Origin of the sequence: Sphingomonas palmae (assembly GCF_900109565.1) — a bacterium.
GTDB classification, from domain to species: domain Bacteria; phylum Pseudomonadota; class Alphaproteobacteria; order Sphingomonadales; family Sphingomonadaceae; genus Sphingomonas; species Sphingomonas palmae.
The window spans coordinates 390,556-439,931 of record NZ_FNZZ01000004.1 but is presented as its reverse complement, the minus strand read 5'-3'; the positions used below and the strand labels follow the sequence as shown (position 1 = coordinate 439,931).

54 protein-coding genes, 1 pseudogene and 1 other annotated feature (1 of these 56 running past the window's edge) are annotated in these 49,376 nt (G+C 68.3%); of the genes and pseudogenes, 30 read left to right on the top strand and 25 right to left on the bottom strand.

Features of this window, described 5'->3' with window-relative positions:
• The first annotated feature begins 447 nt into the window (after nucleotides 1-447).
• Nucleotides 448-1,914 (top strand): lipopolysaccharide biosynthesis protein, encoded by a 1,467-nt coding sequence (locus tag BMW51_RS12375; protein ID WP_093006911.1) that lies wholly within the window; start codon nucleotides 448-450, stop codon nucleotides 1,912-1,914.
• Nucleotides 1,915-1,920: 6 nt separating this feature from the next.
• Here BMW51_RS12375 and BMW51_RS12370 read toward each other — a convergent pair whose 3' ends face one another.
• Nucleotides 1,921-2,349 (bottom strand): CBS domain-containing protein, encoded by a 429-nt coding sequence (locus BMW51_RS12370; RefSeq protein WP_093006784.1) that lies wholly within the window; start codon nucleotides 2,347-2,349, stop codon nucleotides 1,921-1,923.
• Between the two features lie 100 nt (nucleotides 2,350-2,449).
• On the opposite strand from BMW51_RS12370, the gene BMW51_RS12365 reads away from it, so the two are divergent.
• Entirely contained in the window at nucleotides 2,450-2,761 is a 312-nt protein-coding gene (locus tag BMW51_RS12365; RefSeq protein ID WP_177171649.1) for a hypothetical protein, read from the top strand.
• A 26-nt stretch (nucleotides 2,762-2,787) separates the two neighbouring features.
• Here BMW51_RS12365 and BMW51_RS16410 read toward each other — a convergent pair whose 3' ends face one another.
• From BMW51_RS16410 to hisS, 5 genes and pseudogenes are all read right to left on the bottom strand, one after another.
• Nucleotides 2,788-3,045 carry a hypothetical protein gene (locus tag BMW51_RS16410; protein WP_342724048.1) on the bottom strand — a complete coding sequence of 86 codons (258 nt, stop codon included), beginning with the start codon at nucleotides 3,043-3,045 and terminating at the stop codon, nucleotides 2,788-2,790.
• A 561-nt stretch (nucleotides 3,046-3,606) separates the two neighbouring features.
• A pseudogene (locus BMW51_RS16405) lies at nucleotides 3,607-3,852 on the bottom strand (DUF4167 domain-containing protein); the annotation flags it as partial.
• A gap of 211 nt (nucleotides 3,853-4,063) precedes the next feature.
• Entirely contained in the window at nucleotides 4,064-4,888 is an 825-nt protein-coding gene (gene prmC, locus BMW51_RS12355) for a peptide chain release factor N(5)-glutamine methyltransferase (RefSeq protein WP_093006780.1), read from the bottom strand.
• A 107-nt stretch (nucleotides 4,889-4,995) separates the two neighbouring features.
• Nucleotides 4,996-6,072, bottom strand: coding sequence for a peptide chain release factor 1 (gene prfA, locus BMW51_RS12350; protein WP_093006778.1), 1,077 nt, complete (start codon nucleotides 6,070-6,072; stop codon nucleotides 4,996-4,998).
• A gap of 13 nt (nucleotides 6,073-6,085) precedes the next feature.
• Nucleotides 6,086-7,294 carry a histidine--tRNA ligase gene (gene hisS / locus BMW51_RS12345; protein ID WP_093006776.1) on the bottom strand — a complete coding sequence of 403 codons (1,209 nt, stop codon included), beginning with the start codon at nucleotides 7,292-7,294 and terminating at the stop codon, nucleotides 6,086-6,088.
• 50 nt (nucleotides 7,295-7,344) lie between these two features.
• On the opposite strand from hisS, the gene BMW51_RS12340 reads away from it, so the two are divergent.
• The 3 genes from BMW51_RS12340 to ppa all read left to right on the top strand — a co-directional run bounded on the left by BMW51_RS12340 (nucleotide 7,345) and on the right by ppa (nucleotide 10,656).
• Nucleotides 7,345-8,019, top strand: a complete 675-nt coding sequence (locus tag BMW51_RS12340; protein WP_093006774.1) for a DUF1345 domain-containing protein — start codon at nucleotides 7,345-7,347, stop codon at nucleotides 8,017-8,019.
• 70 nt (nucleotides 8,020-8,089) lie between these two features.
• Nucleotides 8,090-10,042 carry a M61 family metallopeptidase gene (locus tag BMW51_RS12335; protein WP_093006772.1) on the top strand — a complete coding sequence of 651 codons (1,953 nt, stop codon included), beginning with the start codon at nucleotides 8,090-8,092 and terminating at the stop codon, nucleotides 10,040-10,042.
• 35 nt (nucleotides 10,043-10,077) lie between these two features.
• Nucleotides 10,078-10,656 carry an inorganic diphosphatase gene (ppa, locus tag BMW51_RS12330; protein WP_093006770.1) on the top strand — a complete coding sequence of 193 codons (579 nt, stop codon included), beginning with the start codon at nucleotides 10,078-10,080 and terminating at the stop codon, nucleotides 10,654-10,656.
• A 56-nt stretch (nucleotides 10,657-10,712) separates the two neighbouring features.
• On the opposite strand, the gene BMW51_RS12325 is transcribed toward ppa, so the two are convergent.
• The 5 genes from BMW51_RS12325 to BMW51_RS12305 all read right to left on the bottom strand — a co-directional run bounded on the left by BMW51_RS12325 (nucleotide 10,713) and on the right by BMW51_RS12305 (nucleotide 15,022).
• Nucleotides 10,713-11,039 (bottom strand): DMT family transporter, encoded by a 327-nt coding sequence (locus BMW51_RS12325; RefSeq protein ID WP_093006768.1) that lies wholly within the window; start codon nucleotides 11,037-11,039, stop codon nucleotides 10,713-10,715.
• Complete coding sequence (locus BMW51_RS12320) at nucleotides 11,039-11,518, bottom strand: GNAT family N-acetyltransferase (protein WP_093006766.1); 480 nt, start codon at nucleotides 11,516-11,518, stop codon at nucleotides 11,039-11,041. The genes BMW51_RS12325 and BMW51_RS12320 overlap by 1 nt, the downstream gene beginning before the upstream one ends.
• Entirely contained in the window at nucleotides 11,515-12,414 is a 900-nt protein-coding gene (locus tag BMW51_RS12315) for a DMT family transporter (RefSeq protein WP_093006764.1), read from the bottom strand. Before BMW51_RS12315 ends, BMW51_RS12320 begins: the two co-directional genes overlap by 4 nt.
• 157 nt (nucleotides 12,415-12,571) lie before the next feature.
• On the bottom strand, nucleotides 12,572-14,065 hold the full coding sequence (locus BMW51_RS12310) for a SulP family inorganic anion transporter (RefSeq protein WP_093006763.1): 1,494 nt from the start codon (nucleotides 14,063-14,065) through the stop codon (nucleotides 12,572-12,574).
• 62 nt (nucleotides 14,066-14,127) lie between these two features.
• Nucleotides 14,128-14,183 (bottom strand) — a sequence feature (sul1 is cis-regulatory element that is thought to sense ions involved in sulfur or methionine metabolism; They are found in Alphaproteobacteria).
• A gap of 89 nt (nucleotides 14,184-14,272) precedes the next feature.
• The gene (locus tag BMW51_RS12305) at nucleotides 14,273-15,022 is read right to left on the bottom strand and encodes a MauE/DoxX family redox-associated membrane protein (RefSeq protein ID WP_093006761.1); all 750 of its coding nucleotides are present in this window, start codon (nucleotides 15,020-15,022) and stop codon (nucleotides 14,273-14,275) included.
• Between the two features lie 43 nt (nucleotides 15,023-15,065).
• Here BMW51_RS12305 and BMW51_RS12300 point away from each other — a divergent pair, with 43 nt between their 5' ends.
• A complete protein-coding gene (locus BMW51_RS12300; RefSeq protein WP_093006759.1) occupies nucleotides 15,066-15,458 on the top strand; it encodes a MerR family transcriptional regulator in 393 nt (130 codons plus the stop codon).
• Nucleotides 15,459-15,521: 63 nt separating this feature from the next.
• Nucleotides 15,522-15,857 (top strand): VOC family protein, encoded by a 336-nt coding sequence (locus BMW51_RS12295; RefSeq protein WP_093006758.1) that lies wholly within the window; start codon nucleotides 15,522-15,524, stop codon nucleotides 15,855-15,857.
• A 66-nt stretch (nucleotides 15,858-15,923) separates the two neighbouring features.
• On the opposite strand, the gene ispG is transcribed toward BMW51_RS12295, so the two are convergent.
• On the bottom strand, nucleotides 15,924-17,048 hold the full coding sequence (ispG, locus tag BMW51_RS12290) for a flavodoxin-dependent (E)-4-hydroxy-3-methylbut-2-enyl-diphosphate synthase (RefSeq protein WP_093006756.1): 1,125 nt from the start codon (nucleotides 17,046-17,048) through the stop codon (nucleotides 15,924-15,926).
• Nucleotides 17,049-17,165: 117 nt separating this feature from the next.
• Here ispG and BMW51_RS12285 point away from each other — a divergent pair, with 117 nt between their 5' ends.
• The 6 genes from BMW51_RS12285 to BMW51_RS12260 all read left to right on the top strand — a co-directional run bounded on the left by BMW51_RS12285 (nucleotide 17,166) and on the right by BMW51_RS12260 (nucleotide 22,406).
• Nucleotides 17,166-18,353 carry an acyltransferase family protein gene (locus BMW51_RS12285; protein WP_093006754.1) on the top strand — a complete coding sequence of 396 codons (1,188 nt, stop codon included), beginning with the start codon at nucleotides 17,166-17,168 and terminating at the stop codon, nucleotides 18,351-18,353.
• 59 nt (nucleotides 18,354-18,412) lie between these two features.
• A complete protein-coding gene (locus BMW51_RS12280; RefSeq protein WP_093006752.1) occupies nucleotides 18,413-19,582 on the top strand; it encodes an acyltransferase family protein in 1,170 nt (389 codons plus the stop codon).
• Nucleotides 19,583-19,601: 19 nt separating this feature from the next.
• Nucleotides 19,602-20,525, top strand: a complete 924-nt coding sequence (locus tag BMW51_RS12275; protein ID WP_093006750.1) for an isoaspartyl peptidase/L-asparaginase family protein — start codon at nucleotides 19,602-19,604, stop codon at nucleotides 20,523-20,525.
• 63 nt (nucleotides 20,526-20,588) lie between these two features.
• A complete protein-coding gene (locus BMW51_RS12270; RefSeq protein ID WP_093006748.1) occupies nucleotides 20,589-21,209 on the top strand; it encodes a ribonuclease D in 621 nt (206 codons plus the stop codon).
• A gap of 16 nt (nucleotides 21,210-21,225) precedes the next feature.
• On the top strand, nucleotides 21,226-21,864 hold the full coding sequence (lptC, locus tag BMW51_RS12265) for an LPS export ABC transporter periplasmic protein LptC (RefSeq protein WP_093006746.1): 639 nt from the start codon (nucleotides 21,226-21,228) through the stop codon (nucleotides 21,862-21,864).
• Nucleotides 21,861-22,406, top strand: a complete 546-nt coding sequence (locus BMW51_RS12260; protein ID WP_425440992.1) for an LptA/OstA family protein — start codon at nucleotides 21,861-21,863, stop codon at nucleotides 22,404-22,406. The genes lptC and BMW51_RS12260 overlap by 4 nt, the downstream gene beginning before the upstream one ends.
• 31 nt (nucleotides 22,407-22,437) lie before the next feature.
• Here BMW51_RS12260 and BMW51_RS12255 read toward each other — a convergent pair whose 3' ends face one another.
• A complete protein-coding gene (locus BMW51_RS12255; RefSeq protein ID WP_177171648.1) occupies nucleotides 22,438-23,925 on the bottom strand; it encodes a M23 family metallopeptidase in 1,488 nt (495 codons plus the stop codon).
• A gap of 211 nt (nucleotides 23,926-24,136) precedes the next feature.
• On the opposite strand from BMW51_RS12255, the gene BMW51_RS12250 reads away from it, so the two are divergent.
• The 7 genes from BMW51_RS12250 to BMW51_RS12220 all read left to right on the top strand — a co-directional run bounded on the left by BMW51_RS12250 (nucleotide 24,137) and on the right by BMW51_RS12220 (nucleotide 30,656).
• On the top strand, nucleotides 24,137-26,683 hold the full coding sequence (locus tag BMW51_RS12250; protein WP_093006742.1) for a helicase-related protein: 2,547 nt from the start codon (nucleotides 24,137-24,139) through the stop codon (nucleotides 26,681-26,683).
• Nucleotides 26,683-27,030 carry an RNA-binding S4 domain-containing protein gene (locus tag BMW51_RS12245; RefSeq protein WP_177171647.1) on the top strand — a complete coding sequence of 116 codons (348 nt, stop codon included), beginning with the start codon at nucleotides 26,683-26,685 and terminating at the stop codon, nucleotides 27,028-27,030. Before BMW51_RS12250 ends, BMW51_RS12245 begins: the two co-directional genes overlap by 1 nt.
• Before the next feature lie 76 nt (nucleotides 27,031-27,106).
• Nucleotides 27,107-27,448: a ferredoxin FdxA gene (gene fdxA / locus BMW51_RS12240; RefSeq protein ID WP_093006740.1), complete on the top strand. Its 342-nt coding sequence runs from the start codon at nucleotides 27,107-27,109 to the stop codon at nucleotides 27,446-27,448.
• A 295-nt stretch (nucleotides 27,449-27,743) separates the two neighbouring features.
• Complete coding sequence (locus BMW51_RS12235; protein WP_019515453.1) at nucleotides 27,744-28,277, top strand: CarD family transcriptional regulator; 534 nt, start codon at nucleotides 27,744-27,746, stop codon at nucleotides 28,275-28,277.
• A gap of 91 nt (nucleotides 28,278-28,368) precedes the next feature.
• On the top strand, nucleotides 28,369-29,088 hold the full coding sequence (locus BMW51_RS12230; protein WP_093006738.1) for a GIN domain-containing protein: 720 nt from the start codon (nucleotides 28,369-28,371) through the stop codon (nucleotides 29,086-29,088).
• 49 nt (nucleotides 29,089-29,137) lie between these two features.
• Nucleotides 29,138-29,860 carry a head GIN domain-containing protein gene (locus BMW51_RS12225; RefSeq protein WP_093006736.1) on the top strand — a complete coding sequence of 241 codons (723 nt, stop codon included), beginning with the start codon at nucleotides 29,138-29,140 and terminating at the stop codon, nucleotides 29,858-29,860.
• A 67-nt stretch (nucleotides 29,861-29,927) separates the two neighbouring features.
• Nucleotides 29,928-30,656: a GIN domain-containing protein gene (locus tag BMW51_RS12220; protein WP_093006734.1), complete on the top strand. Its 729-nt coding sequence runs from the start codon at nucleotides 29,928-29,930 to the stop codon at nucleotides 30,654-30,656.
• A gap of 3 nt (nucleotides 30,657-30,659) precedes the next feature.
• Here the strand turns inward: BMW51_RS12220 and BMW51_RS12215 are convergent, their stop codons facing one another.
• On the bottom strand, nucleotides 30,660-31,199 hold the full coding sequence (locus tag BMW51_RS12215; RefSeq protein ID WP_093006905.1) for a SixA phosphatase family protein: 540 nt from the start codon (nucleotides 31,197-31,199) through the stop codon (nucleotides 30,660-30,662).
• A gap of 14 nt (nucleotides 31,200-31,213) precedes the next feature.
• Nucleotides 31,214-33,919: an ATP-dependent DNA helicase gene (locus BMW51_RS12210; RefSeq protein WP_093006732.1), complete on the bottom strand. Its 2,706-nt coding sequence runs from the start codon at nucleotides 33,917-33,919 to the stop codon at nucleotides 31,214-31,216.
• Between the two features lie 195 nt (nucleotides 33,920-34,114).
• Between BMW51_RS12210 and sucC the strand changes: the two genes are divergently transcribed.
• The 5 genes from sucC to BMW51_RS12185 all read left to right on the top strand — a co-directional run bounded on the left by sucC (nucleotide 34,115) and on the right by BMW51_RS12185 (nucleotide 38,524).
• Entirely contained in the window at nucleotides 34,115-35,314 is a 1,200-nt protein-coding gene (gene sucC / locus BMW51_RS12205; RefSeq protein WP_093006730.1) for an ADP-forming succinate--CoA ligase subunit beta, read from the top strand.
• A 197-nt stretch (nucleotides 35,315-35,511) separates the two neighbouring features.
• Nucleotides 35,512-36,261 carry an electron transfer flavoprotein subunit beta/FixA family protein gene (locus BMW51_RS12200; RefSeq protein WP_093006728.1) on the top strand — a complete coding sequence of 250 codons (750 nt, stop codon included), beginning with the start codon at nucleotides 35,512-35,514 and terminating at the stop codon, nucleotides 36,259-36,261.
• A gap of 17 nt (nucleotides 36,262-36,278) precedes the next feature.
• The gene (locus tag BMW51_RS12195) at nucleotides 36,279-37,208 is read left to right on the top strand and encodes an electron transfer flavoprotein subunit alpha/FixB family protein (RefSeq protein ID WP_093006726.1); all 930 of its coding nucleotides are present in this window, start codon (nucleotides 36,279-36,281) and stop codon (nucleotides 37,206-37,208) included.
• A 235-nt stretch (nucleotides 37,209-37,443) separates the two neighbouring features.
• Entirely contained in the window at nucleotides 37,444-37,677 is a 234-nt protein-coding gene (locus BMW51_RS12190) for a hypothetical protein (protein WP_093006724.1), read from the top strand.
• Between the two features lie 346 nt (nucleotides 37,678-38,023).
• Nucleotides 38,024-38,524 (top strand): phytanoyl-CoA dioxygenase family protein, encoded by a 501-nt coding sequence (locus tag BMW51_RS12185; RefSeq protein ID WP_093006903.1) that lies wholly within the window; start codon nucleotides 38,024-38,026, stop codon nucleotides 38,522-38,524.
• Nucleotides 38,525-38,531: 7 nt separating this feature from the next.
• Here the strand turns inward: BMW51_RS12185 and BMW51_RS12180 are convergent, their stop codons facing one another.
• The 5 genes from BMW51_RS12180 to rpmF all read right to left on the bottom strand — a co-directional run bounded on the left by BMW51_RS12180 (nucleotide 38,532) and on the right by rpmF (nucleotide 41,619).
• Nucleotides 38,532-38,933: a MerR family transcriptional regulator gene (locus BMW51_RS12180; RefSeq protein ID WP_177171646.1), complete on the bottom strand. Its 402-nt coding sequence runs from the start codon at nucleotides 38,931-38,933 to the stop codon at nucleotides 38,532-38,534.
• A 13-nt stretch (nucleotides 38,934-38,946) separates the two neighbouring features.
• The gene (locus BMW51_RS12175) at nucleotides 38,947-39,246 is read right to left on the bottom strand and encodes an integration host factor subunit alpha (protein ID WP_093006899.1); all 300 of its coding nucleotides are present in this window, start codon (nucleotides 39,244-39,246) and stop codon (nucleotides 38,947-38,949) included.
• 97 nt (nucleotides 39,247-39,343) lie between these two features.
• A complete protein-coding gene (locus tag BMW51_RS12170) occupies nucleotides 39,344-40,324 on the bottom strand; it encodes a beta-ketoacyl-ACP synthase III (protein WP_093006722.1) in 981 nt (326 codons plus the stop codon).
• On the bottom strand, nucleotides 40,321-41,355 hold the full coding sequence (plsX, locus tag BMW51_RS12165) for a phosphate acyltransferase PlsX (protein WP_093006720.1): 1,035 nt from the start codon (nucleotides 41,353-41,355) through the stop codon (nucleotides 40,321-40,323). The genes BMW51_RS12170 and plsX overlap by 4 nt, the downstream gene beginning before the upstream one ends.
• Nucleotides 41,356-41,439: 84 nt before the next feature.
• On the bottom strand, nucleotides 41,440-41,619 hold the full coding sequence (gene rpmF / locus BMW51_RS12160) for a 50S ribosomal protein L32 (RefSeq protein WP_093006719.1): 180 nt from the start codon (nucleotides 41,617-41,619) through the stop codon (nucleotides 41,440-41,442).
• A gap of 201 nt (nucleotides 41,620-41,820) precedes the next feature.
• On the opposite strand from rpmF, the gene BMW51_RS12155 reads away from it, so the two are divergent.
• A complete protein-coding gene (locus tag BMW51_RS12155; protein ID WP_093006717.1) occupies nucleotides 41,821-42,264 on the top strand; it encodes an MAPEG family protein in 444 nt (147 codons plus the stop codon).
• A gap of 27 nt (nucleotides 42,265-42,291) precedes the next feature.
• On the opposite strand, the gene BMW51_RS12150 is transcribed toward BMW51_RS12155, so the two are convergent.
• Nucleotides 42,292-42,954: an MBL fold metallo-hydrolase gene (locus BMW51_RS12150; protein WP_093006715.1), complete on the bottom strand. Its 663-nt coding sequence runs from the start codon at nucleotides 42,952-42,954 to the stop codon at nucleotides 42,292-42,294.
• 149 nt (nucleotides 42,955-43,103) lie between these two features.
• Here BMW51_RS12150 and pabB point away from each other — a divergent pair, with 149 nt between their 5' ends.
• From pabB to msrA, 4 genes are all read left to right on the top strand, one after another.
• Complete coding sequence (gene pabB / locus BMW51_RS12145; RefSeq protein WP_093006713.1) at nucleotides 43,104-44,858, top strand: aminodeoxychorismate synthase component I; 1,755 nt, start codon at nucleotides 43,104-43,106, stop codon at nucleotides 44,856-44,858.
• A gap of 54 nt (nucleotides 44,859-44,912) precedes the next feature.
• The gene (locus BMW51_RS12140) at nucleotides 44,913-46,112 is read left to right on the top strand and encodes a pyridoxal phosphate-dependent aminotransferase (protein ID WP_093006711.1); all 1,200 of its coding nucleotides are present in this window, start codon (nucleotides 44,913-44,915) and stop codon (nucleotides 46,110-46,112) included.
• A gap of 206 nt (nucleotides 46,113-46,318) precedes the next feature.
• Nucleotides 46,319-46,468 carry a hypothetical protein gene (locus BMW51_RS16125; RefSeq protein ID WP_177171645.1) on the top strand — a complete coding sequence of 50 codons (150 nt, stop codon included), beginning with the start codon at nucleotides 46,319-46,321 and terminating at the stop codon, nucleotides 46,466-46,468.
• 39 nt (nucleotides 46,469-46,507) lie between these two features.
• Entirely contained in the window at nucleotides 46,508-47,152 is a 645-nt protein-coding gene (gene msrA, locus BMW51_RS12135; RefSeq protein WP_093006709.1) for a peptide-methionine (S)-S-oxide reductase MsrA, read from the top strand.
• 12 nt (nucleotides 47,153-47,164) lie between these two features.
• On the opposite strand, the gene BMW51_RS12130 is transcribed toward msrA, so the two are convergent.
• The 4 genes from BMW51_RS12130 to BMW51_RS12115 form a co-directional block, all read right to left on the bottom strand.
• Nucleotides 47,165-47,353: a Trm112 family protein gene (locus tag BMW51_RS12130; RefSeq protein ID WP_093006707.1), complete on the bottom strand. Its 189-nt coding sequence runs from the start codon at nucleotides 47,351-47,353 to the stop codon at nucleotides 47,165-47,167.
• Nucleotides 47,350-47,967, bottom strand: coding sequence for an LON peptidase substrate-binding domain-containing protein (locus tag BMW51_RS12125; protein WP_093006705.1), 618 nt, complete (start codon nucleotides 47,965-47,967; stop codon nucleotides 47,350-47,352). Before BMW51_RS12125 ends, BMW51_RS12130 begins: the two co-directional genes overlap by 4 nt.
• A complete protein-coding gene (locus tag BMW51_RS12120; RefSeq protein ID WP_093006703.1) occupies nucleotides 47,964-48,860 on the bottom strand; it encodes a tetratricopeptide repeat protein in 897 nt (298 codons plus the stop codon). The genes BMW51_RS12125 and BMW51_RS12120 overlap by 4 nt, the downstream gene beginning before the upstream one ends.
• Before the next feature lie 127 nt (nucleotides 48,861-48,987).
• A protein-coding gene (locus tag BMW51_RS12115) for a TorF family putative porin (RefSeq protein WP_093006701.1) crosses the window boundary here: on the bottom strand, nucleotides 48,988-49,376 show its end. Its footprint extends 457 nt past the window's final position; only the last 389 of its 846 coding nucleotides appear in the window; its start codon lies off the right edge, out of view; it ends in the stop codon at nucleotides 48,988-48,990.

The window sequence follows — 49,376 nt, the reverse complement described above, 5'->3', positions numbered from 1 at the left end:
AGGAGCCAAAACCTGCACAAATCTTACATGTGTAACGTAAGAGACATACAAGCTTCAGCTTAACTTCTAACGACCCCCAACACACCTTGAATGTGCCAGAACCCGCAAAAGCCGCCGCCCGCATGTCCCTTCATCTAAACCAACAATGTCAAAGAGCGACAAAAACACAGCGCTCAGTCCATCCCCCTACCCTCCGGTAAAGAGCCAGACCGCCGCGCCACCGTTTCCGATCACACCAGCTAGCGTCGTCAGCGTCTAGCGCCCCGCCGCTGCGGTGACACCCATCTAGGCGGGCCAACGAATACCGTCAAACGGTTTTTGCAGAAAAGTTGCAGCGAGGGGCAAAAAAGCTTCCGTGAGACGCTTCAGGAGCCTGGAGAGGCACATGCGGTCACCTGACGCCCCCTGTTTACGTAACCGTAGGATAGCATGGCGTACGCGCGTCGCATGACGAGCGTCGACATCATACAGGGCTCCGGGCCGACGACGCTTGTACGGCAGATCCGCAACGCGATCGTGTGGCGCTCTGGAAGCCAGATCCTGTCGCAGGTCGTGCAATGGGCTGCGACGTTCCTCGTCATCCGTATCCTGTCGCCGAGCGACTATGGCCTGTTCGCGATGACCGCGGTGGTCCTCGCCTTCACCAACATGCTCGACGGTTACGGCCTCGCCAGCGCGCTGATTCGCCAGCCCGAGGTCAATACTCGCGACATCCGGCAGCTGTTCGGCCTGCTGATCCTGCTAAACGGCTCGCTCGCGATCGTTCAAGTGTTCGCGGCGCCGCTGCTCGCCGCCTACTATCGCCAGCCGATCGTTGCCGACATGCTGCGCGTGCAGGCGCTGCTCTACCTCACGACACCGTTCATCGCGCTGCCCTCCGCACTGCTGAGCCGACAACTCGATTTCAGCCGCCAGGCGAAGGTCAACATGGCGGCCTCGCTGATGTCGGCTTCGACCGCGTTGCTCGGAGCATTGTCGGGGTGGGGCGTATGGACCCTGGTCGCGGCGCCAGCGGCACTCTATCTCACTCGCGCCATAGGCCTGACCTTGGCAGCGCGTACCTTGGTGCGGCCCTTGTTCCGCTTCGGCGGAGCGGGAGACCTGCTGCGATTCGGTGGCTTGATGGCGCTGGGACAATTGTTCTGGTTTCTGCAGAGCCAGACCGACGTCTTCATCGCCGGACGCGTTCTGACCCCGCACCTGCTCGGCATCTACACGACCAGCCTGTTCCTCGCGCAGATTTTCGTGTCGAAGTTCGTGCCCCCGCTCAACGAAGTAGCGTTCAGCGCCTATGCGCGGATCCAGCACGATCCGGACGCGCGCGCAGCCGCGTTCCTGAAAGCGGTACAGTTGGTGATGCTGGCCGCCTTGCCCTTCTACGCCGGGCTCGCCGCCACTGCCGGGCCGCTGGTGCACGCGGCACTGGGCGAGAAATGGGGCGAGGTCGTCCCCGTCGTACGGCTGCTCGCGCTGGCGATGCCGTTCATGACGCTGCAAGTGCTCTACTCTCCCGCGTGCGATGCGGTCGGTCGACCCGGGATCGGCGTCATCAACGGCGCGATCGGAGCGGCGTTGCTGACCGCCGCGTTTCTGGTCGGCGTGCACTGGGGTGTAACCGGTTTGGCTGTCGCCTGGCTGGTCACTTATCCCGCCTATCTCGCGGCGAGCAGCGCGCGCGCCCTGCCCGTGATCGGCGTGTCGGCGCGGGCGGTCGTGCAGGCCGCGATGCCCGCGATCGTCTGCGCGGCTGCGATGGCCGCGCTGGTCGTTGCCACCGGGCACGTCTTGCCGCCGCTGAGCCCGCTGCTCAGCCTCACCGTGCTGGTCGCGATCGGCGCGGTGAGCTACGCGGGGCTGCTGTTGACGTTCTGGCGCGGCACGGTCAGTGACATGATCAGGCTGGTTCGTGCCTGATCCGGCTCAGGCCTGCTGAATGTAATCGCGCATCGCGCGCGCTTCCGCCTCGATCCGGTCGATGCGATATTTGACCAGATCGCCGATCGAGACGATGCCGATCACCTGCTCGGCCTCAATGACCGGCAAGTGGCGGATACGTCGCCTGGTCATCAGCGACAGCGCGCCGAGCACCGAGTCGTCGCGCCCGACCGTTACGGCGGGCGTGGTCATCACCGCTGCAATCGACTGATCGAGGGCGGACGCGCCGTGCTCGCGCAGGCAGCGGATCACGTCGCGTTCGGAGAAGACGCCTACGACGCGATCATCGTCGAGCACCGGCACCGCACCGATCCGCCGTTCGGCGAGCAGCGCCACCGCGTCGGCGACACGTCGATCGGGTGAGATGGACACAAGGTCGGCGCCCTTGTCGCCGAGGATCGCTGCGATGGTCATCGCCTTCTCTCCTGTTTGGTCTCGCGCCTATAGGCTGGTGTGTCGCATCATTTCACGTTCGCGTGCGTGTTGCAAAGTGTGTCGGGAAAAGAGGTGGCGGATGCAGGGACTGGACGATCCGGCGCAGGCGCGTTTCGCATGGCGGCGTTTTCGCCGCATCTTGGCTATTATGACGCTGGTCGGCGTGGTCGCGGCGTTTCTCGCCGTTCACCTGCTAGGTCGCGCGTACGGCGAGCTCGGCTGGATCGCGACGCTCGCAACGTTCGGCGGGGTAATCGGATCGGTCGCGATGGCGGGCGCGCTGATGGGGCTCGCCTTCATGAGTTCGGGCACTGGACACGACGAGGTGGCCGACGCCGCCGGTCTTGATACGACAACGGGCCGAGCGCCCCGGAAGGACGTCGGCCCGTAACGTTCGATCGTTAGACGGCTGCGGCGTTACTCCGCGGCCGAGGCCTCACCGCTGGTGACGCGCGCGACACGACGACGGCGCGGCTTGGGCGCCTCACCTTCGTCGGCGGAAGGAGCAGCGATCTCCGCGTCGCTCGCGCGGACAATGCCGAGCGATGGCGGCAGGCGATCGGCGTCGAGTGCCTCTGCCGGCGCGGCGCTCTCCACGCCCTCGTCGCGGACCTTGCGCGCGCGAGTGCGACGGCGCGGCGCTTCATCGGCCTGCGCCTCGGGCACCGATGCCACCTGCGGCGGTGCCGAGTTCAGCTCGGCCGCTTGGACGGACGACTGATCGACGTCGTTAGCGACCGCGGGCTGGCTTACCTCGGCCGATCGACGCTCGCCGCGCTCGAAACGGGGGCGCTCTTCACGCGGCTGGCGCTGTTCGCGCGCCTCACGCGGCCGCTCGTCGCGGTCATATCGCGAGCGCTCCTGACGATCGTCGCGAAACCGGTCGTCGCGGGGACGGGCATCGCGATCGCCGCGCGCGCGGTCGCTCTGCTGGCGCTCGCCCTGATAACGATCGTTCTGCATCCGGTCGCCCGACTGACGATCATTCTGCTGACGATCATTCTGCTGGCGCTCGTTCTGCGGCCGCTCGCCCTGCTGGCGATCGCTTTCCTGCGCGCGCTGCATCTCGTCGGCACGAACCGGCTCGCCCTCGTCGCCGAAGTCGTCGAACGGATCGAACTGGTCGAAATCGTCGCGCGACTGGCGGCGCTGCTGCCCCTGCTCCTCGCTGCGCCCGCGCTGGTCGGCGAGCACGCGGAAATAATGGTCGGCGAACTGCAGGTAATATTCGGTGTTGACCCGGTCGCCCGACATCTGCGCGTCACGCGCCATGTTCTTGTATTTCTCGAGCAACTGCGCCGCATTGCCGCGCGCGCGGCTGTCGATGCGATTGCCGCTGTCACGCTGCCCCTGGCCGCCACCGCCCGAACGCTGCGGTCCATTGCCACGGCCGCGACGGCGACCTTGCTGACGATTGTTGATCAAAAGTGTGTCCTCGTCCTCGAACCTAAAACGGCACTGCTCCCGAGCGGCACCGATCACGGTGCACGGGCGATCATTCCCCAGGACGGCCGCACGGTGGCGAACCGGACCTGCCACGGCCACCGGACTGCAGCGGCTGATGACGAAGGGAGGGCACAACGCCCCATAACAACGACGCGGTAAACAGCGCTGTCCGTGCGGGCCCCTGTGAGCGCTCTAGCGAACCGCCGCTCGTTCTGAAAGAGAAATATGTGGACTGGGCCGTTCGTCTTCAAGGCGTGACAACGAGGCAACGGTCGAGCCCCGCCAGGTCGCGGCGTACCGTCACGCGCAAACCAATTGCCTCGAACAGCGCGGTCACCGCGGCCCCCTGCGTCGACCCGATCTCGACGCATGCGACGCCGCCCGCCGCAATCTGCGCCGGCAGCAGCGGTGCGAGGCGGCGGTAGTCATCCAGCCCGTCGGCACCGGCGAACAGCGCCGACGCCGGTTCCCACTCGCGTACCTCGGCCGGAAGTGCCGCGTCGACCTCGATATAGGGTGGATTGCACAGCACCAGGTCGAACGCCTCGCCCGTTCCCGTCCAATCGCCCGCCATCATCTCCGCGCGCGCCGCCATCCCGAGCCGTTCGGCATTGTCGCGCGCGATGCCGAGCGCGGCGGGCGAGGCATCGATCCCCACACCGCTCGCGTGCGGCCATTGGGCGAGCGCGGCGAGCAACAGCGCGCCCGATCCGGTGCCGAGGTCGAGCACGCGACGCGGCCCCGCCGTGCCCTCGAAATGCGCCACCGCCGCCTCGATCAGCGTCTCGCTGTCGGCGCGCGGGACGAGCACGCCGGGGGCGACGTGCAGGTCGATCGTCCAGAAGGCCCGCGTGCCGGTCAGATAGGCGATCGGTTCTTGGGCTGCGCGGCGCTCGACCAGCGCATTAAAGGTGTCGGGGACCTGCCAGTCGCCCAAGGTAAGGAGCAGTCGCTCGCGCGTGATGCCGAGCGCGTGCGCTAGCAGCAGCTCGGCGTCGAGCCGCGGGGTGGCAGAGAAGGTGAAGCGCTGCGCGGCGGCGGCGAGCGCGGCACGGGGATTCCTGGGTGGCATGTAGGCTCTATCGGGTAGCGCCGCGGCGAAGCCGCGTCGTCGGACAGGAGCGGGGCTCCTGCCGGCCGTGCTTGGTCGTGTCCTGCTGCGGCACGCAGCAGGCCGACCTATGCATCCAGCGTCGCCAACCGTTCCGCCTCGTCCTCCGCGATCAGCGCGCCGACCAGTTCGCCCAGCTCGCCCTGGAGGATTTCCGGCAAACGGTGGAGCGTCAGGTTGATGCGGTGGTCGGTGACGCGGCCCTGCGGGAAATTGTAGGTGCGGATGCGCTCCGACCGGTCGCCCGAGCCGACCATCGCACGGCGGGTGCCCGATCGCTCGGCCGCCAGCCGCTCGCGCTCGGCCTCGTACAGCCGCGTGCGCAGCACCTTGAGCGCCTTCGCCTTGTTCTTGTGCTGCGATTTCTCGTCCTGCTGGATGACGACCAGCCCGGTCGGCAGGTGAGTGATGCGCACGGCCGAATCGGTCGTATTGACCGACTGACCGCCCGGCCCTGACGAGCGATAGACGTCGATGCGCAGGTCCTTGGCCTCGTCGATCTGCACGTCGACCTCTTCGGCCTCGGGCAGCACCGCGACGGTCGCTGCCGAGGTGTGGATGCGCCCGCCGCTCTCGGTCACCGGCACGCGCTGGACGCGGTGGACGCCGCTTTCGAACTTCAATTTCGCAAACACGCCCGATCCGGTGATCGAGGCGACCACTTCCTTGAACCCGCCCGCGTCGCTGTCCGAGGCGGAGATCAGCTCGACGCGCCAGCCCTGCTCCTCGGCGAAACGCTGGTACATGCGAAACAGGTCGCCCGCGAACAGCGCCGCCTCGTCGCCGCCGGTTCCGGCGCGCACCTCGAGCATCGCCGAACGCTGATCGGCGGCATCGCGCGGCAGCAGCGCCAGCGCCAGCCGCCGATCGGCGTCGGCGAGCGCCGCCTTGTTGTCGCGCAACTCTTCCTCCGCCATCGCGCGCAGCTCGGCGTCGGCGTCGTCGGTCATGTATTGCAGGCTCTCCGCCTCGGCGCGCAACCGCCGCACCTCGCCCGCCGCCTGCGCGACCGGCTCGAGTTCGGCGTATTCCTTCGACACTGAGACGAAGCGGTCGCCGTCGAGATTGCCCGTTGCCATCAGCGCGGACAGCTCGTCGCGCCGCGCCTCGATCTGGCGGATGCGGTCGGGGGAGATAGTCGTCATGCGTGCGCGCCGCTCAACCGATTACCGCCTGCGCGCGACCCGTCCCGCGCAGCACGCGAAACGCGTGGCCGTCGGCATGGAACGTCACCGTCTCCGCCGGATCGAGCTTCAACGCCTTGTCGTAGCGCTTGCGCGGCGAGCCGGTGGCGACGAGTTCGGCCGAGACACCGGCGCGGCGCAACTTGGCGAGCGCTGCCGTGGCTTCTGCCTGCGCGGCGTCATCCTCGATCACCACCACCACGTCAGGGCCGCTGACCACCGGCTCCTCCAGCAGCATCGCCAGCCGCTCGATCCCCGCCGCCCAGCCGACACCCGCGGTCGCCGGCCCACCCAGGCTCTCGACCAGCCCGTCGTAGCGTCCGCCCGCGAGCACGGTGCCCTGCGCGCCGAGCCGGTCGGTGACGAACTCGAACGCGGTGTGGCGATAATAATCGAGTCCGCGCACCAGCCGCGCGTTGCGCGTCCACTTGACCCCGGCGGCGTCGAGCCCGGCGGTGACCGCGTCGAAGAAGGCGCGCGCCTCCGCCGTCAGATAAGCGTCGATGTCGGGCGCGCTGTCGGCGACCGGACGATCGCGCGGGTCCTTGGAATCGAGGATACGCAGCGGGTTCTTGTCGAGCCGCGCGAGGCTGTCCTCCGATAATTCGGCGCGGTGCGCCTCGAAATGCGCCACCAGCGCGGCGCGCCACGCGTCGCGCGTCTCGGCGTCACCGAGTGTGTTCAGCTGCAACGTCACGCCATCGGCAATGCCGAGTTCGTGGAGCAACTGGTCGGCGAGGCACAGCAGTTCGACGTCGGCCGCCGGCTCCGGCGCGCCCAGGATCTCGGCGTCGATCTGGTGGAACTGGCGGTAGCGGCCCTTCTGCGGGCGCTCGTAGCGGAACACCGCGCCGCTGGTGACCAGCTTCAACGGCGCGTACTGCTGCCACCCGCCGGTGATATAGGCCCGCGCGATCCCGGCAGTGAATTCGGGGCGCAACGTCAGGCTGTCGTTGCCGCGATCGGGGAAGGTGTACATTTCCTTCGATACGACATCGGTCGTCTCGCCGATCGAGCGCGCGAACACCTGCGTGTCTTCGAACACCGGCACCTCGACGCGCTCAAAGCAGTAGAGCCGGCGGACACGGTCGAAGGTCGATTGCACGTGCGCGAAGCGGCGCTCGTCGTCGCGGAAGATGTCCTGCGTGCCGCGCACGCGATTGGGAGTCTGAATACGGGCCATAAGCGCGCGCGTATCTAGGCGAGCCCGCGCGCTCGCGCTAGCGGGCTGACATGGATCACGCGGGCAGCTGGTGGGGACGGGTCAAGCGGACGCTGGGACGACGCATCGCGCCGCCGCGGTTCGTGCTCTTCGTGCTGGTCTGCGGCATCGCCGCGGCGCTCTTGCTCCCCGCCATCGGTGTTGGCCGCGGCGTCATGGTCGCATTCGATCTCGGTGCACTCGCATTCCTCGTCTCGCTGGTGCCGCTGTTCGGCGAGACCACCGCGGCAGCGATGCGCCGCTCGACGCGCGCCAACGATGCCAATCGCGCGCTGCTGCTTGGCATCACTGCCGGCACCACCTTCGTGATCCTCGCCGCGGTCAACGGCGAGCTGAAGGGCAAGAACGACGCGCTCGCCATCGCGCTGGTCATCGCCACGCTGGTGCTCGCCTGGCTGTTCTCCAACATGGTCTACGCGCTTCACTACGCGCACCTGTTCTACAGCGAGGAACAGGACGGGCGCGGCGATGCCGGCGGGCTCGACTTCCCGGACACGAAAGAGCCCGATTACTGGGACTTCCTGTATTTCAGCTACACGCTCGGCATGACATTCCAGACCTCCGACGTGACGATCGCGAGCGGACGGATGCGGCGCGTGGCGCTTGGACAGTGCCTGGCGGCGTTCGTGTTCAACCTCGGCGTGCTCGCCTTTACGATCAACACGATCGGTGGCGGCGGAGGGTAGACGCGGGCGGTGTGGCGCCGGTAAGTCCTTCTGACCTACACCAGAACATCCTTAGGGGACCGCTCCGCGCATGATCCGTTCTTTCCTCGGCCTCTCGCTGCTCGCCACCTCGTCGCTCGCCCCCATGATCGCCGCCGCGCAGGTTCCCGCGGGCAATTCCGCGCCGCAGCCCGTGCCGATCGTCGACACGATCCCGGCGGCGAAGGACGTGCGCTTTCCCGGCACGCTCCAGGTCAACGTCGACGCGACCGACACGCAGCGCGGCATCTTCCGCGTGACCGAGACGATCCCCGTGCCCGCCGCCGGGCACATGGTGCTGCTGTTCCCGAAATGGCTGCCGGGTGCGCACAGCCCGCGCGGCGAGATCGAGAAGCTGGCCGGGCTGGTTATCAAGGGTAACGGGCAGGTGATCCCGTGGACGCGCGACACCGTCGACGTCTACGCCTTCCACCTCGACGTGCCCGCGGGCGTCACCCAGTTGGACGCGTCGTTCCAGTTCCTTTCCGCGACGAAGAACGATCAGGGCCGTATTGTCGCGACGCCGACGATGGTCAGCATGGAGCCGAACTCGGTCAGCCTCTACCCGGCCGGCTATTTTACCCGGCAGATCCCGGTGCAGATGACGGTCAAATACCCAGCCGGTTGGACCGCGGCCGGGGCGCTCAAGGCGCAGGTGACCGGATCGACCTACGCGTACGAGCCGACCAACTACGAGATCCTGGTCGACTCGCCGATGCTCGCGGGCAAGTACGGCCGCGTCATCCCACTGTCGTCGCGCGTCAACCTGAACGTCTTCGCCGATGACCCCGCCGAACTGGCCGCCACCCCGGCGCAGATCGACGCGCACAAGCGGCTGGTCGACCAGGCGACGAAGACCTTCGGCGCGCAGCATTACGACCATTACGAGTTCCTGCTGTCGATCACCGATCAACTGGGCGGCATCGGGCTCGAGCATCACCGCTCGAGCGAGAACGGCGTGACGCCAGGCTATTTCACCAAGTGGGATGAGGGGCCGGGCCGCCGCAACCTGTTGCCGCACGAATTCACCCACTCGTGGGACGGCAAATTCCGCCGCGGCGCGGAATTGTGGACGCCCGACTACCGCATGCCGATGCGCGACCAGTCTTTGTGGGTGTATGAGGGGCAGACGCAATTCTGGGGCTACATCCTCCAGGCACGCTCGGGCCTCGTCACCAAGCAGGACACGCTCGATCAGCTCGCGGCGATTGCGGCCAGCTACGATGCACAGCGTGCGCGCGACTGGCGCGACCTGATCGACACCACCAACGACCCGATCATCTCGGCACGCCGGCCGAAGGGCTGGACCAGCTGGCAGCGGTCGGAGGATTATTACAACGAAGGCCTGCTCGTCTGGATGGAGGTCGATTCGCGGCTGCGTGAGTTGTCGGGCGGCAAGAAGTCGATCGACGATTTCGCGCGCGCCTTCTTCGGCATCCGCGACGGCGACTGGGGCGAGGTGACCTACATGTTCGAGGACGTGGCGGCGACGCTCAACAAGATCCAGCCGTACGACTGGGCCGGATTGCTGCGCCAGCGGCTGACCGAGCACGCGCCGGGCGCGCCGATCTCGGGATTCGAGCGCAACGGTTACCGCCTGACCTACGCCGACACGCCGACGCCGTCGTTCAAGAGCGGGGAAGCATCGCGCAAGATCACCGACCTGACCTACTCGGGTGGCATGATCGTCAGCAATGGCGAGAGCAAGGGCGCGGTCACCGGCGTCAGCTGGGGGTCCCCTGCGTTCAACGCGGGTTTGACGGTCGGCGCGACGATCGTGTCGGTCAACGGCGAGCCTTACTCGGCCGACGCGCTGAAGAAGGCGATCCGCGGTGCGCAGACCGCGAATGGTCAGGCCGGTGGCACGCCCGTGCAGCTGATCGTCCGGCAGCAGGACGCCTATCGCACGGTGACGCTCGACTGGCACGGGGGCTTGCGCTACCCGCGCCTCGAAAAAATCAGCAAGGGCGATTCCGGGCTCGACCGCCTGCTCGCACCGCGCTGAGCCTCGGGGCGTGATCCAAGTAACAAGGGACGACAATGCGTATTGACCTAATCCCGGTCGGCAAGAACCCGCCCGACGACCTGAATGTGATTATTGAAGTGCCGACCGGCGGCGAGCCGGTGAAGTACGAGTTCGACAAGGCGTCGGGCGCGCTGTTCGTCGACCGCATCCTGCACACGCCAATGCGCTACCCGGCGAATTACGGCTTCGTGCCGCACACGCTGTCGCCCGACGGCGATCCGCTCGACGCGCTGGTCGTCGCGCGCTCGCCGTTCATCCCGGGCTGCGTCGTGCGCGCGCGCCCGATCGCGGTGCTGAACCTTGAAGATGAAGCGGGCGGCGACGAGAAGCTCGTCTGCGTGCCGGTAGACTCGACTTTCCCCTACTACACCAAGGTCGACGGGCGCGAGGATCTGCCCGAGATCGTGTTCGAGCAGATCGAGCACTTCTTCACCCACTACAAGGACCTGGAAAAGAAGAAGTGGGTGCGCATCGGCACCTGGGGTGACCGCGAGGAAGCGCGCCGGATCACGCTCGAGGCGATCGAGCGCTACAACGCCGCCAAGGCACACGGCGAGGAACCGCACGACCACGACGTTCCGGGTCGCGACTGAACGACAAGGCCGAGGGGCGCCCACCCGGCGCGCCTCTCGGCTTCACAGGCCTTCACTCAGGCAGCCGCACCCGCGGTAAGTTTCAGCCCGGCAATGCAGGCGACCACGCCCGCGATCAGCAGCAGCCGCACCAGACTGGCTGGCTCTCCGAACCAGACGATCCCGACGACGACGGTGCCGAGTGCGCCGATCCCGCCCCACACCGCATAGGCCGTTCCCATCGCGATGCTGCGCGAGGCGATCTCCAGCAGCGTCATCGAGCACGCGACGCTGGCGAGAAAGCCGAGCGTCCAGGGAATGTTGCGGAAACCCTCGACGTGACGCAGGCAGGTCGTGAAGCCGATCTCGAACAACCCGCCGACGATCAGCAGCACCCACGCCATCAATTACGCCCGGCAAGTTGCACCAGCGCATCGCCAGTCACGCGCTGAATCGTCCATTCCTCCATCGGCACCGCGCCGATCTTGCGGTAGAAATCGATCGCCGGTGTGTTCCAGTCGAGCACCGACCACTCGAAGCGCCCGCAACCCCGGTCGAGCGCGATTGCGGCGAGATGCGCGAGCAACGCACGTCCAGCCCCCTGCCCGCGAGCGTCGGGCGTAACGTAAAGATCCTCGAGATAAAGCCCACGCTTGCCGATCCAGGTCGAGAAATTGTGAAAGAACAGCGCGAAGCCGACCGACTCGCCGGCAACCTCCGCAATCAGTGCCTCGGCAGCAGGGTGCTCGCCGAACAGCGCGAGCGCGAGGCTCGACTCATTTGCCTCGACCGCATCGGGTTCGCGTTCATAGACGGCGAGTTCGCGGATGAAGCGCAGGATCGTGGCGACGTCGGCGTGGGTGGCGGGACGGATGTCGGTCATGCCGCCTGCTCTATCGGACTTCGCGCGAGATCGCGACGCCGCGCGGCGTAGAGGCACGCAGCGACGATGATCGCCGCACCCAGCAGCGTGGTCGGCTGCACGCGCTCACCGAAGACGAGCCAGCCGAGCGCGGCGGCGTAGACGAACGAGGTATATTCGGTGGTGGCGAGATATCCCGTCTCACCGTGCGCATAGGCCCAGGCGAGCAGGAACAAGGAGGACGTGCCGAGCGCCGCGGCGATCGCGATCTTCCACCATTCGCCCGCCGGCGGCAGGTGCGCGAGCCACGGGGCAGCGCAGGCGAGGATCGCAGTGACGATGGCAGATTGCAGGAACGCGATTTCGGCCGGGCGCGCGGCCTGGCTCTGGAGCCGCGCGACGACGAGGTTGACCGCGTAGAGGATTGCGGAGGCGAGGATCGCGACCGCGCCCTCGAACGCCTGCGGCCCCATTGCGGCACGCTGCTGCCCGGCGAGGATCACACCGACACCGACGATTGCGACGAGCGAAGCGGCCACGACGCGGCGACCCACACGCTCCTTCAGGAACAATGCGCCGAGCAGGAGGGCGAGCAGCGGAGCGATGTAGGCGAGCGAAATTGCCTGCGCCATCGGCACGCGGGCGAGGCCCCAGAAGAACAGCAGCGCCATCGCCGCCGTGATCGCGCCGCGCGCGAGATGGAGCCGCAGCGCGCGGGCGCTGGGTTGCGGGCGACCGGCGACGATCCACGCCGCACCGCCGAACAGCGTCGACAGCCCCGTGCGCCAGACCAGCGCATTGTAGACGCCCAGCCCGAGCACAAGCGATTTCATGAACGCGTCCATGATCGAGAACAGCCCGATCCCGGCGGCGGCGACCGCGAAAGCGGCGGCAGGGGCGAGGTGTCGCGTGCTCATTCCCGCCCCTCACCAACGGCCGTAGTTGAGCGGAAGTTGAGAAAGTTGACATTCACGCGCGCACGCGGTGCACGTCTCAACTTCGCTCGTCGGCAGGGGCAGGCATGAAGCGTCGGCACGCCCGCGCTATGGCCGATCACCGCGCGATAGGACAGGATCAGTGCGGCGCGAGGCCCATCTCGACCCCGGTCTTGTCGTGGAGCGCGAAGCGATCGACCAGGTCGGCGCTGGCGCGGTTGTAGCCGACGACCTCAACCACGCTGCCGTCGCGCCGGAGCCGCGCGACGATCTTGTCGAGCGCCCCGACGCCGGAGATGTCCCAGAAATGCGCCGCGGTCACGTCGATCAGCACGGCGGAAGCGCGCTCGGCCTGGAACGCGCGGGTGAAGCGGTCGACCGAGGCGAAGAAGATCTCACCCGACACGCGATAGGTCGCCTGCGCACCATCGGCGGTTTCCTCACGCTCGACCGCGAACATCCGCTGCACCTTTCCGGCGAAGAAGATGCCCGACAGCAGCACGCCCGCGAGCACGCCGAGCGACAGGTCGCGCGTCGCCACCACGACGACGACGGTCGCGAGCATCACCGCAGACGAGGTCGGCGGGTGACGACGCAGGTTTGGAATCGAGTTCCAGCTGAACGTACCGATCGACACCATGATCATCACCGCGACCAGCGCGGGCATCGGTACGCGCCCGACCCACGGCCCCAGCACGCTAAGCAGGAACAACAGGAACGCGCCGGCCACGAAGGTCGACAGCCGCCCTCGCCCGCCCGAGGTGACGTTGATCACCGATTGACCGATCATCGCGCAGCCGCCCATCCCGCCGAACAAGGCGGACACGATGTTGGCACCGCCCTGCCCGCCGCATTCCTGCCGCTTGTCGCTGTCGGTATCGGTCATGTCATCGACGATTTGCGCGGTGAGCAACGATTCGAGCAGGCCGACCGCGGCCATCGTCAGCGAGTAGGGCAAGATGATCCGCAGCGTGTCGAGGCTGAGCGGCACCTGCGGCAAAGCGAAGCTAGGCAGGCCATCGGGCAGGCGCCCCATGTCGCCGACGGTGTTGACCGACAGGCCGAGCGCGATGCTGATCGCGCTGAGCACCAAAATCGCGACCAGCGGCGAGGGCACCAGCCTGGTCACGCGCGGCAGGCCATAGATGATCGCGAGCCCGCCCGCGACCATCGCGTAGGTGACCCAGGTCACACCGGTCAGCTGCGGCAGCTGCGCCATGAAGATCAGGATTGCGAGCGCGTTGACGAAGCCGGTGATGACCGAGCGCGAGACGAACTGCATCACGAGGTCGAGCCGCAGCAACCCCGCCACGATCTGGATCAATCCCATCAGGATCGTCGCGGCGAACAGATATTCGACGCCGTGGTCGCGCACCAGCGGGCCGATCAGCACCGCAACCGCGGCGGTGGCGGCGGAAACCATGCCGGGCCGTCCGCCGATCAGCGCGATCGTCATCGCGATCGCGACCGAGGCGTAGAGGCCGACGCGCGGATCGACGCCGGCGATGATCGAGAAGCCGATCGCCTCCGGGATGAGCGCGAGTGCGACGACGATACCGGCCAGCACATCGCGGCGGGCAGCGGCGGCGTCAGTGAACCACTGGCGCCCGTAGGCAGAAAAGTTGAGTGTCATCGAGTATCCACAACAGGGCACGGCACGCCGCGACGGGCGTGCTCAAGAAGAACAGTGCGTGTTGTTGTCCGGCGGATCGGCGGCCGGAATAGCCACCCGGAATTTCACCGGGTCCATGCGAATGGCGCGCCTATAGCCACGGCGTGCGCGCGAAGGCAAGCGGGCGACCGGCGGGCTCGCGTACGGCCACCACCCGCCGCCCGCAGATCACATCGCGATCATCCACACCGCCATCGCGATCATGCCCAGGTTCTCGGTCAGCGAAACGAAACCGAGCGGCACGTTGGTGCTGCCGCCAACGCAGGCGCATTTCAGCTCGCGGCGGTCGACGTACACCGCCTTGAACACCGACACCGCGCCGATTCCGCCGATGACAAGCGCGATCGGCGCCGACAGCCAGGTGAGCACGCCTGCCGCCATCAGCACGCCCGTCGCGCCTTCCGCGAAAGGATAGATGTAGCCGTAGCGCACCCACCGCCTGGCGAGCAGGTCGTAGTTCAGGAACATGGTGGAGAATTTCTCCACGTCCTGCAGCTTCAACAGCGCGAGCACGCTCATGCTGAACCCGCCGAACCACATCAGCGCCGTTCGCGTGAACGGCGTGCCGAACGCGGCCAGGCTGGCAGCGAGGCTGAGCAGGGCGGTGATCGCGAACACGGCGATGATGGGACGGTAGCTCGTCTCGCCCGCGGCCGGCACGTGCTGCCCGAAATGGCGGCGCAGGTCGTCGTAGCCACCGATCCGCGCGCCCTCGATGAACACCTGCGGCGTAGTCTTCACGTCGTGCTCGGCCTTGAACGCGTCGGTCTGTGCGCGCGTCGTCAGCCAGCGATCGTCGACCGCGAAGCCGCGCCGCCGCAGCAGGTCGCGCGCCTTCAGGCCGTAGGGGCAGACGTGGTCGGGCATGACCATGCGATAAAGCACGGCGCGCTGCTGTTCGGTGCGGGTCGTCGACATCGCACCTATATGGGTTCCGTACCACAGTCCGGAGTCAAGACGAGTGACGCTGAAAATCGCGCAACTGGCACAGGCAGGCGGCGTGGGGGTCGAAACGGTCCGCTATTACCAGCGCCGCGGCCTCCTCGCCGAACCTGCGCGAGGATCAGCAGGCGCGATCCGCCGCTACGGCGCCGACGACGTGCGGCGGCTGCGCTTCATCCGGCACGCGCAAGGAGCGGGGTTCACGCTGGCGGAGATCGCCGAACTGCTCGCGCTCGACGCAGGCCACGACCGCGCGCGAGCACGCGAACTGGCGCGCAGCCGGGTCGCCGCCATCGACGCGCAGATCGCCTCGCTGACGCAGGCGCGCGACGCGCTGTCGCGGCTCGCGAGCGAGTGTGCTGGGGGTGGCGAAGGACCGTGCCCGATCCTGGCGGCGTTCGATGAAGGGTGAGGTGCGTGACGCCGCCCGATCTCTTGTCTACCCTTGTCGCGCGAACGCTGCAGGAGGGTGCGAGTGGCGAGGATCAACTATATCGAGCTTCCCGCCAGCGATCTGGCGGCAGTGCGTAGCTTCTACGCGTCCGCGTTCGGGTGGCAGCTGACCGACTACGGCCCGAGCTACGCGGCGACCACCACCGGCACGGTCGACCTGAGGCTACAAGGCGACTTGAGCGAAGCCACCGCAATGCCGCTGCCGGTAATGCAGGTCGAGGACATCGAGGCGACGCAGCGCGCGGTGACCGAGGCCGGGGGACGGATCAGCAAGGCGATCTTTGCCTTTCCCGGCGGGCGACGCTTTCACTTCCTCGACCCGAACGGGCACGAGTTGGCGGTCATGCAGGCCGACTGACCAGACTGATCGAGCGTGCCGGCTAAGCGAAGGACGATGGGCGCGCGCTGACGGCCTCTGCCCGAACTATTCCGCCGCCAGCTTCGCCGCGGCCGCGTGCGACTCGATCTCGGCGGCTTTGGCTTCGACCAGGCGGACGATGTGGTCGATCATGTCGGCGTCTTGGACGTGGTGGTCGGTGACGCCCGACAGATAGACCATGTGCTTGCCGTTGCCGCCGCCGGTGATGCCGACATCGGTCTCGCGCGCCTCGCCGGGGCCGTTGACGACGCAGCCGAGCACCGACAGCGACATCGGCGTGCGGATGTGCTGGAGCCGCTCCTCCAGCGCCTGCACCGTGCGGATCACGTCGAAGCCCTGCCGCGCGCACGACGGGCACGAGACGACGCGGACGCCGCGGTTGCGGATGCCGAGTGCCTTCAGAATCTCGAACCCGACGCGGACCTCGTCCTCGGGCTCCGCCGACAAAGACACGCGGATCGTGTCGCCGATGCCGAACCAGAGCAGCGAGCCGATGCCGATCGAGGATTTGACGGTGCCGCCGACGAAGCCGCCCGCCTCGGTGATGCCGAGGTGCAGCGGGCAGTCGACCACGCTGGCGAGCTGCTGATAAGCGGCGACCGCGAGGAAGAAGTCCGACGCCTTTACCGCGACCTTGTACTCGTGGAAGTCGTGGTCCTGCAGCAGCTTGATATGGTCCATCGCCGATTCGACCAAGGCATCGGGGCACGGCTCGCCGTATTTCTCGAGCAGGTGCTTCTCGAGACTGCCGCCGTTGACGCCGATGCGGATCGCGCAGCCGTTCGCCTTGGCCGCGCGCACGACCTCGGCGACGCGGTCGGGCGAGCCGATGTTGCCGGGGTTGATGCGCAGGCAGGCCGCACCCGCGTCCGCCGCCTCCAGCGCGCGTTTGTAGTGGAAGTGGATGTCGGCGATGATCGGCACGTTCGCGGCGCGCACGATCTCGGGCAGCGCGGCGGTCGAATCGGTGTCGGGGCACGACACGCGGATCAGGTCGACGCCGACATCCTCGCAGCGGCGGATCTGGTCGATGGTGGCAGCAGCGTCGCTGGTCGGGGTGTTGGTCATCGTCTGCACGGTGACGGGTGCGCCGCCGCCGACAGGGACGTTGCCGACCATGATCTGGCGGCTCTCTCGGCGGACGATGTCGCGCCACGGACGAATGGACATGCGCCTCCATATACGCGTCGAGGCGCGCTGCCGAAAGCCCGGCCGAACGCGCCAGGTGGAGCCGTTCCGGCGCGATCGGCAATGTTTCGTTGAGGAAGCGCAAGCTATGGCGGCATCATGCCCCCCACTCCCCCTGCCCGGCATTTGTCCGGTCGGCATTACGGCCTCGACTGGCTGCGGATCGGCGCGTTCGCGCTGCTGATCCTGTACCACGCGACATTGGTGTTCGTGCCGGGACACTGGGTGATCAAGTGGCCCGAGACGAACCCGGCGCTGCTGGTGCCGCTCGCGTTCCTGACGCCGTGGCGGCTGCCGCTGCTATTCGCGGTTTCGGGGTTCGCGACCCGGCGGCTGCTGATGCGCTCGCCGTCGCTTCACGATTTCGTGCGCGGGCGCAGCAAGCGGTTGCTGGTACCGCTCGGCTTTGGGTTGCTGGTGCTGCTGGTCCCTGAATTGTGGGTGCGTGCGAAGCTGGCGGGCGATCCACTGTCGCTGCCGCAATATTGGCTGCACGAATATTGGCTGCCCGATCCGCGCTACGGCCTCGGCTTCCCGGCGTGGGAGCATCTGTGGTTCGTGCTCTACCTGTGGGTGTACACGATGCTGCTCGCGCTGCTGATCGCCGCGCGCGGGTCGGCGTGGGTGCAGGCGCGGGTCGAGGCGCTGACTGCCGAGCGGCGTATCCTGTGGTTGCCGATCGCGCTGCTCGCCGCCGCGCGACTGTCGCTGATGTTCGTCGTGCCCGAGCAGCACGGGCTGTTCACCGACTGGAGCGGGCATGTGCAATATGCGTCGTTCCTGCTGTTCGGCTTCGCGCTGGGCGGATCGCCGCTGCTGTGGCAGCGGATCGCGGCGCACTGGCGCGTGGGCGCGCCGGTGGCACTGCTGTGCGGGTGCGTGGTCGCGTGGGTCGAGCACGCCTATCCGGGCAGCAACGTGCCGCCGCACGCGGTCGCCGCCGCCGAGCGCGCGGCTCAGGTGGCGATGGCCTGGTCGATGCTGCTGATCCTGCTGCATGTCGCCGATCGCTGGTTCGACCGCGACGCGCGCTGGCGTGCGACGCTCGCGGAGGCGGTGTTCCCCGCCTATCTGATCCACCATCCCGTGATCGTAGTGACGGCGTGGACCATCCTGCCGCTCGGCCTGTCGGCGGAGGCGGGGTTCGCGGTCGTGGTCGCCACGACGATCGCGGCGTGCACGGGCTTCTACCTGCTGGCGCGCGCGATACCGCTGCTGAGACCGGTTGCGGGGCTGGGCGTGCTGCCGCCGACGCCGCCGCGACACCGGATCGTTCCGGCCGAGTAGCCGGCCCGAATAGTTGGGTGAGTTGGCGTGCGCGCGGCGAAGCTGCTAGGCGCGCCGCCATGCAACGCCACTACGGGCTCGACTGGCTCCGCATCGGCGCCTTCGCGCTCCTGATCCTCTATCACGTCGGCATGGTGTTCGTGCCGTGGGACTATCACGTGAAGCTCGACGGGCCGGTGTGGGCGACCGTGCCGATGATGGCGAGCAACCCGTGGCGACTGTCGCTGCTGTTCATCGTCTCGGGCTACGCCAGCCGGGTGCTGCTCAAGCGGCAGTCGAGCCGCCTCAAGTTCGCGCGCAACCGTACCGCGCGGTTGCTGGTGCCGCTGATCTTCGGAATGGCGGTGATCGTGCCGCCGCAGGCGTGGGTCGAGTTGGTGACCAAGCGCGGCTACCCGCACGGCTTCGCGTGGTTCTGGCTGCACGATTATTTCCGCTTCGATGCTCGCCTCGGCATGCCGCTGCCGACGTGGAACCACCTGTGGTTCGTCGCCTATCTGTGGATCTACACGCTGGCGATCACGCTCGCGGTCGCAGTGACGCCGAAGGCTGCACGCGAGGCGGCGCAGCGCGGGTTCGAGGCGCTGTTCCGCGGCCCCGTGCTGCTGCTCGCCCCGCTCGTCTGGATGGTGCTGGTCAATCTGGTGCTGTTCCCGGGCGGGCGCGAGACGCACGCGGTGCTGGGCGACTGGGTGGCGCACGCGACCTATTTCCCCGCGTTCCTGTTCGGCTTCGCGCTGGCGCGCGCCGACACGGTGCTGGCGAGCCTCGTGCGCTGGTGGAAGCTGTCGGCCACGATCGCAGTCGCGTCGTTCGCGCTGGTCGCGGGGATCGAGCTGACCTGGCCCGGCGTCGCGCGCGCGCCCGACGGCGTCGGCGAGCTGTTCTCGGTCGCACGCGCGGTCGAGGGGTGGTTCGCGATCGCGGCGCTGATCGGGTTCGCCGACAGCCACTGGAACCGCGACCATCGCTGGCGCCCGATGCTGACCGAGGCGGTGTTCCCGTTCTACATCATCCACCAGACGCTGATCGTCGTGATCGGCTGGTGGCTGCGCGACGCAGGGCTGCCGATGCTGACGGACTTCCTGATTCTGGTGGCGGCGACCGTGGCAGGATGCTGGGCGTTCTACCTGGTCGGGCGGCGGATACCGCTGGTCCGGCCGTTGATCGGGCTCAGGCGGCACGCGTCGCGCCGCACCCACGTCGATCCGCGCCCCGCGATCGCCTGAGCCTCAAGGAGCTTACGCCATGCCTACCAACTGGACGCTGGTGATCCACGGCGGCGCCGGGATCATCAACCGCGGGGTCCTCACGCCCGAGCAGGATGCGGGCGCACGTGCCGCGCTGACCCGCGCGCTGGAGGCGGGCTCGGCGGTGCTGGCGAGCGATGGCGCGGCGATCGACGCGGTCGAGGCGGCGGTGCGCGTGCTGGAGGACGATCCGCACTTCAATTCCGCGCGCGGCGCGGTGCTGACCTTCGACGGCAAGGTAGAGCTCGATGCCGCGATCATGGACGGGCGTGACCGATCGGCGGGCGCGGTCGCGGGGGTGAGCGCGGCGCGCAACCCCGTCACGCTGGCGCGCGCGGTCAAGGATCACAGCCCGCACGTGCTGCTGACCGGCGCGGGCGCGGACACGTTCGCGCGCGAGCAATGCGTCGAGCAGGCGGGCGAGGACTGGTTCGTGGTGCCCGAACGCCGCGCGCAGCTGGCGGCGATGAAGGCGAGCGAGGACTGGTTCGACGTCGACATGAAGTACGGCACCGTCGGCGCGGTGGCGTGCGACGCGCACGGGCACGTCGCCGCCGCGACCTCGACCGGCGGGGTGACCGGCAAGCGCTGGGGCCGGGTCGGCGACTCGCCGCTGATCGGCGCGGGCACCTGGGCAGACGATCGCGCCTGCGCGGTGTCGGCGACGGGCTCTGGCGAGTATTTCATCCGCGAGAGCGTCGGGCACGAGATCGGCGCGCGCGTGCGGATGCTGGGCGAGCCGTTGCAGACGGCAGCCGACGCGGTGATGACCGGCGTCAAGGCGCTTGGCGGCAGCGGCGGGGTGATCGTGACCGGCCCGCATGGAGCGGCGGTTTGGAGCTTCACGACTGAGGGCATGTACCGCGGGCAGGTGTCGGCGGGCAGCGAAGCACGAGTCGCGATCTACGCCGACGAGGGGTGAGCGACTTAGGACTCAGACCCCGCGCCCATTGAGCGCAGGCGCGCCGCAAGCTACGGCGAGCACATGGCTGTATATTTCTACGAGGAAGACCTGCCGGGCGACGTGTTCGCACCCGGCGCCGCGATCGCGGTCGACACCGAGACGATGGGGCTGATCACGCCGCGCGACCGGCTGTGCGTGGTGCAATTGTCCGATGGGCTGGGCGACGAGCATCTGGTCCGCTTCAACCCCGGCAGCGATTACGCCGCGCCCAATCTGAAGCGCGTGCTGGCCGATCCGTCGCGGCTGAAGCTCTACCATTTCGGCCGCTTCGATATCGCGGCGCTTCGCTTCTACCTCGGCGTGGTCGCCGCACCGGTGTACTGCACCAAGATCGCGTCGCGGCTGGTGCGTACCTACACCGATCGCCACGGCTTGAAGGAACTGGCGAAGGAACTGCTCGGGCAGGATATTTCCAAGCAGCAGCAATCGTCCGACTGGGGAGGGCCCGAGCTATCCGAGGCGCAGCGCGATTACGCCGCGTCCGACGTGCGCTACCTGCACCGCATGAAGGAAGAGCTGGACAAGCGCCTGATCCGCGAGGGGCGGATGGAACTGGCGCAGGCGTGCTTCGATTTCCTGCCGGCACGCGCCGAACTCGACATCGCGGGCTGGCCCGAGGTCGACATTTTCGCGCACGCCTGACCAGTCGGAGTAGCGCATGAGCGAGCTTGCCCGCCGTACCTTGTCGGAGCGCCAGCAATGGGCGCGCCCGGGCGGTCGCCACGATCGGCTGATCCGCACGTCGAACTGGCTGATCCCCGCCTCGATCGGCGTGCTGACCGCGTTTCTGGTCATGGCGCCGCTGACGATGGCGGGCGACGTGTCGTTCGTGCTCGACAAGAACAAGGTCGACGTCGCCAAGGAGCGCTTGAAGCTGCAATCGGCGACCTATCGCGGCACCGACACCAAGGGGCAGCCGTTCGAGCTCCAGGCGGGTTCGGCGGTGCAGAAGAGCTCGGCCGAGGCGGTGGTGCGGATCCAGCAGATGGCGGCGGCGATCCAGCTGCAGGACGGTCCCGCGCGTCTGACGGCGCCGCGCGCGCGCTACGACATGGATACCGAGAAGGTGCGCGTCGATGGCGGCATCGCGGTACGCGCGCCCAACAATTACACGCTCGATACCTCGAACGCCGACGTTGATCTGAAAACGCGGCAGCTGACCTCCACCGCACCGGTCACGGGCACGGTCAGGCAGGGCAATTTCAGCGCGAACAGCATGTCCGCCGATCTGGAATCGCGCACGGTCAGGCTGAACGGCAACGCGCGCTTGCGCATTGTGCCGAGACAAACGAAATGAGCGCCATGCGCCGCTCGCTTTTGACCCTGACGCTGCTCGTCGTCGCTGCCCCCGCGGCGGCGCAGAGCAAGCACAACACCAACGCGCCAATCGATTTCGGTGCGGACCAGATCGAGCTGCAGGACAAGGCGAACCGCGCGGTGCTGACCGGCAATGTCGCGGTCCGCCAAGCGGAGATGACGCTCAACGCGCAGCGGCTGAACGTCGCTTACACCGGCGAGGTCGTCGACGGTAACCCGCAGGTGTCGAGGCTGGACGCGTCGGGCGGGGTGACGGTGCGCCGTCCCGACCAGACTGCGCGCGGGCAGTACGCCGTGTACGACCTCAACCGCCGGGTCATCACCATGCTGGGCAATGTACGGCTGACGCAGGGGCCGAATACCGTCAACGGCGCGCGGCTGACGATCAACCTCGATACCGGGCGTGCGGTGATCGACGGGTCGGCGGTCGCGGGCGGTAGTGGCAGCGGGACCGGTGGCAACGTCCAGCGCGCACCGACCGGGCGCGTGACGGGCACCTTCTCGGTTCCCAAGCGGAGCTGAGGTCCGGCCCGACTGGCCGAACCGCGCGCAATCAGCGCGCGGGCGCGGAGAGCAACCGTGCCAGCTTGGCCTTCAACCCGCGCAGCGTGTTGCCCGACACGGTCTGGACGCTCGACAGCGAGATCGCGCGCGGATTGACCGGCACGCCGTTCTTCCACACTTCCCAGTGCAGGTGCGGCCCCGTCGACATGCCGGTCGAGCCGACATAGCCGATCACCTGCCCGCGCTGGACACGGGTGCCGGACGACACCGCGATCCGGCTCATGTGGCCGTAGCCCGAGGCGTAGCCGCCCGCGTGCGCCAGCTTGACGAAATTGCCGTAGCCGCCGCTGCGTCCCGCGAACTGCACGACACCGTCGATCGCGGCGTAGATCGGGCTGCCGTAGGGCGCACCGATGTCGATCCCCTTGTGCATCCGCATGAAGCCGAGCAGCGGGTGCATGCGATAACCGAAGGTCGAGGTGACGCGCCCGGCAACCGGCATGCCCATGAAGCCGCGCCGCTCGACCTGACCCGCCGGGTCCATGAAGCTGCCGCCCTCACCGTCCTTGTCGCCCCAGCGGACGAGCTGGAGCCGGCGCTTGCCCGCGGCATCGACGAGCCCGGCGTACTGGAGCTGCCCGACCTCGACCTCGCCGGTGGCCGCGCGCGCCTGATCGGCGACGAGGTCGAACGTGTCGGCGGCACCGACCTCGCCGATCGGCATGCGCGCGGCGACCGCCTTGATGTACGATTCCACCACGCGCGCGGGCACGCCGGCGGCGCGCATCGAGCGGTACAGGCCGTCGCCCACCAGCCCGCGGACGTGCAGAGGCGCGCGGTCGATGCTGATTGGCTGGCGATCGAGCAGCAGCGCGTCACCGGCGCGGTTGACCGCGAGGTTGAGATCGAATCCGGCGCGAAACGTGAGCTTCTCGATCGGGCGCGGTTGCAGCCGCGACGGGCGACGCCCCATCGTCAGCGACAGGATCGTGCCGGGCTTGAGCTGGTCGAGCGCGACCGCGCCCGAGACGAGCGTGGCGACGCGCGCGGCCTCGTTCATGCCGACGCCCGCGCGGCCGAGCGCGTTGGACAGCGTATCGCCGCCGCCCAGCGTCACCGTCAGGTCGATCTGCGGACGCTCGGGCGTCTCGGTCAGGTGACGGACGAGGCCGGAGGCAGCCATGCGGCGGCCGGTGGTGGCGCCGAGCCCGAGCGGCGCGATCCCCTGCGTGCGGGTTTCCTCCAGCGCCACGCCGGTCACCGCCGGGGGAGCGTAGCCGAGCACGGGCGGCATGCCCGGGCGCGTCATCCATGCCGCCCCGATCAGCGCAACACAGGTCGCCGCCCCGCGCCACCACGTCCGGCTGCCGATGTTCTGGCCGAGATCGGGTACCCAGTCGGTGTGGACCGCCGCGTCGCGGAGCCGATCGGCGATCGACGACGGCACGAGCGGCGCCGCGGCCGGGACGAGCGCGCGCATCCGCGCCGATCCCGCGGCACCTGCCAGCTCCAGCCCTTGCTGTTCACGCAGAAACAAAAACGGCGTCCCCGCCCCGGTGTGACAAAATGTGCGCCGTGTTCCCCCGGCACCTGGGTCGCCGCGTTGTGGACGCGAGGTGCTAAAGTCAAATTAACCGGGGTGACGAATGGCGTGCTTCGCGGCCGAACGCCCGACACGCGCGACGAACCCGCCCGGCTCAAAGGAAGTGATTGCATCGCCTCGCCTTCGACCCGATGTAGGTCGGGCAATGAGTGCGCGTGACGACGCCCGAGTGACGGCAGTGTTGGGCCCGACCAACACCGGCAAGACCCATCTCGCGATCGAGCGGATGTGCGCGCATTCGAGCGGATGCATCGGCTTTCCGCTGCGCCTGCTGGCCCGCGAGGTCTATGACCGGGTTGTTGCTTTGAAGGGCCGCGAGCGCGTCGCGCTGGTGACGGGCGAGGAGCGCATCGTTCCGAAGGACGCGCGCTGGTTCCTGTGCACGGTCGAATCAATGCCGATGCAGCGCGACTTCGCGTTCGTTGGGATCGACGAGGCGCAACTGGGCGCCGACCAGGAGCGCGGACACGTCTTCACCGACCGGCTGCTGCGCGCGCGCGGGCGCGAGGAGACGATGATCCTCGGCTCGGAAGCGCTGCGTCCGGTGCTGCGCAACCTGATCCCCGGCATCGAGATCGTCGAGCGGCCGCGCTTCTCGACGCTCAGCTACGGCGCGGCGAAGAAGCTGTCGCGCCTGCCCCGTCGCTCCGCCGTGGTCGCCTTCTCCGCCGAGGAAGTCTACGCCACCGCCGAGATGCTCCGGCGACTGCGCGGCGGGGCGGCGGTGGTGATGGGCGCATTGTCGCCGCGCACGCGCAATGCGCAGGTGCAGATGTTCCAGGCGGGCGAGGTCGACTATCTCGTCGCGACCGACGCAATCGGCATGGGGCTGAACCTGGATGTCGGGCACGTCGCCTTCGCGGGCCTGCACAAGTTCGACGGGCGGCGGCGTCGTCGGCTGACGGTGGCGGAGATGGCACAGATCGCGGGACGCGCGGGGCGGCACCAGCGCGACGGGACGTTCGGCGCGCTGACCGAGGAAGGCGATGAGGCGTTCCTGCCCGAAGAAATACAGGCGATCGAGGGGCATCGCTTTCCCAAACTCGACTGGCTCTACTGGCGCGAGGGCGAGCCCGACCTGTCGAGCATCGACGCGCTGATCGCCAGCCTGTCGAGAAAGCCCGAGATGCCCGGCGGAACCGTCACCATGCTGCGCCCCGCGCCCGAGGCGCTCGATCTGAAGGTGCTGAAACGGTTGGCCGACGAGCCGCAGGTGCGCGACGCGGTGCGCGCAGGCGGGCGCGGCAATGTCGCGCGACTGTGGGCGGCGTGCGGCATCCCCGATTTCGCCAAGCTCGGCCTCGACCCGCACGCGCGCTTCGTCGGGCGGGTGTTCGCTTACCTGGCGCAAGGGTTCATTCCGCACCAATGGTTCGCCGACGAGGTCGCGCGGCTTGACCGCACCGACGGCGATGTCGAGACGATCGCGGGGCGGATCGCCAGCATCCGCAGCTGGACGTATATCGCGCAGCGGCCTGACTGGCTGGCGGAGCCCGAGACCTGGGCGGCGCGCGCGCTGGAGGTGGAGGAGCGGCTGTCCGACGCGCTCCACGCCAGTCTGACGCAGCGCTTCGTCGACAAGCGCACCACCGCGCTGATGCGCAAGATCGGCGCAGGAGCGGGTGAGCTGCCGGTCGAGATCGGTGCGGAGGGCGAGGTGACGATCGACGCGCACGCGATCGGGCGGCTCGACGGGTTCCGCTTCACCGTCGCGCCCGAGGCGCGTGCCGCCGACAAGCGGCTGCTGCTCGCCACCGCGGAGAAACGGCTGGGTACTGAGCGGCGCCGGCGCGCAGAGGCGGTGATCGCGGCCGACGACGAGGCGTTCGCGCTGGCGGAGGACGGCGGCATCGTCGCGCACGGCAGCGAACTCGCGCGGCTGGCGCGGGGAAGCTCGCTGGCGCGCCCGGCGGTGGTGCTCGACCCCGCGCTCGCCTGCCTCGATCCGCAGTTGCGCGAGCGCGTCGCGACGCGCGTACGCGACTGGGTGACGGCGAGTATCGCCAAGCGCCTGCCCGCGCTCGCCAAATTGGCCGAGGCGACGCGCGCGGCGGAAGCCGGGCCGGCGCTCCGCAGCATCGCGGGCGCGCTGGAGACGGGCGCGGGGATTGCCGCGCGCGCACCGCTGACCGCGTCGCTCGACGCGCTGGATGGTGGCGCGCGGCACTGGCTCAGGCGCGCCGGCGTCACGATCGGCGCGCTCGACCTGTTCGACCCACGGCTGCTCAAGCCCGGTGCGCGCGCGTGGCGGCAGGCGCTGATCGCGGCGATGCACGGTGCGGCGCCGCCTGTCCCGCCGGCGGGCGCCACCGTGCTGCCGCGCGCGACGCCGGGCGCGATGGTGGGGATGGGCTATCGTCCGCTCGGCGCACAGGCGGTTCGGATCGACCTGGTCGAGCGGATCGCGCGTGCTGCGCACGAGGCGCGCGCGGCGAGCAAGGAAGGCGCGCGCGCGCCGTTCGCCGCCGACCCCGCGCTCGCGACCTCGATCGGGCTCGAGCCCGAAACGCTGGCGCGGTTGATGGCGGAATTGGGTTTCCGTGCCGCGGACAGGCGCGGCGGCGAGACGGCGGACGGCAGCAACCGCTACGTCTGGCGCGGACGGCCCAGACCCAAGGCGCCGCCGGCCGCGGCAGCGGCGCGGCCGGGCAATGCCTTCGCGGCGCTCGGCGACCTGATGCGGGCGCATTGATGCCGGGCGTGGTCCCGAGCGGCACGACGACGATGCGGCTTGACCGCTTCCTGTGGTTCACGCGGCTGACCAAGACGCGCAGCGTCGCGCAGGCGCTGGCGGCGGCGGGGCGGCTGCGGATCGACGGGCGGGTGATCGACCGCGCGCACGCGAGCGTCCGCGTCGGCAACATCCTGACCTTCGCGCATCACGACCGCGTGCTGGTGGTGCGGATCGAGGCGCTGCCGCATCGCCGCGGGCCGGCACCCGAGGCGCGCGGCTGCTATCAGGAACTGACCACGGGCACGTCGGTTGATGGCGCACCTGCCCCGCATGCGAACAACTCGCAGCAATGGCTGGAAGATTGACGCTTCCCCGCGTCGCGCATAGCAGCGGCGCAAAATTGCGACCACGCACACGACCGAGTTACCGAGGAACGTTCACATGACCTACGTCGTCACCGACGCCTGCATCCGCTGCAAGTACATGGACTGCGTCGAGGTCTGCCCGGTTGACTGTTTCTACGAGGGCGAGAACATGCTCGTCATCAACCCCAGCGAGTGCATCGACTGTGGCGTGTGCGAGCCCGAGTGTCCGGCAGAGGCGATCCTGCCCGATACCGAGAACGGACTGGAGCAGTGGCTGGAGCTCAACACCACCTTCTCCGCGCAGTGGCCCAACGTCACGCGCAAGCTCGACCAGACCCCGCCCGACGCCGACGAGCACAAGGGCGAGGACGGCAAGTACGACAAATATTTCTCGGCCGAGCCGGGGAAGGGCGACTGATCCCGGCCTGCCGGCCGGGCAGTGGCGGACGCGTAAGCACGCCGCATCCGATCTCCTGACTGCACCCGCGACCGCAGCGTTGGCGGTCGTCGACGCACGTCAGCAGCGCTGACGTAAGCAGGCTGGAAACAAACAAATAATCGTGCTATATACTGCCGGGTCGGGCGCAATCCTGTCGCGTCCGCCGAAACGATCAACCTACCCCGCAGTCCGCCTCGTCGATCTGGGTGCCCCGGCACCGATGGATCGAGGCGTGATGACCAGATAAGCGGGCATAGAATTGGAAAGATCCGCGATGGCTGCCAAGGCTCTGCACTTCGATGTCGGCGATTACGTCGTTTACCCAAAGCACGGCGTGGGTCGCGTGATCGAGCTGCAGAAATCGGAGATCGCGGGCATCGCGCTCGAGCTCTACGTGCTGCGCTTCGAGAAGGAGCGCATGACGCTGCGCGTGCCCACCAACAAGGCCGAGAGCGTCGGCATGCGCAAGCTGTCGTCGGACAAGACGATGCGCGAGGCGATGGAAACGCTGAAGGGCAAGCCCAAGGTCAAGCGCACGATGTGGTCGCGCCGTGCGCAGGAATATGAGGCGAAGATCAACTCGGGCGACCTCGCCTCGATCGCCGAAGTGGTGCGCGACCTGTTCCGCGCCGACGACCAGCCCGAGCAGAGCTATTCCGAGCGGCAGATCTTCGAAGGCGCGTGCAGCCGCCTGGCGCGCGAGCTCGCCGCAATGGAGCAGATCGATGAGCCGGCGGCGCAGGAGAAGATCCTCGACATCCTGCGCAAGGCTGCGGCGATCTACAACAAGGACAAGCAGCCCGCCTGAGCTGAACAACTACGGTTGTAAACAATAGCTGTTTACATATGTAATCGAAAGAGCGTATCGCTGTCTCTAGGTTCTGCTGGAGGTTCAAGCGATGCGCTCTTTCCCGTTTTTCGCCCTGCCCGTGCTCGCGTGCATGATCGCACTGCCTACGACACGTGCCGGTGCCGCGGCGAGCGGCTTCTCGGTCGATTACGCGCTGCGCGATTTCACCACGATCGCGCTCGGCACCGGTGCGCGGATGCAGGTGCGCGTCGGCCCGACCTGGTCGGTTCACGCCGACGGTCCCGCCGCCGTGCTGGCGACGATGCGCGTCGAGCGCGAGGGCAATGCGCTCAAGATCACGCGGCGCGATCCCCTCGCGAAGGGCGACGCGGCGCTCGAGCGGCAGATGCACTTCACCGTCACCCTCCCGAGCCTTTCCTCCGCGGCGCTGGGCGGTACCGGCACGATCGACATCGACCGCGTGGCGGGCCCGCGCTTCAACGCGGCGGTCGGCGGGCGCGGCACGTTGCGCGTCGGCGCACTCGACACCGACGAGGCCGAGGTCTCGATCGGCGGCGCGGGCAACGTCGCGGCGGGTGGGCACGTCCGCATGCTCAAGGTGGCGATCGGCGGCTCCGGTTCGCTCGATGCGCCCGCCCTTCACGCGCGTCAGGCCGATGTGTCGGTCGCCGGTTCGGGCAATGTCGTGACGATCGTCGACGGCGAGGCACGCGTGTCGAGCGTCGGCAGCGGCGCGGTCGACCTGGGGCCGCGCGCGCGCTGCAAGGTGACGAAGATGGGCGGCGCGCGGGTGCGCTGCGGCGCTTGATCGCGCCTCCAACGTGTATTATCGTGGCAACACAGTTGGAGGATAAGTTATGCGCTATCTCGCTCTCGCCTTGCTGATCCCGGTCGCCGCGTGCGGCATGACGGCCACCTACGCTTCCGGAAACCAGGACGGTATCGCACCCGACGGCAATGGTGCGAGCCGCAGCTACGCCGCGCGCGATTTCACGCGCGTGTCGCTTGCCGGGCCCGACGATGTCGACGTGCGGGTCGGTCCGTTCTCGGTCCGCGCAGAGGGCGATCCGGCGCTGCTCGACCGGCTGGTGATCCAGCGCGACGGCGACAGCCTGCGCATCGGACGCCGCAACGGGATCAGCTGGACGCGGGGCAGCGTGCGCGTGATCGTTTCGATGCCACGGATCGAGGAAGCGGCGATCGCGGGCTCGGGCAATCTCCGCGTCGCGCGTGCCGAAGGGCCACGGTTCCGCGGCGCGATCAGCGGGTCGGGCAATCTCGGGGTCGCCGACATGCGCGCGGGCGAGGCCGCGTTCGGCATCTCAGGCTCGGGCGACGTGACCGCGGCGGGGCAGGCGCAGGCGCTGACGATCCGTATCGCCGGTTCGGGCAACGTACAGGCACGCGGGCTGACCGCGGCGCGTGCAACCGTGTCGGTGTCGGGGTCGGGTGACGTGAACGCGACCGTCCGCGGCCCCGCCGACGTGCGGCTGGCCGGGTCGGGCGACATCGACTTGGGGTCCTCGGCACGCTGCACCACGCGCAAGAGCGGATCGGGTACGGTGCGCTGCGGGGGCTGACGCTTCGAGAGCAAGCGAGCGAGTGGGCGGCTTGCCGGCGAGGCGGTGGAGTGCGACTTTGGTCGGCATGACCCTGCCCCGCCTGCTCGCCCCGTTGCTGCTGCTCGCCCCACTACTGCTGCTGTCCGCGACGCCTGCGCTCGCGGCCGAACGGGTGTGGAACATCGGCAGCTTCGACCGCGTGCGCGTCGACGGACCGTTCGAGGTGCGCGTCGCGACCGGCGGCAGTCCGCGCGCCAGGGCGAGCGCGTCCGATCCCGCCCTGCTCGAGCGATTGCGGTTGAGCAACGAGGGCGGCACGCTGTCGCTCAGGCTCGATCGCGAGACCGGCGACCGTGCCGCGCGTGGCAGCGACGCGGCGCCGGTGTTTACGCTCTCGACCGTGTCCTTGCGCGGCGTGACGATGCTGTCGGGCGCGAAGGTGGCGGTGACGCGAATGGCGGCCGAGCGCGTCGACCTGGGTGTAACGGGCACGGGATCGCTGTCGGTCGACGAGGTCGCGGCGCAGCAGGTCAACGCGACCGTGATCGGCAGCGGCGCGATCCGCCTCGCCGGACGTGCGGGCAAGGCGCGGCTGCTGACCAATGGCCCCGGATCGATCGACGCCGCCGACCTGTCCGCGGGTGACCTGTTCGTGTCGATGGACGGCGCGGGCGAGACGCGCGCGGCGGCGCGCTACTCGGCCGAGATCACCTCCAGCGGGATGGGTCGGATCGACGTCAGCGGCAATCCCAAGTGCGTGGTGCGCGCAGCCGCCGGTGGTCCGGTGACGTGCGGGACGAGCGCACCGCGCTGACGCTCAATCGTCGGACGGCCCTAGGTCGGGATCGAGGTCGCGCGGGCGGATGAAGCGGGTCAGCGTGCCGCCACGCTCCCTGACCTCGGCCCAGCAGTCGACCGCGAAGGTCAGCTCGGCGAGCGTCGCGGTCGGATACTTTTCCTCCACATCGTCACGGAGCGTACCGGGTTCGTCGGGCGCGAGCAGCAGGACGAGGTCCTCCAGCCCCGGATTATGCCCGATCAGCAGCAGGTGCGCGTACTCATCGTCTGTCTCTCGCACCACGTCGAGCAGCGAGCCGGCGGAGGCGAGATAGATGCGGCGGTCGTAGGCCGGCGACAGCGCACGCGCGTAACCCGACTCGACGCCGTCGATCGTCTGCTCGACGCGCACCGCGGGCGAGGCGACGACGTGATCGAAGCTGAGCCCCAGCCGGCGCAGTTCGCGCCCCATCGTCTGCGCCGCGCGGCGCCCCTTGGGATTGAGCGGCCGGTCGAAATCGCGCGCGACCGCGTCGTCCCAGCCCGACTTGGCATGGCGCAGCAGCGTCAGCGTCTTCACCAGACCAACCTCCATCAAGCGGGCAGGTGCGCTCCTTGCCCGATTTGGCCACGCGTGGATAGCCGCTCGGCGACGCGCTGCGCGGCCTCGTCGAGCGTCAGGCGGCGGATCGGCACGCCGGGTGGAAAGGCGTCGAGCAGCCGCGACGGCATCGCGGCGGAGAGCAGCACGAACGCGCCGGCGTCGTCCTGCCGCCGGATCAGCCGCCCGAACGCCTGCGCCAGCCGCGCGCGCACGATGCGGTCGTCATAGGCGCTGCCGCCCCCCTCGAGACGCCTGGCGGCATGGAGCACGGTCGGCTTGGGCCAGGGCACGCCCTCCATCACCACCAGCCGAAGCGAGTCGCCCGGCACGTCGACGCCGTCGCGCAGCGCATCGGTGCCGAGCAAGCTCGCGTGCGGATCGTCGCGAAAGATGTCGACCAATGTGCCGGTGTCGATCGGGTCGACGTGCTGCGCGTGGAGCGGCAGCCCCTCGCGCGCGAGCCGGTCGGCGACGCGCGCGTGAACCGCGCGAAGCCGGCGGATCGCGGTGAACAGCCCCAGCGTGCCGCCGCCCGCCGCCTCGATCAGCCGCGCGTACGCGTTGGCGAGCGCGGGCAGGTCGCCGCGCTTCACGTCGGTGACGATCAGCACCTCGGCATGGGACGCGTAGTCGAACGGGCTCGCGACCTCGAACCGGTCGGCGGGGCGCTGGAGGTGCGTCGCGCCGACGCGCGCCTCCGCGGTCGACCAGTCGCCGCCCGCGGTCAGCGTCGCGGAAGTGACGAGCGCGCCGTGCGCGGGCCGCAGTACGATCTCCGCGAACGGCTTGGTTGGGTCGAGCCAGTGGCGCAGCAGGCCGATGTCGGTCTCGCGCCCCTCGATTCGATTGACGATCAGCCAGTCGACGAATTGCGGCACTGCAGGACCACCGACGCGCGCCAGCAGCGCGAGCCACGCCGATACCGTCTCCACCCGCCAGGCGAGCGAGGCGATCGCACCTTCGACGCGTGCGCGTGCCGGCGCATCGAGCCAGTCGGGCGCGTCGGTCAGCACCGCCTCCAACCGGCGGCCGAGCACCACCAGCGGTCGGTGGAGCGCTTCCAGTGCCTCGGCCGCGCTCGCCGCCACCTCGACTAGCTCGGGCGTCGGTTCGGCAAGCTCGGTCTCCAGGCCGTAGCCCGCGTCGCCCGCACCGCTCGCGCGCGCGAAGGTCATGCCGCGCACCGCCGCGAACAGCGCCTCCAGCGCGCCGAACGGCTGGTTGTCGGCCAGCCGCTGCAGCCACCCGTCGGCGGCGAGCGCACCGGCCGCGCGCACCGCATCCGCAATCGCCGTGCCGCCCGCCTCGTCGTAGCTCGCCACGTCGGACAGGCGCGCGGCCAACCCACGGCGCCGTCCGCGGCTGGCGCCCTCGGGTCCGACGATCCAGCGGCGCAGCTCGATCGCTTCCTGCCCCGTCAGCGCGGTGGAGAACATCATGTCGGCGGCGTCGAACAGGTGATGCCCCTCGTCGAAGACGTAGCGGGTCGGGCGCGTCGTCGCCTCGCGGCCGCGCGCCGCGTTGACCATCACGAGCGCGTGGTTGGCGATCACCAGATCGGCCTCGGCGGAGGCGCGTGCGGCGCGCTCGATGAAGCATTTGCGATAGTGCGGACAGCCCGCGTAGACGCACTCGCCGCGCCGGTCGGTCAGCGCGGTCGAGCCGTTGCGCCGGAACAAGGTCGGCAACCAGCCGGGCAGGTCGCCGCCGACCATGTCGCCGTCGGCGCTGTAGGCCGCCCAGCGCGCGACCAGTTGCGCCAGCACCGCGGCACGCCCCGCGAACCCGCCCTGCAGCGCATCCTCCAGGTTGAGCAGGCAGAGGTAATTCTCGCGCCCCTTGCGCGTTACTACACGCTCGCGCCGAATTGCCTCGTCGGGATAGACGCGGCGGGTCTCCGCGCTCAGCTGACGCTGCAATGCCTTGGTATAGGTGGAAATCCACACCGCGCCGCCCGCTGCCTCGGCCCATAGGCTCGCGGGCGCGAGATAGCCGAGCGTCTTGCCGATCCCGGTGCCGGCCTCCGCCAGCATCAGATTGGGCGCGTCACGGATGCTGCGCGGCATGAAGGCGGCGTTGGCGGCGGCGGCGAAGCGTTGCTGGCCGGCGCGCGGCTCGGCGCCATCGCCGGTCAGCTCGTCCAGCCGATCGAGGACCGCGCCCTCGGGCATCGTCACCGTGCGCGGCGCGGGCCTGGGCGGTGCCTCGCTCCACTCGGGCAGGCGGGTGAACAGCCAGCGCTCCTGCGATGACGGCTTGGCGATACGGGTCGCGAGCGGCGGCGCCCAGGCCCAGCGCAACCGGGTGAGCGACTGGAGCGCGGTCCACGCGCCCTCGCGCTCGGGCCAGTCGCCCGCTGGAACGCTGAGCAGACGCTCGGCCGCAGCGAGCAGGAAGGATGCGACCTGCGCGTCGTCGGCGGGCACGTCGAGCCCGGTCGCGGCAGCGAGGCCTTTCGGCGTCGGCACCATGAAGTGCGCGGGGCGCAGAAAGGCGAACAGTTCGAGCAGGTCGAGTCCCGACAAGTCGGGATAACCGAGCCGCTGCCCGACGAGCGGGGCGTTCAGCAGGATCACGGGCGTATCGGCGGCGAGCCGGATCGCCTCACCGCGCGACACCTCGCGCGTGACGCCGTCTTGCGCCACCCAGATACCCGAGTGGCTGGCGTGCAGGGCGGGATAGTGCAGCGCGCTCACACCCGGTCACGTGCGCATCGGCGAACAGATTGGCAACCCGGTTCAGCGTGGAAGGCGAACAATCTCCCATATGCGACTGGTTCGCAATTGCATCAGGGGACAGTAAACGCGGCTGCGGGGTGGATTCTGCGCGCCCGCTGTGCTTAGGAGCATCGTAAAGCGTTCCAACCCGCCACCATCCGGAGAGGCGTCCCCATGAACATCCACGAATATCAAGCCAAGGAATTGCTCGCGAAATACGGCGTCGCCGTGCCGCAGGGCTTCGCCGCGATGAGCGTGGAGGAAGCCGTCGAGGTGTCGAAGAAGCTGCCCGGGCCGCTCTACGTCGTGAAGGCGCAGATTCACGCCGGCGGGCGCGGCAAGGGAAAGTTCAAGGAGCTCGGCCCTGACGCGAAGGGCGGCGTCCGCCTCGCCAAGACCGAGGACGAGGTGCGCCACGCCGCGACCGAGATGCTGGGCAACACGCTGGTGACGATCCAGACGGGCGACGCGGGCAAGCAGGTCAACCGCCTGTACGTGACCGACGGCGTCGACATCGCCAAGGAGTTCTACCTGGCGCTGGTCGTCGACCGCGCCTCGGGCCGCGTCGGCTACGTCGTGTCGACCGAAGGCGGCATGGACATTGAGACGGTTGCGCACGACACGCCCGAGAAGATCCACAGCTTCTCGGTCGATCCGGCGTCGGGGTTCCAGCCGCACCACGGCCGCGCAGTCGCCAATGCGCTGGGCCTGACCGGTGATCTCGCCAAGCAGGCGCAGACCGTCGCCGCGAAGCTGTACGACGCGTTCCTCGGCACCGACGCCGAGCAAATCGAGATCAACCCGCTCGCGGTCACCGAAGACAACAAGCTGATGGTGCTCGACGCCAAGGTCGGCTTCGACGGCAATGCGATGTTCCGTCACAAGGACCTGATGGAACTGCGCGACGAGACCGAGGAGGACCCGGCCGAACTCGAGGCGTCGAAGTACGACCTCGCCTACATCAAGCTCGACGGCGACATCGGCTGCATGGTCAACGGCGCGGGCCTCGCGATGGCGACGATGGACATCATCAAGCTGAACGGCATGTTCCCGGCCAACTTCCTCGACGTCGGCGGCGGCGCATCGAAGGAGAAGGTGACCGCGGCGTTCAAGATCATCCTCGCCGATCCGGCGGTGAAGGGCATTCTCGTCAACATCTTCGGCGGCATCATGAAGTGCGACATCATCGCCGAGGGCATCGTCGCCGCGGCAAAGGAAGTGAACCTGTCGGTGCCGCTGGTCGTCCGGCTGGAGGGCACCAACGTCGACAAGGGCAAGGAAATCCTCAGCCAGTCGGGTCTGGCGATCGTGCCCGCGAACGACCTGGGCGACGCCGCGAAGAAGATCGTTGCCGAGGTGCAGAAGGCGGCGTGACCATCTCACGCCTTTGATGCGATCGAACGAGGGGTCGGGCGGAAACGTCCGGCCCCTTCTTCGTTGGTGATTACGAGATGCCGCTACGGCACAGCCGGATCGCAGCACAGCAACCATACCGCACTTGCGAAAACGACCGCAAACCGCCAATTGTCGCACCGATGAAGGCGCGCAAAGGATAGAAAGAGGATCCGTCGATGAAGGTAATCGTCCCGGTCAAGCGCGTGCTTGACTATAACGTGAAGCCCCGCGTGAAGGCGGACGGGTCGGGGGTCGACCTCGCCAACGTCAAGATGAGCATGAACCCCTTCGACGAGATCGCGGTCGAGGAAGCGATCCGCCTGAAGGAAAAGGGTGTCGTTACCGAGATCGTCGCGGTGTCGATCGGCGAGCAGAAGGCGCAGGAAACGCTGCGGACCGCGCTCGCGATGGGAGCGGACCGCGCGGTGCTGGTCGTGGCCGAGGGCAAGGTCGAGCCGCTGGGCGTCGCCAAGCTGCTGGCCAAGATCGTCGAGGAAGAGCAGCCGGGTCTGGTGATCCTGGGCAAGCAGGCGATCGACGACGACAACAACCAGACGGGCCAGATGCTCGCCGGCCTGCTCGGCTGGGGCCAGGCGACCGCGGCGTCGAAGGTCGAGCTGTCGGCCGACAGCGCGACCGTCACGCGCGAGGTCGACGGCGGTCTCGAGACCGACACCTACAAACTGCCCGCGATCGTCACCACCGACTTGCGGTTGAACGAGCCGCGCTACGCGTCGCTGCCCAACATCATGAAGGCGAAATCGAAGCCGATGGCGCAGAAGACGCCGGCCGATTACGGCGTCGATGTCGCCCCGCGGCTTTCCACGCTGAAGGTGGTCGAGCCCGCCAAGCGCCAGGCCGGCATCAAGGTCGCCGACGTCGACGAACTGGTCGGCAAGCTCAAGTCGATGGGCATCGCGAACTAATCCGAAAGGACCCGAACATGAAGACTCTGGTGTGGGTCGAACACGATGGTTCGACCGTGAAGGATGCGACGCTGTCGGCGGTGACCGCGGCGTCGAAGCTGGGCGAGGTCCACCTCCTCGTCGCCGGACAGGGCGTTGACGGTGCCGCACAGGCGGCAGCGAAGATTGCCGGCGTCGGCAAGGTCCACGTCGCCGATGACACCGCCTACGCGCACGCGCTCGCCGAGAACGTCGCGCCGCTGGTCGTCGAGCTGATGGGCCACCACGACGCGTTCGTCGTGCCGGCGACGTCCTCGGGCAAGGCGATCGCGCCGCGCGTCGCCGCACTGCTCGACGTGATGCAGATCAGCGACATTCTGTCGGTCGAGGGCGAGGACACGTTCACGCGCCCGATCTATGCCGGCAACGCGATCGCGACCGTGCAGAGCAAGGACGCGAAGAAGGTCATCACCGTGCGCGGCACCGCGTTCGAGAAGGCCGCGACCGAAGGTGGTTCGGGCACGATCGAGGCGGTCGCCTCGACGGGAGACAAGGGGCTGTCGACCTTCGGCAGCCAGGAGCTCGCCAAGTCGGAGCGGCCCGAGCTGACCAGCGCGAAGATCATCGTCTCGGGCGGACGCGCGCTCGGCTCGGGTGAGAAGTTCCAAGAACTGATCGAGCCGCTCGCCGACAAGCTGCACGCGGGCGTCGGCGCGAGCCGCGCGGCGGTCGATGCGGGCTACGTGCCCAACGACTATCAGGTCGGGCAGACGGGCAAGATCGTCGCGCCGGAGGTGTACGTCGCGGTCGGCATATCGGGCGCAATCCAGCACCTCGCCGGCATGAAGGATTCCAAGACGATCATCGCGATCAACAAGGACGAGGACGCGCCGATTTTCCAGGTCGCGGACATCGGCCTGGTCGGCGACCTGTTCAAGGTCGTGCCGGAATTGACCGAAAAGCTGTAAAGGAAGGAAGGCGGGGCCACGCCCCCGCCGGTGCCGCCGCGCAAAGCGTCGGCGGCATCCATCCGCCCGGCCGGCGCCGCCACAGCGGCGACCGACAACGCGGGACTTGCTCCCGCGGCGGGCCAACTCGACGAAGTGCTATCGCGCACAACGCGTTCGACATCTTGCCTCTCGCCTCCTCGCATCAAGCGACCTACGTTCGACGGAGGTCCGGCATGACGAGAGGTCGGTCGTCATGTTGATGAAAGCCGAAGCGGGGTTTCACATGGCGATACAGTGGACAAAGCAGTTCGTGAGGATTCTGGCATGGCCGGTCTTGGCCGGTTTGGCGACAATCGGCGTGCTCACGCTGATCCGAGATGCCGAATATCGTCCCGATTGGTATGTCGTGCTCGCCTTGCTGCTCGGCGCCGCATCTCACGCATCATGGCGTGTGTGGCAGCGACGTTTCCTAACCCCAACGCTCTGAGCACCGGGCTGCAATTCGATCGGATTGTTCGTAAGCGTTTAGCCGCGCTATCGCTTATCTCACCTGTGCGTTGCTCCCTTCCATTATCCTGCCGTTGTCACCCAGGCGGCTCGAATTTGGCAGTGCCGCTCGTGACCCTGGTCTCGCGAGCGCAGTCGAACCATCCTGTTGGCCGATGAAGTGCGCAACTCACACGTTGCCGGTCGACGGATACGTGCTTTATCGAGCGGCTGCGTCTTCGCTGCTGCATCAGTTACATGCCCTTTCCAACCGATTACCGCCGCGTTTGGGTGGAACGTGGCTGCGTGGCGAGCCTGGATTGCCGGCGCTGCTGAATACAGGTGCGATGCAAGCGATCGCCGCGAGCTATTTGGGCGATGAAGCACGGCCTGTTCGCGCGATTCTGTTCGACAAGAGGCCGAGCGACAATTGGGCGCTCGGGTGGCATCAAGACCGCACGATCGCGGTGCGCGAGCGGCGCGAGGTGGCTGGCTACGGACCGTGGACAGTCAAACAGGGCATCCTGCACGTCGCACCTCCGTTCGCCGTGATCGAGGCGATGGTGACGTTGCGTATCCACCTCGACGACACACCCCGCGACAATGCACCCCTGCTGGTCTCGCCCGGATCGCACCGGTTGGGGCTGGTGGCAGAGCGCGATATCGCGGCCGCGGTCAGCGCATGTGGCGTGATGACGTGCCTGGCCGCGGCCGGTGATGTGTGGGCCTATGCTACTCCTATCCTGCACGCCTCCGCTGCGAGCAGCGGGCACGCGCACCGCCGCGTGCTTCAGGTCGATTATACCGCAACGAAGCTGCCGGAGGGTCTCGACTGGCTCGGCATCTGACGACCCCTCACCCGTCGGCGTCGAGTGCTTCGCGCAGGTAGTCGCGGATCAGGCGGATGGCGTCGAGCGTGGCGGGCATGGTGGCGCTCGTCGTCGGCGCACTCGGGGCGGCCGCTGCCTTCCCCTCGCCCGACAGCAGTTGCTGGACGCCGCGAACAGTATAGCCTTCGCGGTTGAGCAGACGGTCGATCCGCTGGACCAGCGCGACATCGGCGGGGCGGTAGTAGCGGCGGTTGCCCGCGCGGGTGACGGGTTTCAGCTGAGGGAAGCGGCCTTCCCAGTAGCGCAGGATGTGCGGCGCGACGCCGGTCAGCTGCGTCACCTCGCCGATAGTGCGAAAGGCGGTGTCGGACTTGGACGCGGCGATCCGCTCGCGGTCCGAGCCGTCGCCCTCGCCGGCCGGGCTCACCGGCGGGTCACGCTCAATCCGCGGCCATGATGCGGTCGCGCATCATCTGGCTGGCGCGGAAGGTGAGCACGCGGCGCGGCGCGATCGGCACCTCGACGCCGGTCTTGGGATTGCGGCCGATCCGCTCGCCCTTGTCGCGCAGCACGAAAGTGCCGAATCCGGAGATCTTGACGTTCTCGCCGTGCGACAACGCCTCGCACATCTTGGCCAGGATCTGCTCGACCACGCGGGCGGAATCGGCGCGCGAGAGGCCGATCTGCTTGTGCAGCGCCTCGGCCAGGTCGGCCCGCGTCAGCGTGCCCGCGTCCGTCATGCTCATCGGTTCCCCCACATGCCTGTTTTCCGGTGGTATAAAGCCGAAGCGACTTTGTCGACTGCGCAGGTGTACCCGTTACGGTACAACCGTCTGATCAGACGCGCAGCACCGCCGCGCCCCAGGTGAAACCGCCGCCCATCGCCTCCAGCACGACGAGGTGGCCGGGCTTGATCCGCCCGTCGCGCACAGCGGTGTCGAGCGCGAGCGGAACCGAGGCGGCGGAGGTGTTGGCGTGCTGATCGACCGTCACGATCACGCGCTCGGCCGGCAGCCCGAGCTTGCGCGCGGTGGCGTCGAGGATGCGCGCGTTCGCCTGATGCGGGACGACCCAGTCGACCTGATCGGGGGTGAGGTCGATGCCCTTCAACGCCTCCGCCATTACCGCCGACAGGTTGGTGACGGCATGGCGGAACACCTCGCGCCCCTTCATCCGGAGCTTGCCGACCGTACCGGTGGTCGAAGGTCCGCCGTCGACGTAGAGCAGTTCGTTGTGACGCCCGTCAGCGTGGAGCTTCGCGGCCAGGATACCGCGCGCGTCGGGGCTCGACACGTCGTCGGCGCTCTCCTGCGCTTCGAGCACGATCGCGCCCGCACCGTCGCCGAACAGGACGCAGGTGGTGCGATCCTCCCAGTCGAGGATGCGGCTGAACGTTTCCGCGCCGATAACGAGCGCGCGGCGGTGCGCACCGACGCGGATCATGCTGTCCGCCACCTGCACCGCGTAGAGGAAGCCCGAGCAGACCGCCGCGACGTCAAAGGCGACGCAGTCGTCGATCCCGAGCAGCGCCTGCACCTTGGTCGCGGTCGCCGGAAACGTCTGGTCGGGCGTCGCGGTGGCGAGGACGATCAGGTCGATGTCCTGCGCGGCGAGCCCCGATGCGGCGAGCGCGGCCTTCGACGCGTCATAGGCGAGCGTCGCGGTGGTCTCGTCCGGGCCGGCGAGGTGGCGGAAGCGGATGCCGGTACGCTCGACGATCCACTCGTCGCTGGTGTCGACCTGCTCGGCCAGTTCGGCGTTGGAGACGCGGCGCGCGGGCAGCGCGGAACCGGTGCCGAGGAGGACCGAGCGGATCATGCGGCAGCCTTCGCGTCGATGTTGCTCAAATCCTCGGCAATCCGGCGCGCGAGGTCGGATTTCACCATCTTGGCGGCGTTGCCGATCGCGGTGGCGACGCCGATCTCGTTCGCGCTGCCGTGGCTTTTGAGCACGAGCCCGTTCAGCCCCAGGAAGACCGCGCCGTTGTGGTTGTTCGGGTCGAGATGGTTGCGCAGCAGGTCGGTCGCCGGGCGCGAGATCAGGAAGCCGATCTTCGATCGCGCCGAGCTGGAAAAGGCACGGCGGAGCAGGTCGGCGACGAAGCGCGCGGTGCCTTCCGCAGTCTTGAGCGCGATGTTGCCCGAGAAGCCGTCGGTGACGATCACGTCGTGGTCGCCGCGCGACAGGCGGTCGCCCTCGACGAAGCCGGTGAAGTCCATCGGCAAGTGGGTTGCGGCGCGGAGCATCTGCGCGGCGTCCTTGATCTCGCCGGTACCCTTCTGGTCCTCGCTGCCGATGTTGAGCAACGCGACGCGCGGGCGGTCGAGCTCGAGCACGATCCGGGCATATGCCGCGCCCATGACCGCGAACTGCGTCAGGTTGCGCGCGTCGCACTCGGTATTCGCGCCGAGGTCGAGCATGACGACATCGTTGTCGCCGAGCGTCGGCAGCAGCGCGGCGAGCGCGGGGCGATCGATGCCGGGCATGGTGCGCAAGCTGAGCTTCGCCATCGCCATCAGCGCGCCGGTATTGCCCGACGACACCGCGGCGCCGGCGCGACCCTGCTTCACGCAGTCGATCGCGACGCCCATCGACGATGTCTTGGAACGGCGCAGCGCCTGGCTCGGCTTCTCCTCGCCCGCGATCACGTCGGCGGCGTGGATCACCTCGGAGGCTTGCGACAGGTTCGGGTGGCGCGACAGACCGGCACGAATCGCCGCCTCGTCGCCGACCAGCAGGAAGCGCAGGCCGTCGTGCAGGCGACGCGCACGCGCAACGCCCGCCAGCATGACCTCCAGCCCCTTGTCACCGCCCATCGCATCGATGGCGATCACGGAACTGTCGGACATGAGACGGGGCACTCCAATCGAACGCGTCAATTCAACGCGCTAGTCAAACGCGGGCGCGAACGCGAAAGGTCCGCGCCAGGCCGTTCAGCCCTCGACCGAGACGATCTCGCGGCCGTTATAGTGACCGCAGGCGGTGCACAGATTGTGCGGACGCTTCAGCTCGCCGCAGTTCGGGCATTCCTGAAACGCCGAGATCGACAGCGCGTCGTGCGAGCGGCGCATGCCGCGGCGTGAGGGGGAAGTCTTTCGCTTAGGGACGGCCATTTCGGCACCTTGATCCAAGTGTTACGTATTGAACGACGCACGCCGTACCGGTCACCCGAACGGCCGGCACGAGGGCGACCGCGGCAGGCAGCCGCACATCGGCACGCATCGCGAAGTGACGCGCCTATAGCCAATTCTGCCGGCGTTGCAACCGGGTGGCGGTAATGTCACGGTCTGCACCCTTGAGGGAAAGGGCCGTGCATGCTGTTACCGATGACGCTGACGATCGCCGCGGCGTGCGCCGCGATTAACATCTGGCTGGCGCTGCGCGTGTCGCAGCGGCGAATCAAGGGCAAGGTGATGATCGGCGACGGCGGCGCAGGGCCGTTGCAGGCGGCGGTACGCGCGCACGCCAATTTCGTCGAATATGCGCCGTTCGTGCTGATCCTGCTCGCCGGCATCGAACTGGCGGGTGGCTCCCCGACGTGGTTGTGGGTGGCGGGCGCGGTGTTCGTGGCCGCGCGCGTGGCGCATGGGCTGGGGATGGACCGCGCCGCGCCCAACCCGTTGCGGGCGGGCGCGATCGTTGGCACCTGGGTCGTGCTCGTCGGACTGGCGGTGTGGGCGTTGGTGCTCGTTTGCGGCAGCGATGCGCGCACCGACGGCGCGATCACGACCGTGCCGATCGACGCCACGCGCGGCTAGACGCGCGGCGCCGCGCCCGAGTCGCGATCAGGCGGCGAGTGCGCGATCGCTGACGAACATGTTGTGCTGCCGCTCGTGCGCGAAGGTGCTGGGCTTGCCGTGGCCGGGGATGAAGTGCGTGTCGCCGAGCGGCCACAGCTTGGTCACGATCGATTCAATCAGCTGCTTGTGATTGCCCTGCGGCAGGTCGGTGCGCCCGACCGAGCCCTGGAACAGCACGTCGCCGACCTGCGCGAAACGCGAGGGCGCGTGATGGAAGATGACGTGACCCGCGGTGTGACCGGGGGTGTGATAGACGTCGAGCGTCAGCTCGCCGACCGTCACCGTGTCGCCATCGACCAGCCAGCGGTCCGATTCGGTGTTGACGCCGCGGATGCCCCAGTTGCGTCCGTCGTCCTCCAGCCGCGCGAGCCAGAAGCGATCGTCCTCGTGCGGGCCCTCAATCTTCACGCCCAGTTCGTCGGCGAGCGGGCGCGCTTCCCCGGCGTGGTCGATATGGCCGTGCGTCAGCAGCACCTTCTCGACCGTCACGCCCGCCTGCGCGATCGCCGCCTTGATCCGCGGCAGGTCGCCGCCGGGATCGATCACGGCGGCACGCATCGTCTTCGTGCACCAGATCAGCGTGCAATTCTGCTCAATCGCGGTCACCGGAATGATCGCGGCGCGTAACGGAGGCGTGTCGGTGGTCATGGATCGTCTCTTACGTCGTTCGGGGGCGTTGTGACAGAAGTGGGGGCAAGCGGACACAGCAACAATCGCGGTTAATCCGCGTGCTATCGGTCGAAAGGCGCCTTCGTGCGCTTGCCGGGTGCGTGACGCGCAGGCATCACGCGAGTCGGATGCGGATCGAGCCCCCTTACGTCCTGCTGGACGACGCGCGCGACGGCGGCGCGCCCGCGCGGCTGTATCGCCATCCGCTGGCCGTGCTGACAGCGTACGCGGTCGACGAGATCGCTCCGCTGCTGGAGGCGGTGCGTGCGCACCGCGACGATGCAGCCGGGTTCGTGTCGTACGAGGCGAGCGGCGCTTTCGAGCCCGCCGCTGCTGCGGCGCGTGTCGGCGACGCACCGCTCGCCTGGTTCGGGCTGTTCGACGGATACGAGCACGTCGACGTGCCGGCGCTGCTGCCCGATCCCGCAGGCGCGTGGATCGGTCCGCTCGAGCCGCGGGTGACGCGCGCCGAGTATGACGCGATGTTCGCGCGCGTGCAGGCGCTGATCGCGGCGGGCGATCTGTATCAGGCAAACCTGACCTTTCGCGCCGACCTGGCGGTCGCGGGTGATCCGCTCGCGCTCTATGCAAGGCTGCGCGCGGCGACGCGCGGCGGGTGGAGCGCGATCGTCGCGACGGGCGAGGCGACGTTCCTGTCTTTCTCGCCCGAATTGTTCTTCGCGCTGGAGGGCGATCGCCTCACCTGCCGCCCGATGAAGGGCACCGCGCCGCGCCTGCCCGACCGCCACGCCGACGCCGCCGCTGCCGCCGCGCTGGCGAGCGATCCCAAGCAGCGTGCCGAGAACCTGATGATCGTCGACCTGATGCGCAACGACCTGTCGCGTGTCGCGGTGGCGGGCAGCGTCGCGGTGCCCGAGCTGTTCGCGCTGGAGCGTTATCCGACCGTCCACCAGATGACCTCCACCGTCACTGCGACAAGAGCGGCAGGCGTTGACGCGGTCGACGTGCTGGCGGCGCTGTTCCCGTGCGGGTCGATCACCGGCGCGCCTAAAGTCCGGGCTATCCAGGCGCTGGACGGGATCGAGGCGGACGCCCGTGGCCTCTACACCGGCGCGATCGGGCGGATCGACGCGAACGGCGACGCGATGTTCAACGTCGCAATTCGCACGCTGGCGCTGTCAGCGGACGGCACGGGCGCGACGATCGGGCTGGGCGGCGGGATCGTCGCCGATTCGACCGCCGTGGCGGAATGGGACGAGGCGCTGGCAAAGGGCACTTTCCTCTCCCGCGGCGAACGCAGCTTCGACCTGATCGAGACGATGGCGTTCGACCCGATGGAGGGGATCACGCTGATCGAGCGGCATCTGTCGCGAGTGAAGGACGGCGCCGCCGCGCTCGGCTTCGCGTTCGACCGTCACGACGCGCGTAACGAGTTGCAGGCCGCGACCTTCCGCCTGCGCGAGCCGGCGCGCGTGCGGATGCTGCTGGCGAAGAGCGGCGCGTTGGCGATCCAGGTGTCACCGCTGCCGGCTTCGCCCATGACGCCCTTGAGGGTCGCGGTGGTGCCGCTGCCGGTCTCGCCCGCCGACTGGCGACTGCGCCACAAGACGAGCGATCGCGCCTTCTACGACACGGCCAGGCGCGCGAGCGGATGCGACGAGGTGGTCTTCGTTGCCCCCGACGGCACGCTGACCGAGGGGAGCTATACCTCGCTGTTCGTCGAACGCGGCGGCGTGCTGCTGACCCCGCCGGCGGGCCCGCTGCTGCCGGGTGTGCTGCGCGCGGAATTGCTGGCGACCGGACGCGCGCGCGAGGCGGTGCTGCGCCGCGACGACCTCGCTGACGGGTTCCTGCTCGGCAACGCGCTGCGTGGCCTGATGCCCGCGAGGCTGGTCACCGGCCATCCCGCGGTTGCGAAATAAGCGTGCGCGTTCCATAGGCGCGCACGCATTTTCCGTACAGGAAGGGTAACGCCTGTGAAGACCTCCGCCGCGCTCGATCGCATCTCGCCCTCGCCGACGCTCGCGATCACCAGCCGCGTGATGGAGCTGAAGCGCGCCGGCGTCGACGTGATCGGGCTGGGCGCGGGCGAGCCCGATTTCGACACGCCCGAGTTCGTCAAGGAAGCCGCGATCCAGGCGATCCGCGATGGCAAAACGAAGTACACCAACGTCGACGGCACGCCCGAGTTGAAGGAAGCGATCGTCGCCAAATTCGCGCGCGACAACAATTTGACCTATACACCGCCGCAGATCAGCGTGAACGTCGGCGGCAAGCACACTTTGTTCAATGCGCTAGTCGCGACTGTGGAGGCGGGCGACGAGGTCATCATCCCAGCGCCCTATTGGGTCAGCTACCCCGATGTCGTCCAGTTCGCGGGCGGCACCCCGGTGGTCGTGCCCGCGGGCGCGGAATACGGCTACAAGTTGACGCCCGAGATGCTGGAGGGCGCGATCACGCCGCGGACCAAGTGGGTGATCCTCAACTCGCCGTCGAACCCGACGGGCGCTGCTTATACCGTCGACGAGTTGAAGGCACTGGGCGCGGTGCTGGAACGCCACCCGCACGTGTGGGTGTTCGCCGACGATATGTACGAGCACATCGTCTACGACGATTTCCGCTTCGCCACGATCGCCGAAGCCTGCCCGTCGCTCTACGAGCGCACGCTGACGGTGAACGGTTGTTCGAAGGCGTACGCGATGACCGGGTGGCGGATCGGCTTCGCCGCCGGCGCGCCGTGGCTGATCAAGGCGATGGCGAAGCTGCAGTCGCAGTCGACCAGCAACCCGTGCTCGATCGCGCAGGCCGCCGCGGTCGCCGCGCTGACGGGCGACCAGTCGTTCCTGGCTGAGCGGGCGCGCGCATTCCAGGCGCGGCGCGACCTGGTGGTCGGCATGCTCAACGAAGCGGACGGCATCACCTGCCCGACGCCCGAGGGTGCGTTCTACGTCTACCCGAGCGTCGCGGGCGTGATCGGCAAGATGACGCCCAAGGGCCAGCGGATCGAGAGCGACAGTCATTTCGTCGGCTACCTGCTCGACGATGCGCGCGTCGCCGCGGTGCAGGGCGTCGCCTTCGGCCTCTCGCCCGCGATGCGGATCAGCTACGCGACGTCCGAAGCGCTGCTGCGCGAGGCGTGCACCCGTATCCAGCAGGCCTGCGCCGCGCTCCGCTGACGCGGGCGATCAGCGCGATCGCGTAAACGATCTCTTTCGATTGTTGCTGTATCCGCGGGTGTCTGGCGCCCGTATATCGCTGGCAGATGAACGGGTGAACCAGCGTCGGTTCATCCTCGCTCACCTAAAGCCACGGTAGACGGAAACCAGTGCCGCGACGCGCGTTCGAGACGGACGGGCGGGCGGTTCGCAGCAGGATGTTCACGATGCTTCGCCTGTTCAAGACCAGCTTCTTTTGGCAGTTCGCCGGTGGGTTCGCCGTTGGCGCGGCTGGCCTGTTCGCGCTCCAGCCCGAGGCCGTGGCGCAATCGGGCGCGCACGTGGTCCAGCCGGCTCCGATCCACGCGACGCGCTGACCTCTGGCAGCGCGCAAGTCGCTGACCTATATCAGTTTCATGACATTTCGCCCCCTCCTCGCCGCCGCGCTGATGCTCAGCGCATGTGGGACTGCCCAAGCCGAGCGCGCGGTGCCGATCCCCGCTGCGGCCGTGGACGTGCCCGCCGCCAAGGGAATGCAGACCGCGGTGCTCGCCGGCGGATGCTTCTGGGGCATGGAAGCGGTGTTCGAGCATGTGCGCGGCGTGAAGTCGGTGACCGCGGGCTACGCCGGCGGCACCCGCGCGACCGCGAACTATGCCGCGGTCAGCAGCGAGACGACCGGCCACGCAGAGGCGATCCGCATCAGCTATGATCCGCGACAGGTCAGCTACGCGACGCTGCTGCGCGTTTATTTCTCGATCGCGCACGACCCGACGCAGGTAAACCGGCAGGGGCCCGACAGCGGCACCAGCTATCGCTCGGCGATCTTTCCGCAGACGCCCGATCAGGCACGTGTCGCCGCGGCCTACATCCGTCAGTTGAGCCAGGCCCGCGCCTTTCCGCGCGCGATCGCGACCAAGCTGGAACGCGGCGCCTTCTTCCCGGCGGAGGCATATCACCAGGACTTCTTTGACCGGAACCCGACGCATCCGTATATCGTGACGTGGGACAAGCCCAAGGTTGCGGCATTCCGCGCCGGGTTTCCCAAGCTGGCGGTCTGATCGGCGGGCGCGTTAGAGCGGCCGCGCTTCCTCGACCAGCATGACCGCTATCCCGTCGCGGATCGGGTAAGCGAGTCCCGCGGCCTCCGACACCAGTTCGCCCGCCGCGTGATCGTAGCGTAGCGGCGTGCGCGTCACCGGGCAGACGAGCTTGCCGAGCAACCAGGGATCGAACCCCTCCGTGCCGGCGGTGCGGGTCACTGGAGCGTCACCCGCTCGTCGCCGTCGTGCCGACCGAAGAACTGCATTAACTGGACCAGCAGTTCGCAGCGCGCCGAGATCCCCTTGCTCTCGAGCAGCGCCTGTTTTGCCGCGACGTCGAACGGCGCGATCTGCGCAACGCCGTTGACCAGCGCGGCGTCGTCCAACCGCCCGACCGATTCCCAGTCGACTGCGTAGCCGAGCGCTTCGGCGAAGCGCTTCGACTCCAGCTCCAGCGACGAGCGCTCGCCCAGCGCCAGCGTCTGGTCGTCCTCGACCGGCAGCAGCTCGGCCTCGACCTGGCGGAACGCGGTCGAGACATCGAGCTCATCGGTGACGCGGAACAGCGCAACGCCTTCGAGGATCAGATTGTAGCGCCCGTCCTCCATCGCCTCGAACTCGGCAATCCGACCGACGCAGCCGATGTCGAACAGATCGGGATCCTGCGGATCGCTGTCGGGGCGCGGCTGGATCATGCCGATGCGGCGGTCGCGCGCCATCGCGTCCGAGACCATCGCACGGTAGCGCGGCTCGAAGATGTGGAGCGGCAGGTGCATGCCGGGGAACAGCAGCGCGCCCGGCAGCGGAAAGATCGAGAGCCGCGTGCGCGTCATCCGAACAGGATCGCCGATAGCCGGCGGCGCTGCGCCGACACCCAGGGGTCCTCGAGGCCGACGACCTCGAACAGCTTGAGCAGCTGCGCGCGGGCCGCCCCCTCGTTCCACGCGCGATCGGCGGCGGTGATGTGGAGGAAGCCATCGGCGGCGGCATCGCGGTTGCCCGCCGCCATCTGCGCGTTGGCGAGGTCGAAGCGCGCCTGGTGATCGTCCGGGTTCGCCGCGACCGCGGCCTCGAGCGGGGCGAGGTCGTCGACCGCGGGCGCGGAGCGGGCGAGCGCCAGCGCGGCGCGCGCGCGCTCGATGTCGGGCAGCTTCGCCAGATCGTCGGGCAGCGCCGCGATCATCGCCTCGGCCTCGTCGGTCAGCCCAAGCGCCACGAGCGCGCGGACCCGACCCGAGACGACCGCGTGATGCTCGGGCGCTATCTCGGCCAGCTGGTCGAAGATCGACAGCGCGCGTTCCGCGTCACCGCTCGCCAGCACCTCCTCGCCCATCTGGACGAGCGGTTCGAGCTCGGCCTCCTGCGACTGCGCCTCGCCCTGGATCGGCAGCTGACGCAGCAGCTGGTCGAGCATCGTGCGCAGCTGCGATTCGGTGCGCGCACTGGTCAGGTCGGCGACCAATTGCCCCTGGAACATCGCGTAGACGGTCGGGATCGACTTGATCTGGAATTGCGCGGCGATGAACGGGTTCTTGTCGGTGTCGACCTTCGCCAGCACGACGCCCTTGTCCGCGTAAGCGGCGGCGACCTTTTCGAGCACGGGGGTCAGCGCCTTGCATGGCCCGCACCATTCGGCCCAGAAATCGATGATCACCAGCTTCGTCATCGACGGTTCGACGACGTCCGATCGGAAAGTTTGAATGGCCTCTTTCTCGGCCGGTGACATGCCTAACGTCGCCAAGGGCTGCTCCTGTTCGCGTGCGGCCCTTATGTGGGATCGGGGACGGGGATACAAACCCCCCTCCCGGGAGGGAATACAAACCCCCGCCCCTGCTCGTTCGTGACGCGTCGCGTCAGAATGCCGCGCTGATCGAGAACAATGCGGTCGACCCCGCGATCGAACTGCCGTTCTTCGTGCTGGCGAAATTTGGCTTCAGGTAAGCCGATTCGCGATTTGAGATGTCGGTGTCGACATAGGCTGCGCTGAGCGTCAGCGGCGTTCCCGGGATGGCGAGATCGGCGCCGAGCAGCCAGTCGACATATTCGCCGGTTGGCGCAGGGCTGGTACCGTTCGGCCCGAGACCCGAGTTGCCCTTCGAGTAGCCCAGATGCGCCTTGAGCGTCACCGGCGTCGTCGGGATTGCGGCGGCGGCATCACCCCACAGGTAAAGATTGTCGTTCTTCTTGTTCGGGCGATTGGGAATGCCGGTCGCGTAATCGGCGGCGGAATTGTACCATTTGC

Bases quoted from the DNA above. Each gene is read 5' to 3' on its own strand.
- BMW51_RS12375 (WP_093006911.1), top strand. From the start codon at position 448: ATGACGAGCGTCGACATCATACAGGGCTCCGGGCCGACGACGCTTGTA.
- BMW51_RS12370 (WP_093006784.1), bottom strand. From the start codon at position 2,349: ATGACCATCGCAGCGATCCTCGGCGACAAGGGCGCCGACCTTGTGTCC.
- BMW51_RS12365 (WP_177171649.1), top strand. From the start codon at position 2,450: ATGCAGGGACTGGACGATCCGGCGCAGGCGCGTTTCGCATGGCGGCGT.
- prmC (WP_093006780.1), bottom strand. From the start codon at position 4,888: ATGCCACCCAGGAATCCCCGTGCCGCGCTCGCCGCCGCCGCGCAGCGC.
- prfA (WP_093006778.1), bottom strand. From the start codon at position 6,072: ATGACGACTATCTCCCCCGACCGCATCCGCCAGATCGAGGCGCGGCGC.
- hisS (WP_093006776.1), bottom strand. From the start codon at position 7,294: ATGGCCCGTATTCAGACTCCCAATCGCGTGCGCGGCACGCAGGACATC.
- BMW51_RS12340 (WP_093006774.1), top strand. From the start codon at position 7,345: ATGGATCACGCGGGCAGCTGGTGGGGACGGGTCAAGCGGACGCTGGGA.
- BMW51_RS12335 (WP_093006772.1), top strand. From the start codon at position 8,090: ATGATCCGTTCTTTCCTCGGCCTCTCGCTGCTCGCCACCTCGTCGCTC.
- ppa (WP_093006770.1), top strand. From the start codon at position 10,078: ATGCGTATTGACCTAATCCCGGTCGGCAAGAACCCGCCCGACGACCTG.
- BMW51_RS12325 (WP_093006768.1), bottom strand. From the start codon at position 11,039: ATGGCGTGGGTGCTGCTGATCGTCGGCGGGTTGTTCGAGATCGGCTTC.
- BMW51_RS12320 (WP_093006766.1), bottom strand. From the start codon at position 11,518: ATGACCGACATCCGTCCCGCCACCCACGCCGACGTCGCCACGATCCTG.
- BMW51_RS12315 (WP_093006764.1), bottom strand. From the start codon at position 12,414: ATGAGCACGCGACACCTCGCCCCTGCCGCCGCTTTCGCGGTCGCCGCC.
- BMW51_RS12310 (WP_093006763.1), bottom strand. From the start codon at position 14,065: ATGACACTCAACTTTTCTGCCTACGGGCGCCAGTGGTTCACTGACGCC.
- BMW51_RS12305 (WP_093006761.1), bottom strand. From the start codon at position 15,022: ATGTCGACGACCCGCACCGAACAGCAGCGCGCCGTGCTTTATCGCATG.
- ispG (WP_093006756.1), bottom strand. From the start codon at position 17,048: ATGTCCATTCGTCCGTGGCGCGACATCGTCCGCCGAGAGAGCCGCCAG.
- BMW51_RS12285 (WP_093006754.1), top strand. From the start codon at position 17,166: ATGCCCCCCACTCCCCCTGCCCGGCATTTGTCCGGTCGGCATTACGGC.
- BMW51_RS12280 (WP_093006752.1), top strand. From the start codon at position 18,413: ATGCAACGCCACTACGGGCTCGACTGGCTCCGCATCGGCGCCTTCGCG.
- BMW51_RS12275 (WP_093006750.1), top strand. From the start codon at position 19,602: ATGCCTACCAACTGGACGCTGGTGATCCACGGCGGCGCCGGGATCATC.
- BMW51_RS12270 (WP_093006748.1), top strand. From the start codon at position 20,589: ATGGCTGTATATTTCTACGAGGAAGACCTGCCGGGCGACGTGTTCGCA.
- lptC (WP_093006746.1), top strand. From the start codon at position 21,226: ATGAGCGAGCTTGCCCGCCGTACCTTGTCGGAGCGCCAGCAATGGGCG.
- BMW51_RS12260 (WP_425440992.1), top strand. From the start codon at position 21,861: ATGAGCGCCATGCGCCGCTCGCTTTTGACCCTGACGCTGCTCGTCGTC.
- BMW51_RS12250 (WP_093006742.1), top strand. From the start codon at position 24,137: ATGAGTGCGCGTGACGACGCCCGAGTGACGGCAGTGTTGGGCCCGACC.
- BMW51_RS12245 (WP_177171647.1), top strand. From the start codon at position 26,683: ATGCCGGGCGTGGTCCCGAGCGGCACGACGACGATGCGGCTTGACCGC.
- fdxA (WP_093006740.1), top strand. From the start codon at position 27,107: ATGACCTACGTCGTCACCGACGCCTGCATCCGCTGCAAGTACATGGAC.
- BMW51_RS12235 (WP_019515453.1), top strand. From the start codon at position 27,744: ATGGCTGCCAAGGCTCTGCACTTCGATGTCGGCGATTACGTCGTTTAC.
- BMW51_RS12230 (WP_093006738.1), top strand. From the start codon at position 28,369: ATGCGCTCTTTCCCGTTTTTCGCCCTGCCCGTGCTCGCGTGCATGATC.
- BMW51_RS12225 (WP_093006736.1), top strand. From the start codon at position 29,138: ATGCGCTATCTCGCTCTCGCCTTGCTGATCCCGGTCGCCGCGTGCGGC.
- BMW51_RS12220 (WP_093006734.1), top strand. From the start codon at position 29,928: ATGACCCTGCCCCGCCTGCTCGCCCCGTTGCTGCTGCTCGCCCCACTA.
- sucC (WP_093006730.1), top strand. From the start codon at position 34,115: ATGAACATCCACGAATATCAAGCCAAGGAATTGCTCGCGAAATACGGC.
- BMW51_RS12200 (WP_093006728.1), top strand. From the start codon at position 35,512: ATGAAGGTAATCGTCCCGGTCAAGCGCGTGCTTGACTATAACGTGAAG.
- BMW51_RS12195 (WP_093006726.1), top strand. From the start codon at position 36,279: ATGAAGACTCTGGTGTGGGTCGAACACGATGGTTCGACCGTGAAGGAT.
- BMW51_RS12190 (WP_093006724.1), top strand. From the start codon at position 37,444: ATGTTGATGAAAGCCGAAGCGGGGTTTCACATGGCGATACAGTGGACA.
- BMW51_RS12185 (WP_093006903.1), top strand. From the start codon at position 38,024: ATGCAAGCGATCGCCGCGAGCTATTTGGGCGATGAAGCACGGCCTGTT.
- BMW51_RS12175 (WP_093006899.1), bottom strand. From the start codon at position 39,246: ATGACGGACGCGGGCACGCTGACGCGGGCCGACCTGGCCGAGGCGCTG.
- BMW51_RS12170 (WP_093006722.1), bottom strand. From the start codon at position 40,324: ATGATCCGCTCGGTCCTCCTCGGCACCGGTTCCGCGCTGCCCGCGCGC.
- plsX (WP_093006720.1), bottom strand. From the start codon at position 41,355: ATGTCCGACAGTTCCGTGATCGCCATCGATGCGATGGGCGGTGACAAG.
- rpmF (WP_093006719.1), bottom strand. From the start codon at position 41,619: ATGGCCGTCCCTAAGCGAAAGACTTCCCCCTCACGCCGCGGCATGCGC.
- BMW51_RS12155 (WP_093006717.1), top strand. From the start codon at position 41,821: ATGCTGTTACCGATGACGCTGACGATCGCCGCGGCGTGCGCCGCGATT.
- BMW51_RS12150 (WP_093006715.1), bottom strand. From the start codon at position 42,954: ATGACCACCGACACGCCTCCGTTACGCGCCGCGATCATTCCGGTGACC.
- pabB (WP_093006713.1), top strand. From the start codon at position 43,104: ATGCGGATCGAGCCCCCTTACGTCCTGCTGGACGACGCGCGCGACGGC.
- BMW51_RS16125 (WP_177171645.1), top strand. From the start codon at position 46,319: ATGCTTCGCCTGTTCAAGACCAGCTTCTTTTGGCAGTTCGCCGGTGGG.
- msrA (WP_093006709.1), top strand. From the start codon at position 46,508: ATGACATTTCGCCCCCTCCTCGCCGCCGCGCTGATGCTCAGCGCATGT.
- BMW51_RS12125 (WP_093006705.1), bottom strand. From the start codon at position 47,967: ATGACGCGCACGCGGCTCTCGATCTTTCCGCTGCCGGGCGCGCTGCTG.
- BMW51_RS12120 (WP_093006703.1), bottom strand. From the start codon at position 48,860: ATGTCACCGGCCGAGAAAGAGGCCATTCAAACTTTCCGATCGGACGTC.